Annotated in this window: 50 protein-coding genes (2 of these 50 cut by a window edge); 8 read left to right on the top strand and 42 right to left on the bottom strand. The window is 35.3% G+C overall.

The window, feature by feature from the left end; translation table 11 throughout:
- The 13 genes from DWV06_RS16240 to iolG form a co-directional block, all read right to left on the bottom strand.
- Positions 1-212: the 5' end (the start) of a CdaR family protein gene (locus tag DWV06_RS16240; RefSeq protein ID WP_115483243.1), read on the bottom strand. It extends 1,222 nt beyond the left edge of the window; the window shows 212 of its 1,434 coding nt (coding positions 1-212); the start codon lies at positions 210-212; its stop codon lies off the left edge, out of view.
- A complete protein-coding gene (gene cdaA, locus DWV06_RS16235) occupies positions 190-1,053 on the bottom strand; it encodes a diadenylate cyclase CdaA (protein ID WP_456297935.1) in 864 nt (287 codons plus the stop codon). Before cdaA ends, DWV06_RS16240 begins: the two co-directional genes overlap by 23 nt.
- Positions 1,054-1,089: 36 nt before the next feature.
- Complete coding sequence (locus DWV06_RS16230) at positions 1,090-2,055, bottom strand: hypothetical protein (RefSeq protein ID WP_115483241.1); 966 nt, start codon at positions 2,053-2,055, stop codon at positions 1,090-1,092.
- Positions 2,056-2,080: 25 nt separating this feature from the next.
- Positions 2,081-2,488: a hypothetical protein gene (locus DWV06_RS16225; protein WP_115483240.1), complete on the bottom strand. Its 408-nt coding sequence runs from the start codon at positions 2,486-2,488 to the stop codon at positions 2,081-2,083.
- Between the two features lie 207 nt (positions 2,489-2,695).
- Positions 2,696-3,385 (bottom strand): HIRAN domain-containing protein, encoded by a 690-nt coding sequence (locus DWV06_RS16220; RefSeq protein ID WP_115483239.1) that lies wholly within the window; start codon positions 3,383-3,385, stop codon positions 2,696-2,698.
- Positions 3,375-4,268 carry a HipA domain-containing protein gene (locus tag DWV06_RS16215; RefSeq protein WP_115483238.1) on the bottom strand — a complete coding sequence of 298 codons (894 nt, stop codon included), beginning with the start codon at positions 4,266-4,268 and terminating at the stop codon, positions 3,375-3,377. The genes DWV06_RS16220 and DWV06_RS16215 overlap by 11 nt, the downstream gene beginning before the upstream one ends.
- A gap of 292 nt (positions 4,269-4,560) precedes the next feature.
- The gene (locus DWV06_RS16210; RefSeq protein WP_115483237.1) at positions 4,561-4,965 is read right to left on the bottom strand and encodes a flagellar protein; all 405 of its coding nucleotides are present in this window, start codon (positions 4,963-4,965) and stop codon (positions 4,561-4,563) included.
- Between the two features lie 10 nt (positions 4,966-4,975).
- Positions 4,976-5,668, bottom strand: a complete 693-nt coding sequence (locus DWV06_RS16205) for a ComF family protein (RefSeq protein WP_268877881.1) — start codon at positions 5,666-5,668, stop codon at positions 4,976-4,978.
- A 53-nt stretch (positions 5,669-5,721) separates the two neighbouring features.
- The gene (uvrA, locus tag DWV06_RS16200; RefSeq protein ID WP_115483235.1) at positions 5,722-8,592 is read right to left on the bottom strand and encodes an excinuclease ABC subunit UvrA; all 2,871 of its coding nucleotides are present in this window, start codon (positions 8,590-8,592) and stop codon (positions 5,722-5,724) included.
- 19 nt (positions 8,593-8,611) lie between these two features.
- Entirely contained in the window at positions 8,612-10,597 is a 1,986-nt protein-coding gene (uvrB, locus tag DWV06_RS16195; RefSeq protein WP_115483234.1) for an excinuclease ABC subunit UvrB, read from the bottom strand.
- A 128-nt stretch (positions 10,598-10,725) separates the two neighbouring features.
- Complete coding sequence (locus tag DWV06_RS16190) at positions 10,726-11,748, bottom strand: LacI family DNA-binding transcriptional regulator (RefSeq protein WP_115483233.1); 1,023 nt, start codon at positions 11,746-11,748, stop codon at positions 10,726-10,728.
- 69 nt (positions 11,749-11,817) lie between these two features.
- Complete coding sequence (locus DWV06_RS16185; protein ID WP_115483232.1) at positions 11,818-14,007, bottom strand: alpha-galactosidase; 2,190 nt, start codon at positions 14,005-14,007, stop codon at positions 11,818-11,820.
- Positions 14,008-14,286: 279 nt separating this feature from the next.
- Positions 14,287-15,303, bottom strand: coding sequence for an inositol 2-dehydrogenase (iolG, locus tag DWV06_RS16180; protein WP_115483473.1), 1,017 nt, complete (start codon positions 15,301-15,303; stop codon positions 14,287-14,289).
- A gap of 265 nt (positions 15,304-15,568) precedes the next feature.
- On the opposite strand from iolG, the gene DWV06_RS16175 reads away from it, so the two are divergent.
- On the top strand, positions 15,569-16,438 hold the full coding sequence (locus DWV06_RS16175; RefSeq protein WP_162300664.1) for an AraC family transcriptional regulator: 870 nt from the start codon (positions 15,569-15,571) through the stop codon (positions 16,436-16,438).
- On the opposite strand, the gene DWV06_RS16170 is transcribed toward DWV06_RS16175, so the two are convergent.
- The 8 genes from DWV06_RS16170 to ftsH all read right to left on the bottom strand — a co-directional run bounded on the left by DWV06_RS16170 (position 16,424) and on the right by ftsH (position 26,087).
- The gene (locus DWV06_RS16170; protein WP_115483230.1) at positions 16,424-17,365 is read right to left on the bottom strand and encodes an ROK family glucokinase; all 942 of its coding nucleotides are present in this window, start codon (positions 17,363-17,365) and stop codon (positions 16,424-16,426) included. The two genes, DWV06_RS16175 and DWV06_RS16170, sit on opposite strands and share 15 nt — an antisense overlap.
- Before the next feature lie 13 nt (positions 17,366-17,378).
- Positions 17,379-18,302, bottom strand: a complete 924-nt coding sequence (hprK, locus tag DWV06_RS16165; protein WP_115483229.1) for an HPr(Ser) kinase/phosphatase — start codon at positions 18,300-18,302, stop codon at positions 17,379-17,381.
- Positions 18,303-18,457: 155 nt separating this feature from the next.
- Positions 18,458-20,332 carry a DUF4914 family protein gene (locus tag DWV06_RS16160; protein WP_115483228.1) on the bottom strand — a complete coding sequence of 625 codons (1,875 nt, stop codon included), beginning with the start codon at positions 20,330-20,332 and terminating at the stop codon, positions 18,458-18,460.
- Positions 20,333-20,407: 75 nt separating this feature from the next.
- Positions 20,408-21,124 carry a phosphoribosylaminoimidazolesuccinocarboxamide synthase gene (gene purC / locus DWV06_RS16155; protein WP_147289880.1) on the bottom strand — a complete coding sequence of 239 codons (717 nt, stop codon included), beginning with the start codon at positions 21,122-21,124 and terminating at the stop codon, positions 20,408-20,410.
- Positions 21,125-21,184: 60 nt separating this feature from the next.
- The gene (purE, locus tag DWV06_RS16150) at positions 21,185-21,679 is read right to left on the bottom strand and encodes a 5-(carboxyamino)imidazole ribonucleotide mutase (RefSeq protein WP_115483227.1); all 495 of its coding nucleotides are present in this window, start codon (positions 21,677-21,679) and stop codon (positions 21,185-21,187) included.
- Between the two features lie 110 nt (positions 21,680-21,789).
- Positions 21,790-22,155: a DUF2294 domain-containing protein gene (locus DWV06_RS16145; protein ID WP_115483226.1), complete on the bottom strand. Its 366-nt coding sequence runs from the start codon at positions 22,153-22,155 to the stop codon at positions 21,790-21,792.
- A gap of 136 nt (positions 22,156-22,291) precedes the next feature.
- Positions 22,292-24,154 (bottom strand): excinuclease ABC subunit UvrC, encoded by a 1,863-nt coding sequence (uvrC, locus tag DWV06_RS16140; RefSeq protein ID WP_115483225.1) that lies wholly within the window; start codon positions 24,152-24,154, stop codon positions 22,292-22,294.
- Positions 24,155-24,188: 34 nt separating this feature from the next.
- A complete protein-coding gene (gene ftsH / locus DWV06_RS16135; protein WP_115483224.1) occupies positions 24,189-26,087 on the bottom strand; it encodes an ATP-dependent zinc metalloprotease FtsH in 1,899 nt (632 codons plus the stop codon).
- Between the two features lie 242 nt (positions 26,088-26,329).
- On the opposite strand from ftsH, the gene DWV06_RS16130 reads away from it, so the two are divergent.
- Positions 26,330-27,940 carry a CTP synthase gene (locus tag DWV06_RS16130; protein WP_115483223.1) on the top strand — a complete coding sequence of 537 codons (1,611 nt, stop codon included), beginning with the start codon at positions 26,330-26,332 and terminating at the stop codon, positions 27,938-27,940.
- A gap of 124 nt (positions 27,941-28,064) precedes the next feature.
- Here DWV06_RS16130 and DWV06_RS16125 read toward each other — a convergent pair whose 3' ends face one another.
- Complete coding sequence (locus DWV06_RS16125) at positions 28,065-28,634, bottom strand: TetR/AcrR family transcriptional regulator (RefSeq protein ID WP_115483222.1); 570 nt, start codon at positions 28,632-28,634, stop codon at positions 28,065-28,067.
- A 156-nt stretch (positions 28,635-28,790) separates the two neighbouring features.
- Between DWV06_RS16125 and DWV06_RS16120 the strand changes: the two genes are divergently transcribed.
- Positions 28,791-30,182: an oxidoreductase gene (locus DWV06_RS16120; RefSeq protein ID WP_115483221.1), complete on the top strand. Its 1,392-nt coding sequence runs from the start codon at positions 28,791-28,793 to the stop codon at positions 30,180-30,182.
- Between the two features lie 16 nt (positions 30,183-30,198).
- On the top strand, positions 30,199-31,218 hold the full coding sequence (locus tag DWV06_RS16115) for an amidohydrolase family protein (RefSeq protein WP_115483220.1): 1,020 nt from the start codon (positions 30,199-30,201) through the stop codon (positions 31,216-31,218).
- 96 nt (positions 31,219-31,314) lie between these two features.
- Here DWV06_RS16115 and DWV06_RS16110 read toward each other — a convergent pair whose 3' ends face one another.
- From DWV06_RS16110 to DWV06_RS16080, 7 genes are all read right to left on the bottom strand, one after another.
- A complete protein-coding gene (locus DWV06_RS16110) occupies positions 31,315-32,874 on the bottom strand; it encodes an alkaline phosphatase (protein WP_115483219.1) in 1,560 nt (519 codons plus the stop codon).
- A 90-nt stretch (positions 32,875-32,964) separates the two neighbouring features.
- Complete coding sequence (locus DWV06_RS16105) at positions 32,965-34,992, bottom strand: methyl-accepting chemotaxis protein (RefSeq protein ID WP_115483218.1); 2,028 nt, start codon at positions 34,990-34,992, stop codon at positions 32,965-32,967.
- A gap of 331 nt (positions 34,993-35,323) precedes the next feature.
- On the bottom strand, positions 35,324-35,611 hold the full coding sequence (locus tag DWV06_RS16100) for a hypothetical protein (RefSeq protein ID WP_115483217.1): 288 nt from the start codon (positions 35,609-35,611) through the stop codon (positions 35,324-35,326).
- A 110-nt stretch (positions 35,612-35,721) separates the two neighbouring features.
- The gene (locus DWV06_RS16095; RefSeq protein ID WP_115483216.1) at positions 35,722-35,976 is read right to left on the bottom strand and encodes a hypothetical protein; all 255 of its coding nucleotides are present in this window, start codon (positions 35,974-35,976) and stop codon (positions 35,722-35,724) included.
- A gap of 73 nt (positions 35,977-36,049) precedes the next feature.
- Entirely contained in the window at positions 36,050-36,889 is an 840-nt protein-coding gene (locus DWV06_RS16090) for a DegV family protein (protein WP_115483215.1), read from the bottom strand.
- 109 nt (positions 36,890-36,998) lie between these two features.
- Positions 36,999-38,225, bottom strand: a complete 1,227-nt coding sequence (locus DWV06_RS16085) for a transglutaminase domain-containing protein (protein WP_162300663.1) — start codon at positions 38,223-38,225, stop codon at positions 36,999-37,001.
- A 61-nt stretch (positions 38,226-38,286) separates the two neighbouring features.
- Positions 38,287-39,591, bottom strand: coding sequence for a M18 family aminopeptidase (locus DWV06_RS16080; protein WP_115483213.1), 1,305 nt, complete (start codon positions 39,589-39,591; stop codon positions 38,287-38,289).
- Positions 39,592-39,781: 190 nt separating this feature from the next.
- On the opposite strand from DWV06_RS16080, the gene DWV06_RS16075 reads away from it, so the two are divergent.
- Together DWV06_RS16075 and DWV06_RS16070 are read left to right on the top strand one after the other, a co-directional pair.
- Entirely contained in the window at positions 39,782-40,285 is a 504-nt protein-coding gene (locus DWV06_RS16075) for a DUF5721 family protein (protein WP_115483212.1), read from the top strand.
- Between the two features lie 132 nt (positions 40,286-40,417).
- On the top strand, positions 40,418-40,618 hold the full coding sequence (locus DWV06_RS16070; protein WP_115483211.1) for a cold-shock protein: 201 nt from the start codon (positions 40,418-40,420) through the stop codon (positions 40,616-40,618).
- Between the two features lie 159 nt (positions 40,619-40,777).
- Here the strand turns inward: DWV06_RS16070 and DWV06_RS16065 are convergent, their stop codons facing one another.
- From DWV06_RS16065 to DWV06_RS16020, 10 genes are all read right to left on the bottom strand, one after another.
- Complete coding sequence (locus tag DWV06_RS16065; protein ID WP_115483210.1) at positions 40,778-41,377, bottom strand: manganese efflux pump MntP; 600 nt, start codon at positions 41,375-41,377, stop codon at positions 40,778-40,780.
- A 224-nt stretch (positions 41,378-41,601) separates the two neighbouring features.
- On the bottom strand, positions 41,602-42,627 hold the full coding sequence (locus DWV06_RS16060) for a sugar kinase (protein ID WP_115483209.1): 1,026 nt from the start codon (positions 42,625-42,627) through the stop codon (positions 41,602-41,604).
- A 12-nt stretch (positions 42,628-42,639) separates the two neighbouring features.
- Complete coding sequence (locus DWV06_RS16055) at positions 42,640-43,269, bottom strand: bifunctional 4-hydroxy-2-oxoglutarate aldolase/2-dehydro-3-deoxy-phosphogluconate aldolase (RefSeq protein ID WP_331463345.1); 630 nt, start codon at positions 43,267-43,269, stop codon at positions 42,640-42,642.
- Between the two features lie 21 nt (positions 43,270-43,290).
- Entirely contained in the window at positions 43,291-44,655 is a 1,365-nt protein-coding gene (locus DWV06_RS16050) for a GntP family permease (protein ID WP_115483207.1), read from the bottom strand.
- 24 nt (positions 44,656-44,679) lie between these two features.
- On the bottom strand, positions 44,680-46,395 hold the full coding sequence (gene ilvD, locus DWV06_RS16045) for a dihydroxy-acid dehydratase (protein ID WP_115483206.1): 1,716 nt from the start codon (positions 46,393-46,395) through the stop codon (positions 44,680-44,682).
- 226 nt (positions 46,396-46,621) lie between these two features.
- Complete coding sequence (locus DWV06_RS16040; protein WP_115483205.1) at positions 46,622-47,308, bottom strand: FadR/GntR family transcriptional regulator; 687 nt, start codon at positions 47,306-47,308, stop codon at positions 46,622-46,624.
- A 77-nt stretch (positions 47,309-47,385) separates the two neighbouring features.
- The gene (cysK, locus tag DWV06_RS16035; RefSeq protein ID WP_115483204.1) at positions 47,386-48,321 is read right to left on the bottom strand and encodes a cysteine synthase A; all 936 of its coding nucleotides are present in this window, start codon (positions 48,319-48,321) and stop codon (positions 47,386-47,388) included.
- A gap of 14 nt (positions 48,322-48,335) precedes the next feature.
- Positions 48,336-49,643: an O-acetylhomoserine aminocarboxypropyltransferase/cysteine synthase family protein gene (locus DWV06_RS16030; protein WP_115483471.1), complete on the bottom strand. Its 1,308-nt coding sequence runs from the start codon at positions 49,641-49,643 to the stop codon at positions 48,336-48,338.
- Positions 49,644-49,792: 149 nt separating this feature from the next.
- Positions 49,793-50,227, bottom strand: a complete 435-nt coding sequence (locus DWV06_RS16025; RefSeq protein ID WP_115483203.1) for an RrF2 family transcriptional regulator — start codon at positions 50,225-50,227, stop codon at positions 49,793-49,795.
- 122 nt (positions 50,228-50,349) lie between these two features.
- Entirely contained in the window at positions 50,350-53,382 is a 3,033-nt protein-coding gene (locus tag DWV06_RS16020) for a metallophosphoesterase (RefSeq protein ID WP_235828995.1), read from the bottom strand.
- A gap of 318 nt (positions 53,383-53,700) precedes the next feature.
- On the opposite strand from DWV06_RS16020, the gene DWV06_RS16015 reads away from it, so the two are divergent.
- The gene (locus DWV06_RS16015) at positions 53,701-54,543 is read left to right on the top strand and encodes a MurR/RpiR family transcriptional regulator (RefSeq protein ID WP_115483201.1); all 843 of its coding nucleotides are present in this window, start codon (positions 53,701-53,703) and stop codon (positions 54,541-54,543) included.
- A gap of 119 nt (positions 54,544-54,662) precedes the next feature.
- Here DWV06_RS16015 and DWV06_RS16010 read toward each other — a convergent pair whose 3' ends face one another.
- Both DWV06_RS16010 and DWV06_RS16005 read right to left on the bottom strand, forming a co-directional pair.
- The gene (locus DWV06_RS16010; protein ID WP_115483200.1) at positions 54,663-54,872 is read right to left on the bottom strand and encodes a helix-turn-helix domain-containing protein; all 210 of its coding nucleotides are present in this window, start codon (positions 54,870-54,872) and stop codon (positions 54,663-54,665) included.
- Between the two features lie 9 nt (positions 54,873-54,881).
- Positions 54,882-55,514 carry a DUF2975 domain-containing protein gene (locus tag DWV06_RS16005; protein WP_115483199.1) on the bottom strand — a complete coding sequence of 211 codons (633 nt, stop codon included), beginning with the start codon at positions 55,512-55,514 and terminating at the stop codon, positions 54,882-54,884.
- A 216-nt stretch (positions 55,515-55,730) separates the two neighbouring features.
- Here DWV06_RS16005 and DWV06_RS16000 point away from each other — a divergent pair, with 216 nt between their 5' ends.
- Positions 55,731-55,997 (top strand): hypothetical protein, encoded by a 267-nt coding sequence (locus DWV06_RS16000; protein ID WP_115483198.1) that lies wholly within the window; start codon positions 55,731-55,733, stop codon positions 55,995-55,997.
- A 92-nt stretch (positions 55,998-56,089) separates the two neighbouring features.
- Here DWV06_RS16000 and DWV06_RS15995 read toward each other — a convergent pair whose 3' ends face one another.
- On the bottom strand, positions 56,090-57,671 hold the 3' portion of the coding sequence (locus tag DWV06_RS15995) for a putative bifunctional diguanylate cyclase/phosphodiesterase (RefSeq protein WP_115483197.1). The gene runs 263 nt beyond the window's last position; only the last 1,582 of its 1,845 coding nucleotides appear in the window; the start codon falls outside the window, past its right edge — the gene reads right to left on this strand; the stop codon is at positions 56,090-56,092.

Raw genomic sequence — 57,671 nt, 5'->3', positions numbered from 1 at the left:
ACTGTAATATCCACATAATCGGTATCGTCTAAAACTTTGTATTCCTTCCCATTATCTGTAATTACATTTTTATTTATAACATCCACTTTGATGTGGTAAAAAGGTCTTGTAGTTACTGGATTATCAATATTAACAACAACAAGCCACAAAACTACAGCAAATAGAGCGGATATTAATTTTAAACCCAAATTATTTGTTATCTTTTTTAACATGTCTCATCCTTCCCTTCCACAATTTAAATCGCTTTACATCAAAGGAACGATTCTGAATAAAGGTAAGTTTTCCTTTTAAATATTCTGCATCTATATTTCTAAAGAGTTCTCCTCCTATAGCTATAGAGACACTTCCCGTCTCTTCAGATACTACTACTGTTAGTGAATCTGTCGCTTCACTGATACCTACCGCAGCCCTATGTCTGGTACCAAGATCTTTACTCAAGAACATATTATCCGATAATGGCAGATAACAAGTAGCAGCAATAATTCGATCTCCACGTATAATAACAGCCCCATCATGCAATGGTGTATTATGTTCAAAAATATTAATCAGTAATTGACTGGAGACTATGGAATCCAGTGGAATTCCAGTTCTCTCATAGTCTTTTAATAAGATTTCCTGCTCTACTACGATCAATGCACCGGTTTTTACTTTAGCCATCTCAAAAACAGCTTTGGTAATCTCTGTAATTGTTTTATCACTAAATCTGCCTTCTGCATTTTTCGAACTTTCAAAATTAAATATGGAAGTAAATAAATTTTTCCTACCCAATTGCTCTAAAGCTTTCCTCAGCTCTGGCTGAAACACTATGATAACTGCAATTATTCCTACATTAATAGCTTTTTCTGCTAACCATAGGATCGTACTCATATTAAAAACGGCTGCAATAAAGGCAAATGCCAATATCATAACAAGCCCCTTAAACAACATCCATGCCTGGGTATTCTTAATCCATAACATTATTTCATAAATAAAAAATGCAATAATTATTATTTCTACAATATCTATTTCATTAATACGGGGACTTTTTAATAAGGAACCCAGTGTTTCCATTATATCCTGAAATGTAGACATGCAATCCCTCCCATTCTTTTAACTTTCTTCTGACTGCTCCTCCTGAACGATCGGCTTCTGAGGGTTAATTCTTTGAACTCGTTTCTCAGGTTCTGTCACATACATTTTCGGTATTGCTTTTACATAATAATAATATTCATCATCCTCAAATTGGGCATACTCAGTCCTTGAGAAATCCACATGAAAGCAAAAAAACTGTATCACAAGACCAACCAGAACAGCTAATATATTACTTAATATTACACCAAAAATCTGGTTTGTAATATTTAATATGTAATCCCCGACTAATAAAATCAAAACATTTATAATTCCTCCAACAACAATTGCAATCTGCCATGCGTGGTCCATGGAACGAGTCCGAATAACGAAAACCACGATAAATGTAATTGTAAATGCTATCAGCATAAGATTCATTTCTTTATTATTAAATAATTTTTGAATAATTTCTGTTATCTGTGTTATATCTGCCACTTCTTCCGTCGCATTCCCTAATGCCGCAGCATTTTGTTTGACAAAAGCAAGAAAAAAATAAATAATTGTTCCGCAGCCTACAGAAATTGCTGAAACAGGAGATTTTAACAAACCCGCTGTTATCGGTACAACACTTGGAATTCCACACGCATATGCCAATGGAGTTATTAATGTCACGGTTCCATCTTTAGGTGCCAACCTAAAATAAAGCAACATCATAATCAACATCAGAACACCACCGATAATTGCCACTCCCAACGAAAGAGCTATTAAATGTATATTAATTAAAACTGCACTCAAAATTAGCATTGTATTTACCGATGAAAATGCGCAAATCAATGCAAGTATCAATACAACTGCCAGGTTATTCAACCGACTTTCAAATCCCAAATTCGCATTTATTAATATAAAGGTAAAAAGTGCAAATAAAAACTTTAAACCCGGATTCACATATACTACATACTTACCATAAAATTTTTTAATTCTCTCTTTTAGCACTAACAAGCTGGTCATTAAAAACTGCCTCCTTAAGTTCTCCTCAATCTTTATTTTCTGACGCTTCAATTTTATACATAACCGAAAGCTTTTCTATGTTTTCCTTAAAATTCTTTAAATGTTTTTTCGCATTTCGATATCGGACTGCATACACCCAATACGCAATTATTTGAAATATAATACTGTAACAAACAAAACACACTATTACAATCTGCGCCAAAAGAGTTATTTGTAATTTATTTAAATTTTCAAATAAGTAATCCATTTGATATAATACTATCAAACCAATAATAAGTACAAATGATACTGAAGTCGAAAAAAATGTTTTCAGCATTTGAAGACTAATATAATCACTCTTATAATAATCTCCAATTTTTATCCATTCTTTTCCGTTTTTCTGTTCAAGAATAGACATTTTTGTCATTAACTTGGTTCTTTCCTCATTTAACATAAAACACCTCAAATAAAAATTCTTTTTAGAACGTCATTTCATTATAGCATACATAAAACTTTATGAAAAGTTTTTTATAAAACATAACATTTTGCCGTCCTATAAGGCACATAAAAGCCATCCTCGTTATAAGTAAACATTACTGGGATGGCTTTTGACTTGCACATTTTTCAACTAATTTGGTTAGGTTTATATCAATTATATAATTTAATTCACTGTAACAGTCAAAGTAATACACTCACTACAACATTTATTTTTATCAACATTAGTAACATAACAGCTAATATTTCTTCCTTCATTAATAATTCTAGTAAAAGCATCACTATAATATCTTGGAATATACCCTAAAAGTTTTTGATTTTCATTTATAACTTGAATAGCATGAGAATCAAAACTATTGTATGGTTCTTTTCTTAGAAAGACCTCATCTCCACGTGTTACATTAATTGTATTTTCACACTCTTCTCCATCACACCCCAAATAGTGTCTTACACCCGCCATATAAAATCTTCTTTTAAAAGAGGTGTTAAAATCTAAAATAGGATCTATAAATTGTAAATTATCAATAGGTAACCTAGCCCCACTCTTTTTTAAGAACTCATACGCATCATACTTTTCTAAATCATATTTTTTTAAAATAGTAACAATATCTTTTCGTTTTCTATCTGGCAAACGGCTAGAGAAAACTGGAAACAATACGTTATTACTATATAGTGTATTAATATCTGGAAAAGGAATAAGTAGAGTAAATCCGGCTTCTATAGCACTCTGAACCTCTCCACAATACTGAAATTCATATTGTCCATTTTTTGAAAGTTGACCAATAATATATTGTCTTCGCGTGGAATCAGACTTCCATACTAAGTACAAGTAATCTTTACCGTTTTTAATCGACATTTTCCTCCTCCTTTCCAAAGTATAAAACTTTCAAATCATTAGTTTTATCTAATAGAAACTTTTCAATAATGATTTTTTTATTTCTTTTCAATTCAACATCCGTATATCGATTTAGTATATCACAAATATTTTCTTTAGTCATCACAGTAACTATTTTTTTTACGAAGTCTTTTGTTTCGTCATAATACTTATCCTTAATATATTGCATCATTTCAAGGTGCGTTGGTCTTTCTTTTTCATCTATTGTTCTCCTAATCAAAGATTTAGACTTAGTTTGAACTAAAGATCTCCATCTAAGTTTATCATTTCCCAAATATCCTCTAATTTGATTTTCTGATAAATATGCACATAAAGATGAACTATTATCATATAAAGGTGAAAATGTTTTTCTAATCCCTTTTACTAAAATAGCCCAGTTACTTTGATGACGATCTGAATTTCCACTTAAATAATCAAAAATTGGTATTTTTAAAAAATCAATAAAATTTATAAATTTACTCATTACTTTCTCTATCATTTCTAACGAGTATACTGCTCCACTTTTAACATCAATAAATTTTTCTGGATTATAATGTGGATATTCATAATTCAGAAAACTTATTCCCTCTATCAGTATTTCATCTTTATTTTTAATTATATTATAGCTCATGGAACCTTCTCTATCAAAATAAACACCTAATTCAAATTTTGCACATGGAATTCCAACTAATTGTGCTAGATGGTAAGCCAAGCATTCAGAAACATGATCAGTAGTATTTTCATCTTTTTTATATTTAAACAGTCCTGTTTGTCCTGTGTCAGGATTTATCAGCCAAATTTTTTCACTTCGACCACTACCTTCTGATGTTCCTTCATATTCTTCCCAAAAAGAAAAATCTTTCACTTCAATTCACCTGCCTCTTTATATAATGATATTTCAGATATTGTATATACTATCTTCACTTATTTTTCAATCCATCACCCCATTTTTATATATTAATTCTATCGCATTCATTATAAATTAACTTTTGTCCATAAAAACGTACTTCTCACGTATTTATTATTCATTAGATTACGTACAAACGTCACTAATGATATGTTCTACTAGGAATAAAAACCAAATCATTTAAAATAGGCATGAAAATGGGGCTGGGCACAGCTGATTTTATCAGCTAGTGGACAGCCCCTTTCATTCTTTATTTATCCAAAAAACGCATACGATCCTTATCTCTTACTGCTTTGCGTGATTTCTCCACTGTCGGATGATCCATAACACTAGTAAGTTGTTTCTGCATATTATCCTTACACTTTTGGCAATACTTTCCTGTGACAATAGGTGCGCCACATAACTCACACTCAATAACGCTTCCGGCTTTGCTCGAAAAGATAAGTCTTTCTTCTCTTACCCATTGCTTTATCTGTGCAACAGATACGCCAACAGCATCAGAAACTTCGCGAATACCGCAGTTCTCATTTTGATAAATGTATTCCTTAACATCCGCAAATTTCTTTTCTAACGCTTCTATACAATCGGGACATAACTTAATTCCACCTATATAATTAAATAACCTTCCACATTCCCTACAATTACGCACATCCATAAGCTACCTCCTAATATCCTCGCCCGACGCAGACAACAATAAAGTAGACTTCATCTACCCCAGACTTTTTTAGTATTTTAGCCACCTCATCAATCGTACTCCCTGTAGTATATATATCATCTACTAACATTACCCTCTTTAATTTTACCGCACTTTGTGTGATTTTGAAAGCATTTTTCATATTATTTTTTCTTTCTTTTTCACTAAGCTCTTTTTGTGGTATCGTTTTCTTACATCGGATCACCAAATTGGATTCTACTGGAATATTAAGCACTTTTCCTAGTTTATCTGCCAAAATTTCAGCTTGATTAAATCCTCTTTGTCTTTTTTTAAATTTATAAAGAGGAACAGGAATTAAAACTTGCGGTCTGCAAGAGAAAATCCATTCTCTATACTCTTCAGCAATTTTTTCCACATAAAAATCAGCATACTCCCTTTTATTCCTATACTTGAATCGATAGATAGATTGCTTCATCTCTTCCTGATATACAAATACTCCTCTTCCCTGTGTAAAATCATGTTCTTTCATTTCACATTCGAAACAGTATTCTTTTATATCATTATCTATTGCTTTTCCACACTTTTTACAACGTGGTTCCTTAATATATTCTAGTTTTTTTTCACATTCCTTGCACACCTTTTTCCCTTTTTGACTGACAATACGGTGGCATATAGGACATCTCCCGGGAAATACCCAAGAGATTATATTTTCTACTATCGTCCTATTATTAATTTTAATTTTCGTTAAATACTACCTCACTTTCTTGAACTTCTTCTTTCTTCTTTATCCTTTTTCAAATATTTCGCTACATAATGTCCTGTATATGATTTTTTACACTTTGCAACTTCTTCCGGTGTCCCTTCTGCTATTACCAAGCCGCCGCCATCTCCGCCTTCGGGTCCCATATCTATAATATAATCTGCTGTCTTAATAACATCTAAATTATGTTCAATTACTACTACTGTATTCCCTCCCTCTGATAATCTCCGTAATATCTCAATCAACTTATGAACATCAGCAAAATGTAATCCTGTCGTAGGTTCATCTAAAATATAGATAGTTTTCCCTGTGCTCCTTTTACTCAACTCTGTTGCAAGTTTAATTCTTTGGGCTTCCCCTCCTGAAAGAGTCGTAGATGGCTGACCCAATCTAATATATGACAATCCAACATCATTCAACGTCTTTATTTTTCTGTGAATCGATGGTACATTTTCAAAAAAGCCAAGTGCTTCCTCTACCGTCATATTAAGCACATCATATATGTTTTTCCCTTTATATTTAACTTCCAAGGTTTCACGATTATAACGTTTTCCCTCACATACTTCACACGGCACATATACATCCGGAAGAAAATGCATTTCTATTTTGATAATTCCATCTCCGCCGCACGCTTCACATCTTCCGCCTTTTACATTGAAACTAAAGCGGCCTTTTTTATAACCTTTTGCCTTTGCATCAGGAGTTGAAGCAAACAAATCCCGAATTTGGTCAAATATTCCGGTATACGTAGCCGGATTGGAACGAGGCGTCCTCCCTATTGGTGCCTGATTAATATCAATTACTTTATCTAACTGTTCAATACCTTCCATACTTTTGTGTTTACCTGGTATGGTCCGTGCACGATTCAAATCTCTTGCCAAACGTTTATATAAAATCTCATTAATCAAAGAACTTTTTCCCGATCCGGAAACACCTGTTACACATGTCATTATTCCTAATGGAATTTTCACTTTTATATTTCTTAAATTATTTTCACCGGCACCTTTTATCTCCAAATAGCCATTAGGTTCCCTTCTTACTTCCGGAACCGCCATTTTAATTTTGCCACTAAGATATGCTCCTGTAATGGATTCTTCTACATTCATAATTTCATCCGGTGTTCCCTGTGCTACAACTTCACCGCCATGCTCTCCGGCTCCCGGTCCGATATCAACAATATGGTCCGCAGCCAGCATGGTGTCTTCATCATGCTCTACCACAATTAAGGTATTTCCCAGATTTTTTAGATTATTTAAGGTATTCAGAAGTTTATCATTATCCCTTTGATGGAGTCCAATACTGGGTTCATCTAAAATGTATACTACGCCGACCAAACCGGAGCCGATCTGAGTGGCCAAACGGATTCTTTGAGCTTCTCCACCTGATAACGTGGCCGTAGCTCTTGACAGCGCAAGATAATCTAATCCTACATCAATTAAAAATCCAATACGTGCCCGAATCTGTTTCAACACTTGTTTCCCAATCATTTCTTGTTGAGGTGTCAATTGCATCTGCGAAAGAAACTGATGAAGGCTTCCTATGGACATATCAGTCACTTCAGCAATATTCTTCCCAGATACCGTCACTGCTAAGGATTCTCTTTTCAACCGCTGTCCGCCACACTCTTTACAAGGTGTAATTCTCATAAAACTTTCATATTCCTGTTTCATCGTATCTGAACCGGTCTCTTTGTATCTTCGCTCCACATTTTTAACAATTCCTTCAAAAGCTACATCATATACACCTTCTCCACGTTGACCTTTATAATAAACTTTCATTTCTTTTCCCCGTGTTCCATGAAGCAGTACATCCCTAACTTTAGAACTTAATTCTTCAAATGGTGTATCCAAATCAAATTGATATTCCTCTGATAATGCTTTCAAAATCGCATAAGTAAAACTAGATGGATCTGTACAGGACTGCCAGCCCATTACAACAATAGCGCCTTCATTAATGCTCAAACTCTTATTCGGTATGATTAAATCTTCATCAAATTCCATTTTGTAACCTAAACCATAACAATCCGGGCAGGCTCCAAATGGATTATTAAAAGAAAAATTTCTCGGCTCAATTTCATCGATACTAATTCCACAGTCCGGACAGGAAAAACTCTGGCTAAAACGTATTGGTTCTTGACCTTGAACATCAACTAATAAAAGTCCGTTTGCCAGATCCAGTACATTTTCAATGGAATCCGTCAACCTTTTTTCAATACCCTGACGAATAATCAGACGGTCTACTACAATTTCAATATTATGTTTTATATTTTTGTCTAATTTAATTTCTTCTGAAAGTTCATATAAATTTCCATCTACATTCACGCGGACGTAACCGCTCTTCTTAGCCTGTTCGAACAGTTTGACATGTTCCCCTTTGCGTCCTCTGACTACCGGTGCAAGCAACTGTATTTTTGTCCCTTCTGGCAATTCCATAATATGATCCACCATCTGATCCACAGTCTGCTTTTTTATTTCTTTCCCACAATTCGGACAATGCGGTACTCCGATTCTGGCATATAGAAGTCTGAAATAATCATAAATCTCTGTTACCGTTCCAACTGTAGAGCGCGGATTTCGATTGGTAGACTTTTGATCTATCGAAATAGCCGGAGAAAGTCCATCAATCCGTTCAACATTCGGTTTTTCCATCTGTCCCAGGAACTGCCTGGCATAAGAAGATAGAGATTCCATATACCTACGCTGCCCTTCCGCATATATAGTATCAAATGCAAGGGAAGACTTTCCGGAACCACTCAAGCCCGTAAGTACTACAAACGCCTCTCTTGGTATATCTAAATTTATATTTTTTAAATTGTGTTCATTGGCTCCTCTGATTTTTATATATTGTTTATCATTATTATTATTCATCTGACTACCATTCTTTCTCCTACTCTAAATCTCGTAATACTTTCTTTAGCTCCACCATTTTGTCTCTTAACTCGGCAGCTGCTTCGAAATTCAACTCTGCTGCCGATTGTTTCATCTGTTTTGTGATATCCTTTAGAAGTTTTTCTAATTCCTGTTTGTCCATAGACTCAGGATCTTTCTTCATTTCATATTCTTCTTTGGCAACTTTCTTGGATATGCTGATCAAATCCCTAACTGCTTTCTGTATGGTCTGAGGCGTAATTTTGTGAGCTTTATTATATTCTTCTTGGATTTTTCTTCTACGATTCGTTTCATCAATCGCAGTCCTCATAGAATCAGTGATTGAATCACCATACATAATAACTCGTCCCTGAGCATTTCTGGCTGCTCGTCCAATCGTTTGAATCAAAGATGTTTCTGAGCGTAGGAACCCTTCTTTATCAGCATCTAAAATAGCAACAAGCGATATTTCCGGAATATCCAGTCCTTCTCTCAAAAGATTGATTCCTACCAGGACATCAAAAACATCCAGGCGCATATCTCTTATGATCTCTGCCCTTTCTAAAGTATCTATATCTGAATGAAGATATTTCACACGAATTCCAACTTCACGCATATACGCGGTCAGATCTTCTGCCATACGCTTTGTTAACGTAGTCACAAGAATTTTATTTTTCTGTTCAATCTCCTTATTAACCTCACCTATCAAATCATCAATCTGGCCTTCTACCTTTCTGACATCAATCTGAGGGTCTAACAATCCTGTTGGACGTATAATCTGTTCTGCCCTTAGCATTTCATGCTCTTCTTCATATTTGGAAGGAGTAGCTGAAACAAAAAGCATTTGATCGAGCTTCCCTTCGAATTCTTCAAAATTCAATGGACGATTATCTTTCGCCGAAGGAAGTCTGAATCCATAATCTACCAGAGTACTCTTTCTTGACTGGTCTCCTGCATACATTCCCCTGATCTGAGGTATCGTAATATGAGACTCATCGACAATAATCAAAAATTCTTCAGGAAAATAGTCTATTAGAGTATGCGGCGGCATTCCTGGCGCAGCTCCCGATAAATGTCTGGAATAATTCTCTATACCAGAACAAAATCCTGTTTCTTTTAACATCTCTATATCAAAATTGGTACGTTCCGCTATTCTTTGAGCTTCTAATAATTTATCTTCACTTTTAAAATATTTCACCTGTTCTTCCAGCTCTTTCTCTATGACACCTGCAGCTTGCATGATTTTTTCTTTGGGCACAACATAATGAGAAGCCGGGAATACTGCAATGTGTTCTAAACTGGCTTTGATTTCCCCTGTCAAAACATCAATTTCAGTAATACGATCTATTTCATCTCCAAAAAATTCTACTCGTATGATTGTTTCACTGTAGTCTGCCGGAAAAATCTCCACTACATCTCCCCTTACACGAAAAGATCCTCTTTTAAAGTCTATATCTGCTCTGTTGTACTGTATATCAATTAATTTCCGTATCACATCATCTCGGTCATATATCATGCCCGGTCTTAATGATAACATCATATTTTTATAATCTATAGGACTTCCCAAACCATAGATGCAGGAAACGCTGGATATGATAATCACATCTTCTCTCTCTGCCAAAGCTGCTGTAGCAGACAGTCTGAGTTTATCTATCTCTTCATTAATGGAAGAGTCTTTTGCAATATAAGTATCGGAAGACGGAACATACGCTTCCGGCTGATAATAATCATAATAACTAACAAAATACTCTACCGCATTCTCAGGAAAAAATTCCTTGAATTCTCCATAAAGCTGTCCTGCAAGGGTCTTATTATGAGCGATAATAAGAGTTGGTTTATTCAATTTCCGGATAACGTTCGCCATGGTAAAAGTCTTGCCGGAACCGGTAACACCCAGCAGTGTCTGGAATTGATTCCCTTCTTCAAATCCCTTCACCAATTGTTCTATCGCCTGAGGCTGATCACCGGTAGGCTGGTATTCGGATACTAATTTAAAATGATCCATAAAATTGTATACCTCCGTTCATTTAACCTAATCTAATGCTCAACTCCGATTATAGCATAGGATATATTTGATTGCAAACAAATGTTCGCATTTTAAACAAATAAAACAGGTGACTTATGCCACCTGCCTTATATCTGTTTCATCTTCACACTTTGCTTTATCACCATATGACCTGATACGATGTCCAGCCCTCTACCTGCTTTTGAACTTTTAATCTGTTTCAGAACTTTATTTAAAGCTACTTTAGTCATTGCTTTTGTGTTGACTTCATAAGTTGTAATTTTCATATCTGCAAGTCCCGGATACAAATAGTTATCAAAGCCGACTATTGAAATATCCTCCGGTACGCGATATCCTTTCTCACTTAACTTCTGCACTAAGATTCCTGCAGCTAAATCACAATTACACACAAATGCTTTAGGGAGCTTTTGAGGAAGCTCAAACTTTACCTGTCCAAATTCGTCACGGTCTTCTATTAACCACTCCGGCCATATCTTTTTTTTATGTTCCAGCATCGACTTCATGAAACCACAATACCGGTCCATAATACTACTGGTGGCATAAATAGAACCAACAAAACCAATGTCTTCCATTCCCTGCTCAAATAATAATTCAGTCATCAGATACATCCCATAAAAATTATCAGTGATTACTGCATCTTTCGCTAAAATTTTATCATAAAAATCCAAGAACACGATAGGAATCTGAATACATCTTTTTAACTTTGCAATATATTTTTTATCGATCTCTCCAATTATAATAAGTCCTTCTATACTTTGATCTGTTACGACTTTTGGTAATTGCAGGGTAAGTTTTTCATTCTCCTTTTTCAACACTTCTACCATAGTAAAGCATCCTTTTTCACTCGCAGCAATTGTCAGTTCTTGATACATTTTCCAATAAAATGTCGCATATTGAGCCAGGTAATTTTCCGCAATAATTACACCAATCTTTATATCCTCCTGTGTCAAACCATTTATCTTTTTTTTAACTGATGGAACCGGTTGTTGGTACCCCATACTTTCCGCTTCTTTTTGTATGCGAAATCTCATTTCGTCACTAACACCTTTATGACCTGCCAAAGCATTATGTACCGTTACGGCACTGACACCCACTTTTTCGGCTATATCCGCCAATCTAACTTTGCCCATATTATCCCTCGTACTTATTCATTTTATAAATTTAACATTATTATATTTTTTTAATTAATCTTTGTCAAATTAATCCAAACGAATAAAATGATACAATCTGCTTTGATAATCGCCCCATATGCTTCTAACTAAAAAGCCGGCATTGACCAAAAGTTCACCTGTATATATTTCTTCTGTCCCTTCTAAAGAATAGTCTGCATTTAGATCCAAGCCCTTCAGAAGTATTCTTCTGCTATGGCTGTTTGGCGCACCGAGCACCTGAACATATGTCACCAAAACTTCCTGTTTATTTTTAGAAACAACACTCCAACAGTCATAACAATGATTTTCGGACCAGGAAGATATTCGATAATAATCCCCTTCACTAACCAAATCATGATATTTGTGATACATTTCCACTTGCTTTGGTATCATATCTTTATCTTCTTTTGATATTTTAGTAATATCAAGCTCATATCCAAAGCTTCCGGCTAACGCTACATGCCCTCTTGTCATAAACGGTGTGATTCTCCCTACCGAATGATTCGGACAATCACTTACATGAGCTCCTATTGCAGACAGAGGATATATCATCGCTGTTCCTTCCTGAATTTTTAAACGTTCGACAGCATCCGTATCATCTGAACACCAAATCTGAGGGCTATAATATAACATACCGGGGTCAAACCTCGCCCCTCCTCCCGAACAATTCTCTAACAGAAGGTATGGAAATTCTGTGATTAACCGTTCCTGCATTTCATATACACCAAGTACATATTTATGAAACAGTTCCTGCTGCGATTCTCTTGTCAAATAACTGCTTCCCAAATTACACAACTGACGATTCATATCCCACTTCACATAAGAAATGGGCGCACTTCTCAAAATTTTCGCTACACATTCATATGCATAATCCACTACTTCCGGATTTGATAAATCTAATACATACTGCCCCCTGCTCTGCGTTGTTTCACGACCTTTAATCTGTATGGCCCACTCCGGATGCTCACGATACAAATTTGAGTTTGGCGAAACCATTTCAGGCTCAAACCAAATTCCAAAATCAAGCCCAATTTGATTTACGCGTTCCACCAAATCTTTTAGACCTGAAGTTATCTTATTTGTATTCACGGTCCAATCACCCAACGAACCATTATCGCTGTTTCGTTCTCCAAACCAGCCATCATCCATCACAAGCATCTCTATTCCTGCTTTTTTGGCTTCCTTTGCAATTGCTAATAACTTATCCGAATTAAAGTCATAATATGTCGCCTCCCAGTTATTGATAAGAACCGGTCTCTTCTTATGTTTGTATGGACTCCGTATCATATGATTTCTATAAAAATCATGAAGGCAACGCGTCATTTTCCCCAAGCCTTCACTAGAATATGTCATGACAACTTCCGGTGTTTGGAAACTTTCACCCGGTTTTAAATTCCAAGTGAATTCATCAGAATGAATCCCCATTATCATTCTTATAAAATCAAACTGAGTACGCTCTGCCTGTCCAATAAAATTACCAGAATATACAAAATGCATTCCATATACTTCACCGTTTTCTTGATTCGTTTCAGGTTTAACCAATGCTATGAATGGATGTTCCTGATGTCCCGGTTCCCCTTTTGTAGAAGATACCAATTGTTTTCCATAATTAACTTTGCTTCTTTGGATATGACGTTCTCTTGCCCAAGAACCGTGAAGACTTATCATTTCATATTCTTGATTTTCCAAATCAAGACATGCACTATATACTTTTTCTATTTTTAATGTTTTCTGCCCTTCATTAGACACTCTCACACTTCTGGTTATCACATCTGAATCATTAAAAACGGAATAAAACAGTTCTACTCTTAAGTTTAAAACATCATCAACGCATATAATTTGCAGTGTCACTACTTCTTTCTCTGTACCAAACGAAGCAGGAAGGCCTTTTAGCGCAGGCTTACCCTTAAAAATATCAAAGGTATGATAAAGTAACTCACATCCCATACAGCCATTTTCATTTCTTATGTTCAAACAACTCTCTCTGTAATCACCAACTCCACCAGTAGGATATTCCGATGGAAAAAAGTCCAAAAAGGACGATTTATCTCTGAAATTACTACTTGGAGTATAGGGCGCTTCCTCCATTCTAAGTAAATACTTACCCCCGGAACGTTCAAGTTTTTTTCCATAATAAATATGACCTAAATATCCTTCTTCGGACATTCCCATCATATAGGTTGTATTTTGAGTATCTAATTTAAATATTTTATTACTTTTATCAAATTGTATTCCCATTCGCAGCACCTCCAGACGTTAATATGAATGATCTACTCCTATCCTCATTCAAGAAACATAATTTAATTAGTTTTAGATTAATTTAACTTAATTTTAACTTATGCTAATATTTAACACAACACTGAACAGGATGTCAATCAAATATTTCTTAACAATTGATTAATTTCTTACAATCATTTAATAGGTCAGAATCTATATGAAACCTTAAATACGCAAAAACAAACTACCTTGCATTTCTGCAAGGTAGTCTTTCTCATAAGTATATTTATAGTATTTGCTTTATTTTATTTCAGAGATTTTCACAGGACGTCCTTCATCTAAAGATTTCTTTGCTGCCATAGCAATTTTAACTGGCATCAATCCATCGATTCCACCTACAGGAACATCTGTATCATTTTGAACCGCATTTACAAAATCAACTGATTCTGCAATGAATGCATTATTGTATCTTTCCAAGAAGAACCAAGTTGGTTTTTCACAAATAACACCTTCCGCTGTACTAATCATTGAAGTATCATTTAAATCATTGCTTACTTGTACACAACCTTTTTCACAATGAACTTCTGTTCTTTGGTCATATCCATAACCAGCTCTACGGCTGTTATCAATAACGCCAATTGCACCATTTTCAAATTTCAACATAACAATCGCTGTATCTACATCATCATATTTCTTAAACTCAGGATCGATCACACAAGTTCCAAATGTAGAAACTTCTGTTACTTCACTTCCTGATAAGTAACGAACCATATCAAAGTCATGAATCATCATATCCATGAAAATACCACCAGATACTTTTACATATGACATTGGAGGAGCTTCAGGGTCACGTGAGCATACTTTTACAATATGCGGTGCACCAAGTCTTCCAGATGCAACAGTATCTCTAACTTTCTTATGATTGTGGTCAAAACGACGTACAAATCCTACTTGTAATTTTACTTTTGCTTTTTCTACAGCAGCAATTGCTTCTTCAATTTTATTAAGATCAGTATGGATTGGTTTTTCACAGAAAATATGTTGTCCTGCTTCTGCCGCTTTTATAATAAAATCAGCATGTGTATTCGTAGATGAGCAGATAAATACTGCATCAATATTTGAATCTTTAAAAATATCATCAGGATTATCCGTACATTTTTCAATCCCTAATCCTTTTGCCCAATCAATTATTTCATCATTCATAAATAAATCTGCAATCGCTACTACTTTTGCACCCGGAACTGCATTTACTAAATTTGTAGCATGCAGTTTACCAATTCTACCTGCACCCAAAATACCAATTTTTACTTCTGCCATAATTTTTACTTCCTTTCTCCTTACTAATTTTATATTTCTATTTTTTTCAGTTCTTGCTATTTTTAATATAGCATTCGACAAATTCATTATAATAAATCTGCCTGATATTTACTACGCTATTCTTGCTACATTTTCTTTTCAAATACGGAATCTTTCGGTTATGTGCAAAAAATACTTACGGAATCTTGCTTTTTTTCCATTTTCCTTGTATAATCATAGCAAATTCACCAAGAAATTATCAATACATTATAAACTGGAGGTCAATATGATACAATGTTTTACTAAAAAAGAATTCACTCCTTTTTTCTCATCAAAGAATCCACCCAGCCTTATTTCTGTAAGTAAAGTTGATTCAGATTATAGTCGCTATTCGCGCATGCTTCACAAACATAACGATCGCTTCGAATTACTATTTGTCCGATCAGGCACAGGCGGCTATCGTATTGAACAAGATTGCTATCATATCAAAACCGGAGATATCGTATTGTGCAATACCGGAGTTCTGCATGATGAAGTGTTAGAAATGAATCAGAATCTTTCCAGCTTTTCTATGGCGATCAAAGGGCTTCAGCTATCTAACTTACCGGAAAACTTTTTAGTCCCGCCTTCATCGCCACCAGTTTTTAACTCTGGAGAATTTTCTCCAATGATTGATTCTACATTTGCCACTTTATATCAATTATTATCATCCGGTATACCTGATGTAGAAGAAACCTGCCATAATTTAATGATGTCCATTCTTTCTTTGGTAATGCAGATCATTAACCAAATATCTTCGATATCTCCTGCAGGAAGCAAAGAAAATCAAACACTTGGAATACGTATTAAAGAATACATAGATGAACATTATGACGAATCACTCTCACTAGATATTATTAGCCAAATCTTTCATGTAAATTCATATTATTTATCTCATGTATTTAAAAAAGAGATTGGACTTTCTCCCATGCAGTACGTATCACGCCGCCGCATAGGAGAAGCTCAATCTCTATTGATCACTACGCAAAAAAGTATAACCGATATTTCTTCCATTGTTGGGTTTGGGACTCCCAATCATTTCCATAATCAATTTACAAAGTATGTCGGGCTCTCTCCCAGAAGATTTCGGAAGACCTATACACTAATTGATAATTAATTTGGCACCGCCATATATTCCAGCATCATTACCCAATGTAGCTATTGCTAACGGTATGTTCTTAGCTTCCTGAAAAGCATACAAAACATAATATTTGTTAATATATTGCAGAATAATCTCACCGGCTTTTGACACTCCGCCTCCAAAAAGTATAATTTCCGGATCTGCAATATTAGCTACATTCGCCATTGCTGTTCCTAAATATTTCCCAAAGATTTCAGCCACTTCTATCGCCAGAGCATCACCTTTTTTCACTGCATCAAACACTAATTTTGCAGATATTCCTTCTTCATCTGTTCTTAAAACAGAATTCTGATCAGAGGTTCTCAAAATTTTGTTAGCCATTCTTACGATTCCTGTTGCGGAAGCATATTGTTCTAAACAGCCGAAGTTTCCGCAGCTACAGGCTTCTTCCTCATTATCTTGTACATGCATATGTCCAATTTCCCCGGCAGCACCTTTGAATCCCGAAAGAATCTGACCATCTATAATGATACCGCCCCCAACTCCGGTTCCTAATGTTGCAAGTATCACATTTTTATAACCACGTCCTGCCCCTTGCCACATTTCACCTAAAGCTGCTATAGTAGCATCATTTCCAGCTTTTACTTTTAATCCTGTCAAATCAGAGAGTTCTTTGTGAATATTAAAAATTCCCCATCCCAAATTTACTGCGCCATATATAATACCATCCGATGCAACTGGTCCCGGAACACCAAGACCAATACCCAACACCTGCTCTTTTTGTATTTCATGATGATCCATTTTTTCTTGAATAGATGCAGCGATATCAGGCAGAATCTGTTCACCAGAATTTTGAGTCACTGTAGGAATCTCCCACTTCTCTACTAATGTCCCATCCGGTTGAAACAAACCTAATTTTACTGTAGTACCTCCTACATCAACCCCAAAGCAAAACTGTCTCATTTTCTCCCACCTTTTATCCTTTCTTCAAACTGCTTTGTACTCTGTTATATAACTCCTGAGCCGCATTATAGCCCATTTTCTTTTGTCTGTGATTAACAGCTGCAGACTCACAAATAATAGCGAGATTCCTACCTGGTCTAATAGGAATAGAATGACATGTTACTTTATTCCCCAGATATTCTATAAATTCTTCTTCCAATCCAAGCCGGTCATACTCAGCGTCTTTTTTCCAATCTTCCAATTTTATAACTAAATCAATTGCAGAAGTCTCCTTTATACATTCTACACCAAAAAGAGTTTTTACATCTACAATGCCGATACCACGTAATTCAATAAAGTTTTTTGTAATATCCGGCGAAACACCTATCAATGTATCATCGCTGACCTTCCTAATCTCCACAACATCATCTGTAACAAGACGATGTCCTCTTCGTATTAATTCTAAAGCCGCTTCACTTTTTCCGATTCCACTTTCACCTGTAATTAAGATCCCTTCACCATATACATCTACCAACACTCCATGTATTGATATGGAAGGTGCTATCTGAACATTCAACCATCGTATAATTTCTGCCGTAAAGGAAGAAGTAGTCTTTTCTGTCGAAAGAATAGGTACTCCATAATGTGTTGCTGCTTCAATCATGTATGGCTGCGCTTCATAACCTCGGCACAAAACAACACATGGCATCTGATACGACATTAATTCAGTAAAAACACGTACTTGTTCATTGTGTTCCATTTTTGTCAAATATGTATACTCTACTGTTCCTATTATCTGCACTCGGTCTGATTCAAAATGTTCGAAATACCCTACCAGCTGTAATGCAGTACGATTAATATCCGAGCGTGTCACTTCTATCTGACTCAGATCAATATCAGGGGTCATATTTACTAATTTCATCTTATCTACAATTTTTGTTAAATTAACACTATGCATATAAATCCTCCTTTGAGTCTACCCATTTCCATTCACAGACTTAAAATTATTTTATCATACTACTATCTTAACATCAATGATGTAATAAAATTAAAAAACTGCTCCTTGACTATTAAGTAATAGTCAAGGAGCAGCTAAAATTCTATTATTCTTTATTAATATCTCATTGGAATCAAATCAATATAATCTTGTACTGTTCCATTATTCTTAAATACTTCAATAATTTTTCTTCCTAATGGATCAAGAGCATCTGTATTAAATTTCTCAAGTTCCTTCGCAAAGAAATCAGTTAGGATTACAGCACCTGCATCATAACCTTCTTTTCCAACTTCCGGTTGTCTTTCAGGTTGAAGGAATCCTCTTCTAATATACTGTCCTTCAATTTTCAGAGACTCAAGTCCATAACCAAACAATGGGCAACGTGCTTCTACCAAATGTTCTGGTTTGAATTTTGCACTTCCACGACGCGCAATATATTCTCTTGAAATCCACTGTGGCATAAAGCTTACCTTGTAAGCTCCGATATGTTGATTTGGAATTAATACATAACGAGTATTTTCAGATTTTACAATTTGATCTAAAAGTAAATTCGCCTGTGTCACCATTTTACCTGTTGCAAATGGCCAGTAAGACCCAACACCTTCACTTGTCATTCCTTTTGTATCAATAATACTTGGGTTATTGTATCCTCTTGGCGCTACCAATCTCCATAACCATGCAAGCGCTGGTGGTAATACATGGAATAACCCCATAATTCCGTAAGTAGGATGTTCTTTTGTACAAGCTGGAGCACGTACACCAAAACTTCTAACATCGATCTCAACAGAATCTGAAATAACTTCCGGAACCAAATCTCTTGGAAGAATTACTCTAGGATTTGGACAAGGAGTTCCATCTCTGTCTAAAGTATGTTCCCAAACTAAACAAGTTGCATTTGGAACACCTTGAATATTTAAGAAAATAAGAGGTTCTTTCGGATGTGTAAAGATTTTTTCATATTCAGGAGAACTTCCATAACTTGTTATATTATCGAGTCTTAAGAACCAACCTGCTTCCGCATCCTGTACTACAAGTTTCTTACTATCATTCTGGATATCAGGATGACACAATGCCATATCATCCGTAACCGGATAAAGTTCACAAGAATCTTTAAAATCAATATATTCTTTTTCTCCACTTACCGTATTGGTACCTACAACAATTCGGCCATCCATTTCTCTATGAACTTTTTCGATCATTTCACTCTTACCGCCGCCGGAAGCACCTTCATGCATAATAACGATTTCATTATCATAAGGTGTAACAACTTTTACGGTAGAAGCATGCGCTGTTGTCCAGCCTTCTTGCTCACCAATATTAAGTAAAACACCATAAATACCTTTTTTGGCACTTGGTCCTGGGTAAAGATTATAGGAATATACTTCATGAACCTTGTCCAAACGATTATGAACTACGATCTGTTTTCCATCAAAATGTGTATGTCTAAATGGTGGTGCCAGGAAAATGATAGCTTTTAAATCAAATTCGTTAATTTCATCAATATTCAAAAACGCTTGTAAATCTGCAAGACCTGCAGCAAAGAATCCCGCATTTGATGGCGCAACCAAAATAGAATCATAACCATGTTCCATACCACCGGATTTAAATGGATAAAAAATAAGTTCTTGTTGTTTCAGCCATTCAAATGTCTCTTGTCTCAAAGGCTCAAACTCTTTCTGGTATGTTCCTTTAAAAGTTGGCTTGTCTGTAGCTTTGTCATCAGAAACTATCAAACTGTTAGGATCACGTCTTCTCATATAATCATCCATATAGTTTACGGAAGCTCCATTCTTACATTTTGTAACAGTAGCCTCTACAACAGTCCCAATACCTTCTACTTCGTATTCAACCTCAAAAAAAGACTTATCTTCAGGTCCAAATGCAAGCTCGACTAATTCTGTTCTTGTTTTTGGAATAATAACTCCTTTTGAGTTCTCCAGAATATCTAATACGTATTCCGGTAAGTTTAGTTTCTCTAATAATTTGTTCATTTACCTCAACCTCTCTATATTTTTTTTGCATATTTAAATACTAGTTCCATCTCATGTAAATTTTCTATTTAATTATTAAACAGTTTCACCCATAAGTCTATTCATAATTTCATTATAAGCATCCTTTTCTCCGCCCATATCGCGACGAAAACGATCTTTATCAAGCTTTTCACCTGTATTTGAATCCCAAAATCTACAAGTATCTGGAGAAATTTCATCTGCAAGTACTATTGTACCATCTGCAGTTTTTCCAAATTCTAACTTGAAATCAATCAGTTCAATATTCATATCCTTTAAATATTCAGTCATAAATTGATTTACTTTTAAAGAATAGTTTGAAATCAAGTCAATTTCTTCTTTGGAAGCCCAATTCATTGCCAGGATATGATACTCATTCACCATAGGATCTCCTAAATCATCATCCTTGTAAGAAAATTCCAGGACTGTTGAATTTAACTTTGTTCCCTCAGGTTGTCCAACTCTCTTCGCAAGAGAACCAGCAACTATATTACGAACAATAACTTCCAACGGAATGATATCAACTCTTTTCACGATTGTCTCTCTATCGGAAATTTCTTCAACAAAATGAGTCGGAATACCTTCTCTTCCAAGAAGTTTCATCATATGATTGGTAACCCGGTTATTAATAATTCCTTTATTAGCAATGGTACCTTTCTTTTCTCCATTAAAAGCGGTAGCATCATCTTTATAATCAACAATAACTAATTCAGGAACATTGGTAGCATAAACTTTTTTAGCTTTGCCTTCATAAAGTTGCTCCGACTTAACCACATTTTCCATAATCTGTACATTCCTTTCTGTGTTTTCAAAATATACAAATGAAATCATTAACTATAAACCAATCTCATTTTGAAGTTTCTCATCTTTTTTTGTCACTTCTTCTTTCATATCCTGTTTCATCTTCAATAATTTTTGCTCGATATCTTCATCATATACTCCAAGTATCTGTGCTGCCAGAATCCCTGCATTATAAGCTCCATTAACTGCTACCGTCGCTACCGGAATACCTTTTGGCATCTGGACTGTAGACAATAACGCATCCATTCCATCAAATGAACCTTTACATGGAATTCCTATAACTGGAAGAGTTGTATGTGCTGCTAAAACTCCAGCTAAATGTGCTGCCATTCCTGCTGCAGCGATAATTACTCCAAAACCGTTTTCCCTTGCATGCATCGCAAACTCGCAAGCTCTTTCAGGTGTTCTATGCGCACTCATAACATGCGCTTCAACAGATACGCCAAAACTTTTCAGACTGTCTATTGCACCTTTTACGATTGGTAAATCACTATCGCTGCCCATAACAATTGCTACTTTTTTTACCATATAACACACTCCTTTTCATAATATAATAGAAAAGCCAATACCCACATAAAATGGATATCGGCTTACTTGCAACTTAGAATTCACTTTCCACTTTGCGTCGTCTTCCGAAGCTATTTCACTGTACACATTTCCTCTAGGTTTTTATCTACTGTAATAACAACTATTTTTTCACCCGTTTTCGTACTAATATCAGAATGAGTGCTGACTATGGCCACATCAATAAAGTCAGTTATCAATGTTTCCAGATATCCTCTCCCACCTTCAAATAATGAAGTACGGACTTTTTTTAAAAGTTCTATCCCTTGGGGACTGCTTGCAAGTTTTTCTTCCGAAGGACTTAAAATACCAGAAAGTCTAAAAATGATTATGTCATTAATTATATATGTGCGTATAGTCTTTGGTCCTCTACCCATATACTCTATTTCAAATTTGCTAAATAATTCACTAAGTTTGGACTCTAACTGACCTTTGGTCATAAATTCACCGCCCTTCAACCCAATAACATTTTAACTTATTTCCAGACAATTGTCAACCCAATAAAAGCGTAAAACCTTTTCCAATTGCTGGACTAGGGGAAAAACATGGGATTGTTAAATTTTTATCATTTTCAAGCTATTTTTTATGAAAAAATTCAAAAACTTGTTTCGCTGAGCGTTGATTCATAGTTTCCACTTCAGCCAATTCATCGATACTGGCTTCTTTAATCTTTTCAATTGACTGAAAAGCCCGCATAAGAGCTTTTCTTCTTGAAGGTCCGACTCCCTTTATATCATCCAGAATAGAATGAATCTGATTTTTACTCCGTAGAGAACGGTGATATTCAATCGCATATCGATGGGCTTCGTCCTGAATTCTGGTAATCAATTTGAACGCTTCTGAGTTTTTATCAATAAAAATCTCTTGGTCATTATATAATAAACCTCTGGTTCTATGATTATCATCCTTGACCATTCCACATACCGGAATACTTAAACCCAGTTCACTCAAAACTTTTAACGCTATATTAACTTGCCCTTTTCCACCATCCATCATGATAAGATCTGGAAATTTATTGAACTTGCCCAAAGATTCTTCCAACTTTTTCTGTTCTAAAACCGTTTTTTCTTCTAAACCTCTTTTAAATCTTCTCGTCAATACTTCAGCCATACTCGAATAATCATCCGGTCCTTGAACTGATTTAATTTTAAATTTCCGATAATCGTTGCGATAAGGTTTTCCCTTTTCATAAACAACCATAGATCCGACTGATTGAAAACCACTCGTATTTGATATATCAAAGGCTTCCATTCTCTCTAAATGCTCCAAATCTAATAAATTAGCAATTTCTTTCACAGCGCCAATCGTTCTTCCTTCTTCTCGTTTTAACCGTTCTTTATCCTGGTTCAATACCAGCTGAGCATTCTGAGCTGCTAATTCTACTAATTTTTCTTTCATCCCTTTTTGAGGTACTTTGATATGAACTTTCTGTTCTTTCTTTTTGGAGAGCCACTCCTCTATTACAGAAGAGTCTTCTATTTCTTCCTGTATCATTAATTGTTTCGGTATATATGGCGTACCTGAATAAAATTGTTTAATAAAACTTCCTAATATTCCACTTTTCTTATCTTCAGGACCTACTGTCAAATAAAAATGTTCTCTGCCAATCAACCGCCCTCCACGTATAAAAAAGACCTGAACAACTGCATCATCATCTGAAATGGCCAAAGCAATCACATCTTTATCTTCTCTATCACTACTTGTAATTTTCTGTTTTTGTGAAATCTGTTGTACACTATTCATTAATTCGCGATATTCTATCGCTTTCTCAAATTCCATATCGTTCGAAGCCTTCAGCATTTTCTCTTCCAGCTCCTTTAGAATGTTTTTATGATTTCCATTTAAAAAATCCATAGCCTTTGCAATGGATTTTTTGTACTCTTCTGAGCTGATATATCCCTGACACGGTGCTTCACATTGATGAATATGATAATTTAAACAAGCCCTGTCTTTTGCTATATCTTTTGGCAGATTCCGATTACAGGTACGTATTTTATAAATTTTTCGGATCAACTCAATACTATCCTTTACTGCACCTGCACTGGTATATGGGCCATAATATTTGGATTTGTCTTTTTTCATCTGACGAGAGAAAAGAATTCGTGGGAATTCTTCTCCAATCGTCACTTTGATATATGGATAAGTCTTATCATCTTTTAACATCGTGTTATATTTGGGCCTGTGCTCTTTAATTAAATTGCACTCTAATACCAAAGCTTCTAATTCAGAATCTGTAATAATATACTCAAATCTCTGTATTTTAGAAACCATTTGTTCAATCTTAATTCCTTTGTTACGGCTGGTCTGAAAATATTGGCGGACACGGTTCTTCAAATTAACTGCTTTCCCTACATAGATAATCGCATCTGTGTCATCATGCATAATATAGACACCAGGTTTTCCCGGAAGTTTTTTCAATTCTTCTTGTATATTAAACATAAATCTTCCTCTGCCTTTTTTTATACGAAACGAATCATTCTGGTTCAAATAATTTTGATTCTGGTTCTCTGATTCCTTTTATTGCACGATAGATTTCCATAAATTGTTTTCCTGTGATCGTCTCTTTTTCAAATAAATGTTCTGCAATTTTGTCCAGCACTTCACGATTACCTAGCAACATCTGTTTTGCTTCTTCATAACTATCTTTCAATAACGCCATAACTTCCGCATCTATTTCTGCTGCAGTCGCATCTCCACAGTTCAGAACCGGCCGGCCGTCTAAATAACGATTTTCTATTGATTCCAAACTCATTAGTCCAAACTTTTCAGACATTCCATATTGTGTTACCATCGCTCTTGCAATTTGAGTCGCTTTCTCAATATCATTGGAAGCACCTGTTGTTACTGACTCAAACACAATTTCCTCTGCTGCCCGACCTCCCATATAAGTAATCAACCGAGCTTTTAGTTCTGCTTTTGACATCAGATACTTCTCTTCTTCCGGAACCTGCATAACATATCCTAACGCACCCATAGTTCTTGGCACGATCGTAATTTTCTGCACCGGTTCAGCATTTTTTTGTAATGCTGTTACAAGTGCATGACCTACTTCATGATATGCAACAATCTGTTTCTCTTCTTTTCCAAGAATTCTGTCTTTTTTCTCTTTTCCAGCTATAACTACTTCTACAGACTCAAACAAATCTGACTGATTCACTACTTGTCTGCCATTTTTAACTGCAAGTATAGCCGCTTCATTTATCATATTAGCCAAATCAGACCCAACTGCTCCTGAAGTAGCTAATGCTATTTCTTCCAAGTCCACACTATCATCCATTAAAACATCTTTGGAATGCACTTTTAATGTTTCTAATCTTCCCTTTAGATCTGGTTTGTCTACAATAATTCTACGGTCAAAACGACCTGGTCTTAAAAGAGCCTTGTCTAACACTTCGGGTCTGTTAGTCGCTGCTAAAATCAAAAGTCCTTTTGAAGTATCAAATCCATCCATTTCTGCCAATAGCTGATTCAACGTCTGCTCCCGTTCATCATTACCACTTCCGTATTTGGAATCCCTGCTTTTTCCAATTGCATCTATTTCATCAATAAAAATAATACATGGTGCATTTTTATATGCTTCTTTGAACAGATCACGAACTCTTGATGCACCTACACCAACAAACATTTCAACGAAATCAGAACCGGCTAATGAGAAAAACGGTACCTTTGCTTCTCCTGCAACCGCTTTTGCCAATAAAGTCTTACCTGTTCCTGGAGGTCCTACCAATAAAGCCCCTTTTGGAAGTTTTGCACCAATAGAAGTATATTTTCCAGGGTTATGCAGAAAATCTACAACTTCCTGCAAGGAATCCTTTGCTTCATCTTGACCAGCAACATCCTTAAAAGTGACACCTGTTTCTTTCTCCACATAAATTTTGGCATTTGATTTGCCAACGCCCATCATTCCACCGCCGCTTCCCATCTTTTTCATAAGGAAGCCTATTAAAGTCCATACCAATACGATCGGCAGTATAAAACTCAAAATATTTAAGACCCAGGCTGCGGTATTATCCGGAATTTTAGCTTTAAATTCCACACCAGCCTTATCCAGCTTATATACCAAGCTATTGTCTTCAATTATTCCCGTATAATAAGTTGTATTTAAAAGTGTTGCTTTGGAATCATCTTTTTTATTGGGGATAATTTCTATTTTATCATGAGCTATTACGACACTATCAACTTCTTTTTTTTCTAGCATTTCTAAAAATTTATTGTAGGTAATCTCTTTGGTCGTGATTTTATTCATCTTATCAGTTAAAAATGAAATAACCATTAAGGTTATCAGACCGATAATAACGAAAACCATGATAGTTTGTCCATTTTTTGGATTTCCATTATTCTTTTTATTCGTATTTTTATTATTTTCTTCCATGTTCTCCTCCTAATATATACTGCCTTTTTATATTAAATCAAACAGTACTTACTAATTATAAAAGTTGTTCGACTATAAATCAATAGAATGTTCATGAACTTTTCGCCTTATTTCTAAATTTTTTCTAAAATTGTTTCAAAGATTTCTCAATTTTTTTTAAAAATTACTAGCTTTCTAGTCAATATGGATGTATAATTAGAACGTTATTTTATTTTTAATTAAAATTCTAAGGAGGGTGAATTATGCCAGTAAAATACGTATTCGTAACCGGTGGAGTTGTCTCAGGCCTAGGCAAAGGGATTACTGCTGCATCTTTAGGCAGGCTGTTAAAAGCTCGTGGCTATAAGGTAACCATGCAGAAATTTGACCCATATATTAATATTGATCCAGGAACCATGAATCCAATTCAACACGGTGAAGTTTTCGTTACTGATGATGGTACCGAAACAGATCTGGACTTGGGGCATTATGAAAGATTTATTGATGAAAATTTGGATAAACATTCAAATGTTACCACCGGAAAAATCTACTGGTCTGTATTACAAAAAGAACGTCGAGGGGATTACGGCGGGGGGACTGTTCAGGTGATTCCTCATATAACCAATGAAATTAAAGGACGATTTTACCGTAATTTCACAACACAGGAAACACAAATTGCCATTATCGAAATCGGAGGTACTGTCGGTGATATTGAGAGCCAGCCTTTTCTTGAATCCATAAGACAGTTTCAGCATAACGTAGGAAGAGAAAACGCAATTTTAATTCACGTAACATTAATTCCATATTTAAAAGCTTCCGGAGAAATGAAAACAAAACCGACACAAGCCAGTGTCAAAGAACTTCAAGGAATGGGAATTCAGCCAGACATCATAGTCTGCCGTTCCGAACTGCCTCTAGAAGATGATATTCGTGATAAGATTGCACTTTTCTGTAATGTTCCAACAAGTCATGTTCTTCAAAATCTGGATGTAGAACATTTATATGAAGCACCTCTTGCTATGGAGAAGGAACATCTTGCTCAAGTTGCATGTGAATGTCTCCACCTTGATTGTCCGGAACCGGATTTGGAAGATTGGAGAAAAATGGTACATGCTCTTCGCAACCCTACAACAGAAGTTAATATTGCTTTAGTCGGAAAGTATATCCAGTTGCACGATGCATATATCAGTGTAGTAGAATCTCTTAAACATGGAGGAATTGCCACTAGCGCAACTGTTAATATAAATTGGGTAGACTCAGAATTATTAAATGCCGAAAATGCAGATTCCATTCTGAAAGATGCTGACGGTATTTTAGTTCCCGGAGGATTTGGAGATAGAGGAATTGAAGGAAAAATTGCTGCAATTAACTATGCAAGAACCCACAAAGTCCCATTCTTAGGATTATGTCTGGGCATGCAGCTTTCTATTGTAGAATTCGCACGTAATGTTTTAGGTTACCATGATGCACATAGTATAGAATTATCTACTAATACCGTTCATCCCGTAATCTCTTTACTTCCAGATCAAGATGACGTAGAAGATATCGGAGGAACTTTAAGACTAGGTTCTTATCCATGTGTTTTAGATAAAACTTCAAAAGCTTATCAAATGTATCAGGAAGAAACAATTTACGAAAGACATCGTCACCGTTACGAAGTAAATAATGATTATCGGACACCGTTATCTGAACACGGAATGAAATTATGTGGTATTTCTCCTGACGGACGCATTGTAGAGATGATAGAATTACCTGACCATCCTTGGTTCATCGCTACACAGGCTCATCCTGAATTAAAATCAAGACCAAATAGACCACACCCTCTTTTCCGCGGATTTATACAAGCTTCGATAGATAATAAACAAAGTAATTAATAATTATTTACTATAGAAGGGATGTCGTACTACATGTACGGCATCCTTTTTCATTTAATGATATCCATTTTGCTCCTTGAAGTCAGCCTACTTTTCATTATCCTAAAACAATGTTGTAACTGAATCAGTGCCAGGCAATAAGGATTTTTTCTACTTCTTGAATCAATTTTTCTTCCGATATTTTCTCCTTTTGCATAAGCCACCATCTAATTGTATGAATGATTGCGCCAGCAAAAAAAGATGCGACAATTTCAGGCGATGCTGACACATCTATCCCTTTTTTAATTCCAATTTTAATTTTCTCATTAATATCAGCAGTGACTTGTTCTGATAGTATGTCAAAAAGTGTAGGAAACAAATTACTACCTAACACCATATGAACAAATTTTTCATGTTCTCTAAAAAAATTCAAAACATGACGAATAATACTAATATAAAATGATTGCGGGTCTCTATAGTCCGCTGAAGCAGGATTAATTGCATCAAAATCAGTTTGCAGACGCCAGACAAAAAAGCGAAAAAATTCATATTTATCGGCAAAGTGCTTATAAAATGTCGTTCTTCGAATCATTGCTCTTTCACATAATTCATTGATTGTGATATCTTCAAAATGTTTCTCACTCATAAGCTGAAAAAAAGCTTCTGTTAATAATTTATATGTACGCATAATTCGTAAGTCATATTTAATTTCCATTTTATTCTCCCTTTCGGAAACAGATTTATATATTTTGTTACTTATCTATCAAAACCAGTTGTTTTGACTGTTGAATTGAAAGTAAAAATATTATACACTCTAAAACAACAAAAGTCAATTAACTAACATTTGTAGCAAAAAAAGGAGGTTACTTATATGAACACAAACATATTATTTGAACCAATTCAAATTGGTAACGTAGAATTAAAAAACAGAATCGCAATGTCACCAATGAATATGGGCTATACCGGACCGGAAGGCTATGCATGCGAGCAATCTAATGCCTGGTATGCGGCTAGGGCAAGAGGGGGGTTCGGACTTATCATCACAGAATGTGTAGTTGCAAACCCCTATCCATGGCGTGGAAGCGATACGTTGAACCCTCTATTATGTGACAGTCAAAAGAAATACCGCTATTTGAGCCAACTGGCCGATGTTATTCATTCGTATAAAGGAACGAAAGTATTTATGCAGCTTTCTCCCGGCTGGGGACGGCAAGGACATCCGGATATGGCTCATGAGGAAATAGCTCCTGCAGCTCCTTCAGCAATTCCTATGGAAATAGATTTGCGTAATATCAACTATGGCTGGGCTAAACAATTTAAACGAATTGGTATAAGACTGATCGATGAGTTTGGCAGCATTGAAAAGCTTAAGAATCTTAGCGATGAAGAATATGAGGATTTTAAGGTTATGGCCTTTAGTTACATAAGAAAGAATGCTCCTGAATTATACCATGTGGTCAAAGGACATGTCCCGCGAGAACTTACAATTGAAGAAATAGAAAAAATGGAGACCTTCATGGTAGAGCAGGCTTGTGCTGTTTATAAGCTGGGATATGATGGTGTAGAACTCCACACACCTCATGGATATCTCCTTCACCAATTCTTGTCACCACGCTCTAATCATCGTTCAGACTTGTATGGTGGAAATACTGAAAATCGTGCACGTGTAGTTACAAATATCATTGAACGTATCCGCAAAAAAATCGGACCGGATAAAGTGTTGGGTTGCCGACTTTCCGGTGATGAACTGATGCCAGGTGGTTTAGAACATGAAGAGGTTTGTAAGCTGGTCAAAATTTTTACTGATGCAGGAGCAAATTACTTTAATGTATCACAAGGCTCTTATGAAAATCCAGGAGCCGGATTTGCGCCAGACGGTGAAAATGAATTTACACATTGGGCACCTGGTTTTAAAGAGTCCAGTGGAGGCTTGCCGGTCATTACACCGAATTTTATCAACCCAGAATCGGCAGCTGATGCAATTAAGGGCGGAATGACCGACATTATTTCACTAGGACGTCAGTCTATTGCTGATCCTTATTGGCCCGCAAAGGTAAAAGCCGGACGTTTTGAAGATATTGTAAAATGTATCCGTTGTCAGCAATGTTACATGAATTTATTTGAACCCCGTTGGATTCGCTGTGCCGCAAACCCAACCGCAGGTTTTGAAAAATATTATCCGGAACTTTGGCAGGACAATGGTTTAATGGATACACGTGCAAAAAAGTTTATGGATAAGCGTGAAGATTTACCTCTGATATAAGAAAGGAGCTAATATAATGAGTGAAAAATATTTTGATGATGGTTTCTTTAAAATAGATCCGGAATGCCATTTAATTGGTGATATGGAACCAATCAATCACTTTCCAGGCGTTAAAATGTGGTGGCGATCCATTAACGGCATCAATCGACCCATTTTGCAAGGAGCACCACCAAAACTATATGATCTGTTGGAACCTTGGGAATTTGAAAAGAGCACTGACCCTGAAAATATTATTCGTGCAATGGACAAATACGATGTGGATATTGCATGCCTTTTACCTGAATCAATGATGGACACGACGGGATATTCCAGTCGTTGGTGTACAAATGGTGCTACATGGGAAGCTGTTCAAAAACACCCAGACCGTTTTCTCATTGAGCCAAATCTTTCTCCTATTAAACATAGAGGCATAGATAATGTTATATGGGAGATGGAATATTGGGTCGGTCTTGGTGCAAAGATATTTAAATACTATCCACCAGAGGATACCTATATCAATGATTCCGAATTATGGCCATTTTATAAGAGGGCAGAAGAACTTGACATCGTGTTAGATATTCATACAGGTTTTTCATGGGTCCCACCTGGAAAGAGCAAATATTGCCTTCCTATCCAGCTTGATGACGTTGCCCGCGATTTTCCAAACTTAAAGCTTGTAGCCTTTCACATGGGCTATCCCTATTGTGATGACCTCAATATGGTAGCAATGGGACATCCTAATGTGTACCTATGTTTAAGTCTGCTTGTACCTTGGGCAATAACTGCTCCTTATAAATTTGGAAAGATTCTCGGAGAAGCAATTCGTTTTGTAGGGACAGACCGTATTATTTGGGGGACAGACAGTGCCGGTTTTGGTGCTCAAATTGGTGCGGCAGTAATGGGTTTACGCAACTTCCAAATTCCCGAGGAATTACAATGGCAATATGGATATTTACCTTTGACTGATGAGGATAAGCGCAAAATATTCGGTGGTAATTTAGCTAGACTTCTGGGGATCGACACAACAACTCGACGAATTAATAAGATAAAAGAATGAATTTGACAAATCAAAGATGAAAGGCATAGGATAAGGCTTATATAACCTTTCACCTGTTATGAAACAGGAGTTATATAAGCCTTATCAAAATTAGATTTATTTAACTTCAGATAATTCTACTAATTTTTTGAATATATCTGTATTATCATAATAACCGCCAAATTGCTGTGCTCCACTGCCAATTGCATATACAGGTACCGGAAGGCCTGTATGTGAATAAGAATTAAAGCTTAGTCCGGACTTGTTATCCAACAAATGTGTAACTGTTACTGTCAGAGGTTCACAAGTTCCATATAATTCATACTCTTCCTGAGACATATCTTCCTGCTTTGCTGTTCCTACACTAAGTGTACGCTCATAAGCTTCTTTCAATAAATTCAGTTCATATTCCGTAAACACGATAGAAGGTTCTTTCGCTGCATCAGCATCATCCGAAGACATTAATCCAAAATTATCCTTTATATCTTTTAATACTGTACTAAAATCCGTTTTATTTTCTTTGTATTTAGAAACATATTCCTTATCAAATTTAGCAAAAGAAATTCTTTGTTTCTGTAGATTTTTTAAATAAGTATCATAATTAGTTCCTGCATCTCCTAAGGAAAGTCCACCTGTTTCATGATCTGCTGTAACAAGTATCAAAGTTTCATCAGGATGTTTTTCATAAAACTCCAATGCCTTTTTTACTGCATTACTTAAAGCAATTGTATCATGAATACTTGCAACGGCATCATTTGAGTGGCATGCCCAATCAATCTTACCCCCTTCAGCCATCATAAAGAAACCTTTATCGTTGTCTAAGACTTCGATTCCCTTTTGGACATAATCAGCCAATTTCCACTCATCTTCTTTTGCATCGATTTGATAATTCATTGAATCAGAATCAGCAAGTGTTTCTGCTACGATAAGCGTTTTTCCATCTTCAGCCTTTAATTTTTTTGCTTCTTCCTGCGTTTTTATTACTTTATAACCATTCTCTTGCGCTAGATCATATAGACTTTTTTGATCTTCTTTATCCCCAGCTGGCTCCTTAAAACCACCTCCTGCAAAATAATCAAAACCACTTTTTGCTAACTCTTCTCCAATTTCATAATAATTATCCCTCGAATCCTGATGTGCATAAAATCCTGCAGGTGTAGCATGATTAATATTCACAGAAGTCAATATACCAATTTTGTATCCTAACTGCTTTTTCAACTTTTCTGCAATAGATTCATACTTCTTAGTAAACGATTCATCCATATTAATCGTTCCACTTGAAGTTTTATTTCCTGTTGCAATCGCTGTTACAGCCGAAGCTGAATCCGTAATAAATGATGTCTTATCAAAAGTTTTAGCATTCCCTATAACCGGAAAATCCATAAAAGATAACTTTTTATCTTCTACTTTTCCATCATTTTCTAACGCTCCCAAATAATAAGATGCCGATTGAATTTGAGGAAAACTCATACCGTCTCCAATAAATAAGAATACATATTTAGGTGGCGCTTTGACTTCTTCTTTCTTAGCCGTTGTTTGCGAGACCTCTGCCTCTGCTTTCGGATTATTTCCCGAAGCAGATGGTTTATTGCCGGTATTCCCACACCCAGCTAAGAGATTTACACATAATACAGCTATACTTACCATTGATAAAATAAAATTTCGTCTTTTTTTCATTGATAACCTCCTTAATTAGTTATATAGTCATTAAGGATTATATCTTATTTTTGTAAAAATAAAACTTAAATCTTGTAAATTTAAAGTTAATTATATGGTAAATTTTTTCATATGAGTTGCAAGACTTTCTGAGGTCTCACTTAAATTTTCAGCATCACTGGCAACTTCTTGACTATTTTGTGTTACATTTTTAGCTGTAGAAGCTAATTCTTCGGCTGTCGCCAAAATCTCTTCTGCCGCTGCAGACTGTTCTTCTGTAATTGCAGCAACAGAGGCTGCTACTTCATTAACATTTCCAACCCGTTCTAACATATCTTGTAAAATATCATCGGTCTGACGAATTGTTTTGAATATATCTCCAAATGTCTGACTTGCCCTGTCAATTTTGCCGCTGCTAGTATTAATTTCTTTTACGCTTAATTCTGTCTGTTGAATTGTATCCGTTACCAGTTCATTTATTTCAGAAGTTAATTTTGTAATTTTTTCAACAGCTTCTGTACTGCTGACAGCCAGCTTACCAATCTGATCCGCAACCACTGCAAATCCTCTTCCAGCTTCTCCCGAACGGGCTGCTTCAATTGATGCATTCAGAGAAAGCAGCGTTGTTTCATCCGCAATATCTCCAATTAAGTTTACAATAGAGTTAATTTGTATTGTCGTGTCACTAACTTTATTTACTACATCTTTTAAATCATTTATCGAACCTACAATATTTTCCATCAAATCTGTGACTTCGACCATATCTTCTTTTCCTTTTAAGGACTGCTCTACTGTCTCAGACATGTGTCTGCCTACTTCAACGCCATTATCACTTACGCTGGATACAATAGTGGCTAAATTAGTTGCATTTTCGGCAATTTCTGCATTCGCTCTGGCTAATTCATTCACAGTTTCAGCCAATTCATCCATCGCAATTGATTGAGACGAAGCTGCTGAATATAGATTTTCTGATATAGAACTACTATTTTCTGCCTGGTTATTCAACTGCTCTGAACTCTGAGATATTTCTGAAATAATACCTCTCATATTGGCAATAAAGCGCTGCATACTGCGCCCCATTACAGATATCTCGTCACGTCCTTTTGTATTGACCTGAACCGTAAAATCTCCTTTCGAAATCTTAGTGATGGCATCCGTCAATGCCCCTACTGGTTTTATAATATAAGAAATTGCAATGCTCACACAGATTCCCAAAATAATCAGACAAACCACAGTGGCTGCCAATGTAAATGTTTGTAAACTATATAATTCTTTTAAGACCTCATTTTTTTCAATATATGAGACAAGCACCCAATCAGTTCCCTGTACACTTTCACAGTCTATCATGTAAGTTGCTTTATCTCCCTGCTCTTCAAAAGTATTTATTTTTGATGCATCATCTTTCGCAATTTTTTGAGCAACATTTTTATAGAATTTATCCTGTCCTTCTGCTCCTAATGTTTTGGCAATCATTTCCTTATCTGCATGTGCAATAATAGCCATATCACTTTTGTTCACGAGAAATGCTCTTCCCGTATCCATAACTTTTATATCTGAAATCAATTTAGAAACATAATCCAAATTAATATCTGCTGCCACAACATATTTGCCACTTAATTTTTTTTGTTTTAATACTACCGAAGCACTCACCGTATAATTTTTTGTACTAACATCAAAATAAGGATTTCCGAAAGTAAATTTTTCATGTTTGAGCCCTTCTTTAAACCAATCTCTCTCAGCTACTACATAATCATCATCCGGTACCCATCCACTTGGATCTAAAAAATCTCCACTCTCAGAACCTATATAAAGCCCTGTCGGATAGCTTGGATTTCTTTCTACCGTATTTTTCATATATGCTATTTCTTCTTCCCTTTCAAACGGCAAGGATTCCAATGTCAGTTTAAAGCTCTCTAACTCCGCCAAAATACTCTGCGCCCATCCTGAAATTTGATTTGAATATGCTGCCGCTTCCGCTTCTACAGTATTACGAGCGGATTTTTCAATAATTTTTTTTGATGAATTATACGTTAGTAACAATAAACCTAAAATCGAAATAGTAACTATCGGAATAATAATGGATAGCAACTTGAACCTAACACTTATTAATTTGGCATTTTCTTTTTTACTTCTTTTCACTTAAATTTCCTCCTCATAAAAATCAACAACAATTATATTTATATATTGATTTTAAGTGTTAATTCGAAATATTTCAACAATTAATTTATATATAACATATATTTCTAATTTATTTTGCAAATTTTCCAAAAAAATAAAGTCGTTGCCTAACCTACAAAAAATCAGTTTTGCAACGACACTATTTACATACTAATAATAAATTTACACTATACCGCTACAAATCGTTTACCGTTTTGTAGCGGTATATTCCTATTTTTTACTTAAAAACGGATTCAATACATTAAACTAAATAAACTAGATGCCCTTTACTTTTTATTGTAACTAATTATTTTTAATGTACTAATATTAACTTTCCACTAAAAGTTCCAACCCAATCTGTCATAGTATCAAATGAGCCATCAGCATTATATTCTGTCCACCTTTGAACTGGTACCGCTGAAACTTTTTTTAATGTTACTGCATAATAATGCAATTGACCGTCAAAATATTTGTCTATTGTACAATATAAATAATCATGATTAATATTACTAGGTCTTTCTTCTACTCCATTAAATATGTTCCATGTATACTGTTTAACGCCATTAGCATAGTGCTCCCCAACAATATTATGAACTGTCAATATATATGCTTTTTTCCTCTAACTTATAACAGCTTGTACAAAAATACATAGAAAAAGAATCCAAATTTATACTAACAAATTGGATTCTTTTACATTTATATAAGCTCTATTTACTGTTGTGCTGTCAACCCACTGGTATATTCGTTAATAGCGTCCAAATTAATTTCAGCAGCCACAGCATTTTTCTTCTTTTCTTTCGCCTCATGATTATTTTGATATACTGAAAAGCCTATCCATCCAACAATCGCCAGACAAATAGCACCTGCACAAGCTTTATAAAGCAAATTCTTAAACCTTTGCTTTTTTAAGATATCTTTTCTTTTTGCTTTTTCCTCTTTATAACGTGATACTTTCTCTTGACTCATAATACCTCTCCTTATTAAACTTTTAACAAGTATTATACACTATTTCTGTGATTTTTGCATGAATTAATAATATTTAAACTACGGCAATTATTCCACCGTCGTTGGCATACATACTACTGATTCCGGCCGTATCGACGATAAAAATATCTTTAAATCTGCATCTCTTTGCCACAGCTTCTTTAAACTCTTTTGCTCTCTCAAAACAATTACAGTGTGATATCGCCAATATCTTTTCTTCCGGACGAACTGCCTTCTCAACAATTTGATCAATCATTTTATCTAACGCTTTTTTCATTCCTCTAGCCTGATCCAACTGACAAATCTCTCCGATTGGCGTAGCTCCCATAACCGGTTTAATATTTAAAGTATTTGCTAGAAAAGCTTTCAAATTACTTAATCTACCGTTTTTTCTTAATGTGTCTAATGTTTCTAATACAAAAAAAGTCTGCATCTCATTAATAAATGTTTCTACATTCTTTATTACTTCTTCAAAAGCCATACCTGCTTCTTCATATTCAAGCACTTTCATAGCGATCAGTGTTTCACCTACTGATGCTGATTTGGAATCAAATACATAAATATCTTTCGAACCATATTCCTCTTCATATAATTGTCTGCCTAATTCCGCACTATTATAGGAACCACTTAATTTCGAAGATAAGGTGACCGCATATACATGCTCGGCATCACAATGATAAGCTTTCATATATTTTTCAGGAGAAGGACAAGATGATTTGGGTACATTCGGACTTTCCTTTACCATTTTTAAGAAAGCTGCTTGATCAAAGGTTTCATCATCCACAATATGATAATCATCAACATCTATCTCTAAAGAAGCCGTTTCAAATCTTTGATCCCCTTTTAATTCTTTTGGTAATTCGCCACAACTGTCTATTACAACTTTAAAACTCATACTTCATCTCCTCACATGTTATTACCATTATTAAATCATATTCTATTCTGTGTAATGTAGTTTTTAACTCTACTTATGATAACATACATGTTAATTTTTGAAAAGTATTTTATTCACTTTGACGATAAAAAGTCAATACATTATGAACATTATCTTCCAGATAACGAATAGAAGTAGTCTGTCCTATACAGTCAAAAATATGTGATTCTTCTATATAATATTTACGGAACGATTCATATAATTCTTTATTCGCAAATTTTAAACATATTGCGTTTTGCTGACTTTCATAGGCCGTCTGAATAAATTTACTTAGTACTGATGTTTCAAAAGACTCAAAATAATAGCCTTCTTTTACAAAATAATTATTCTGTGTCGCAGTACACTCTGGCAGAGGAAATAAACCGGAAGGTTGGTGCGTCAGACTCATCTCTGCTGATGTGAGACAAAAATAAGCATAATTGACTTGATTCGCATACTCTTTCTGATTTGAGTTACTGCCCCAGGTAGTATCCACATAATAATATTGTCCATCCAGTTTCACAAGGTTCCATGCATGTCCCTCACCCAATGCAGTACCTGTAACTGACACACAAGGGATGTTCAGTTTCTGCAATAAATACTGTGTGGCATAGGCATAACCTTGACAAACAGATTCCCCATTTAAAAATACACTGCAAATATTTTGATTATCTTTTGCATTTTTGTTATAGACTACTTTAGTTGTCAAAGAATCATAAACATATTTCATCTTCTCATAATCACTGCTCTCCTGAGAAATTCCGGAAAGATATTCATTAACCTTTGCATCTATCTGTTTCTGCTTAACCTGTCTTTCCTCTTTGGTCATGGTAAATTCCGGTTCTACCACCACCTTCGTTGTTTTATTAAACAGTTTATGTTCCACATAGGAATATCCATTGACCCAGAACATACCCGGATAATCACTTAATACATATCGATATGCCTTTTCTATTATATCAGGATCTAAAGTAGATACTTCTACTTTCGTTTTATGCTCCAGTAATATATCGACCCATTCCATATATACTTTCTTTTCCTCTTTATTTAAATAAGAATAAGCATATCTTTCAATTTCACCTATTGTCTTTTTTGATTTATTTGATTTCGTTTCTTCTATTTCACTTTTTTTAGTAGTGTCTTTCGACTTCTCAATAACTTTTTTACTTTCGTTCTCTACGATTGTATCCTGTAAAATAGTCCAGACATCCTCTAATTTAGAATTTATTAATTTTTTGTTTTCTACTATCGTAAATACACATAAGATTATAATAACTACGGAAACATAATATCTTATTTTATTTCTTTTTCTTCTCATTATAAACCTGACCTTCATGATTTTTTTCGTTCTTTTCTTTCGTTATACTATATCGCATAACCTATAAGCTATAATAAGCTTTCACTAAATTCACTAATGCAATCTGGTCCTTAGCGCCCATTAATTCTCTAGCTGAATGCATAGCCAATATTGGCACTCCTATATCAACTGTTTTGATTGGAAGCATGGTGGAGGCAATTGAGCCTAATGTGCTTCCCGAAGATCCATCTGAGCGGTTAGCAAACTTTTGATAAGGAATCTCTTTGGCTTCACATATCTGCTGTATTATACCAATCGCTTCACTATCTGTCACATAGGACTGAACCGAAGATTCTTTAATTGATATCCCCTGATTCAAAATATTCTTGTTCGTAATGTCATTCTTCTTTTCTTGATTTGGATGAAATGCGTGACCAACATCAATGGATAGGAACAAACTGTCAAAAAGTTCTTCTTGAAAACGAAGACGTGTCCTGCCTAAACTACAGAATATCTTTTCTAATATTGTATATAAAAATATAGAGCCTGCCCCCTGTTTCGTTTTGCTTCCTATCTCTTCATGATCAAACAGAACGCCTACATTAATACCTGCTTTTCTTTCCCCCTCAATCAATCCTGTTATCACTGCATGCACACCAGTTAAATTGTCTAATCTGGGAGCTGAAATCATGGATTCATCCATTCCTAACAAATCGCCTTGTTCAGCAACATATAGGTTTAATTCAAAATCTAAAATATCTTCTTTATTTACATGCAGCTCTCGTGCAAGAAAATTCATAAAATATTGATACTGGTTCCATTCTTTTTCCACTTCTTCTAATATAGCTCCAATCGGCAGCATATCTGTCTGTTTGTTTAATTCGATTCCTTTATTGATTTCTTTATTTAAATGAATTGCTAAATTAGGGATCACAAAAATTGGTCTCTTGACATCGATTAGTCTTACAATAGGATGAAAAATATCATCGCTCTTTAATACTACTCTCCCGGCTACCGATAATGGACGGTCCAGCCATGTATTCAATATAGCTCCACCATAAACCTCAACGTTTATCTGCGCATATTTTTCTTTTCTTAGATCCGGATTTGGTTTTATTTTGAGACACGGAAAGTCCGAATGAGCTGCTGTTATTCTGCAGCCTTCATTGTAATCGAACTGCTCTCCAATTGTAAATGCAACTAGAGTAGAATCATGATAATTTAAATAATATTTCCCTCCACGATTTAAACCCCATTCAGTAGTCAGATCAAGCGGCTCAAAACCTGCCTCATTCAGTTGTTCTATCCCTGCTTTTACTGTATGAAAAGCCGAAGTTGATTGTTCCACCAATTCTAATAATTCATCTATACTCTTTAAGTTTTCCATTACTTCCCTCCTGCTATTCTTTATGTTATATGCTTATTATAATCGTTTCTGAGTAATTATCCAACTATATCTTTAATATTTCCCCAAAATAGACTTTCTTTTTTTGTCTGACAAGACTATAATATTTGCATATAGTTGTTGCGAAAAAATTTTGCAATATCTATCGTAATTGAATAAAACGGAGGTTTATATGATTTCATTACTAATAGAAGATTCTCCTAAATTCGTTTCTCAGCTGCTTAAGTCTGATTTATTTGATCATTTTTTATTAATAGAAGCTATAATCGTGACAGGAAATTCTTATAAGATCGATGGGCGGATTCAAAATGCATTTTACTCTACTGATGAATTGAGCATAAGTGAACGTAATTCTCTGACTTATGATTATTGGAGTAACTTTAAACAGATCTGCCTTGAATTAATTAAAGGGAAAAAGACTCCTTTACAATTAAAATTTGTTTTAGCTTTATCCCCTAAAAATATTGAAAATCTATTGACTCAAACAGGTATTCCCATGACATCTTCTGATATTAACGGATTATATCTGAATATTCATTTTGCTCAAAATGAATTTCATTGTATTACAGGTACCTCTCTGAACCTTTTTACGATTGATAAAACGTTAGAGCAGGCATGGGATACTATGATTATTAAGTTTTTTAAAAGAGGACAAATACCATTTTCAAACCTGTAAAAAAATAATAGAAATTGTCAATAAGATATTTATAATATTTGAAAATTCAGCTTTACTTTACTGAATATTTATGTTATTCTTAACCTATGTTGTGGGGACACAACTGACATATTATTTATTGGAGGTATCGCAATGAGCAAAGGTACAGTAAAATGGTTTAACAACCAAAAGGGTTACGGTTTTATTTCTGACGAAGCAGGAAACGATGTATTCGTTCACTATTCAGGTCTTGACATGGATGGATTCAAATCTCTTGAAGAAGGCGCAGAAGTTCAATTCGAAGTAATTAACGGCGCTAAAGGACCACAAGCTACAAACGTAACTAAATTATAGAATTAATTTCTATCTTATTCTAATCATTTGATTTCCAGTGTACCTTTTTCTATATATAAATATCTATATTTATTAAGAATAAAGCTATATTGAATTATGAAACATGATGATTAAAAAAGAATGTGCGTATGCACATTCTTTTTTTGTCTTAATAGTTTTTTAAAATAAATGAGTTCCTAATTTTTGTAAAAATCCTGTATGATCCAATAATATCTTGGTTCCCAAAATAATCAATATCAGACCACCCGCCAACTCCGCATGAGATTTATACTTGGATCCAAAAACATTACCAATCTTTACTCCAAGCGATGATAGGACAAAAGTTGTGATTCCAATAAATGTTACGGCCGGTAGAATATTTACCTTTAAAAATGCAAATGTCACTCCTACTGCTAAAGCATCAATACTCGTAGCAATAGCTAATAACAGCATTCCTTTTACTTCTAACCCTGTATTTTCAGCGTTATTCTCTATTTCATCTATCTCATCTTTCCTAGATTCTTTTATCATATTAATTCCAATAATCAGCAACAAAATAAATGCGATCCAGTGATCCACACTTACAATCTTTTCACTGAACTGGTTTCCTAAAAGGTACCCTATAAACGGCATTCCTCCTTGGAAAATACCAAAATACAGTCCAACTACGACAATATGTTTTATTTGTATTTTTCTCAACGACAAACCTTTACATATAGATACCGCAAAAGCATCCATAGACAACCCTACAGCTAAAATAAATAATTCTACTAAACCCATAACGCTTCTCCTTTAGTTGTTACTGTACTTTCCATTTAATTAAAAAAACTTATCTACAGCTTAGGCTGTAGATAAGTCTCGTTATTTAAAATAAAGCCAGATAATATATTATCAGTATGTTGACTTCATTACATCTTTATTCAAGATGCCAACTACTCCCTTATTTACATAGATAACATAATACCTTAATGATATTTAATTGTCAACAACTTCTTATTATTCTCTTATCTTTGTACACGACCGGAAGCATCTCCCTGCGCAAGTTTTAGTACTTCATCTACAGAGACCATATTAAAATCCCCTTCAATGGAATGTTTTAAACAAGAAGCAGCTACTGCGAACTCTATCGTTTTCTGCGCATCATAGCCATTTAAACATGCGCAGATCAATCCGCCTCCAAAACTGTCCCCGCCACCAACTCGGTCTACGATATGCATTTTATATTTTTTACTAAAATAATAATCATTGCCATCATATAGCATTGCAGACCAGTTGTTATCATTGGCAGATAAAGATTCTCTTAATGTAATGGCTACTTTAGAAAAATGAAAACGCTGTGCAAGCTGGTTTGCTACCTCTTTATAACCTTCATGATTTACAGTACCCTTCGTAACGTCTGTATCTGCTGCCTTGATTCCAAATACATCCGCAGCATCTTCTTCGTTCGCTATACATACGTCCACATACTGACATAATTCATCCATGACACGTCCTGCCTTTTCTCTGGACCATAGCTTATTTCTATAATTCAAATCACATGAGATGGTGATTCCCATCTCTTTCGCCATTTTGCAAGCATCCAGACAAATTGATGCTAGCTCATCGTCGATTGCTGGTGTTATCCCGGTAAAATGAAACCACTGAGCATCTTTGAATATTTCTTCCCAGTTAAAATCATCTTTCTTAGCTGTTGCTATCGAAGAACCGGCACGATCGTAAATGACTTTCGAAGGTCTTTGCGATGCACCTTTTTCAAGATAATAAATACCTATACGGTCTCCGCCTCTTTTAATATAAGAAGTATCCACTCCATAACGACGCAAAGAATTAATCGCCGTCTGGCCAATCTCATGTTTCGGAAGTTTCGTTACAAATTTGGCATCAAAACCATAATTTGCTAAGGATACTGCTACATTAGCTTCTCCTCCGCCAAATGTAGCCTCAAAACTTTCCGCCTGCACAAAACGATAATATCCTTCCGGAGCAAGTCTTAACATAATTTCTCCAAATGTAATTACTTTTTTTGCCATTATTATATCTCCTTACTTACGAATTTTATTAACTAATGCCTTGGCCTCTTTTGTTAATTGTTCAATTTGATCGAACCTTCCGGATTCAATCAGTTCACTTTTTACCATCCAGCTTCCTCCGCATGCTGCTATTTTTGAGAAAGAAAGATAATTTTCAAGGTTTTTTGCATGAATTCCTCCTGTTGGCATGAACTCCAAATCAGTATATGGTGCTGACATCGCTTTTATCATATCCAGACCACCTGCTGATTCGGCAGGAAAAAACTTTACAACTTTCAGCCCTCTCTTTACCGCCTGTATCACTTCTGAAGGTGTAATACATCCGGGGAATACTGGTATATTTTTTTCTAAGCAGTAATCTACAATCTCTGAATCGAAACCCGGACTTACAATAAACTTTGCACCGGCTTCAATGGCTTTATCGACTTGTGTTTTGGTCAATACCGTACCGGCTCCAAGAAGCATCTGTGGGAATTCCCTGCTCATGATCTTAAGCGCTTCTACTGCTGCCTCAGTCCGAAAAGTAATCTCGGCGCAAGGTAGACCACCATTACATAGCGCCTGTGCCAAAAACTTTGCATCTTTGGCGTCGTTGATAACAACTACAGGTATTACTCCAAAATTTTTCACTTGTTCTAACATCGAATCCACTCTATCTTCCTCCTAAGCAAAAATTGAAATGACTAATGCAACTAAAAAACCGGTGCATCCAACAATTGTTTCCATCAACGTCCACGTTTTAAATGTTGTTTTTTCATCTAAGTTACACAAAGATTTAACCAACCAGAATCCTGAGTCATTAAAATGTGACGCTGCTGTAGAACCACCTGCGATCGCCATTACTAGACATGCCAAATGTAACTGTGATAAACCTGTAACCATAGGCATCGATGCTACTATACCTGCTGCCATAGTCATAGCAACAGTGGCTGAACCAACGGATATACGTACCGCAAGTGCAATGATGAATGCTACCACGATAATCGGCAATGGTGTCGCTTTCACTACATTTCCAATAATCTCGCCAAGTCCTGAATCTTGAAGCATATAACGTAATACACCGCCTCCTGCAGTTACTAAAAGAATCAGGCCTGTCGGTTCTAATGACTTTGTCATTACTTTCTCAAGCTCTTCTCTTGAGTAACCATGCTTCACACCCAAAATCAACCAAGCAATTATAGTTGCAATCAATAATGCAACAAATGGAGTACCCAGGAAAGAAAAAATAGATTTAACCGTTGTTACAAACGAATTCTGTGGCATAATACCCAATACAGAATTAATTAAAATCAGCATTAAAGGTACAAGAATAATTAATACAATGCTTCCAAATGAAGGCATCTTGTTTTCCTCAATTTCAGGCACTTCCTGATATTGTAAAGGTACTGGAATATCAAACTTCTTACCACAATATGTACCAAATAAAGGACCTGCTGCAACCAAAGCGAATGTACCACAAATCAAACCTAACCCAATCACGATACCAAGATCTACTCCTAAAATATTTGCCACTAGAATTGGCCCCGGTGTTGGTGGAATAAAAGCGTGACCGACAGCCAAACCGGCTAGCAATGGAATTACAAAGAATAAAACTGATTTTTTCGCCTTTCTTGCAATAGAAAATGCCAATGGTATCAAAATAATCAAACCTGCATCGAAAAATACCGGTATCGCAACTACCATACCTGTCAATCCAAGTGCCCAACCGGCCCTTTTTTCACCAAAATACTTAATCATCGTGACTGCTACACGTTCTGCCCCTCCGGATATTTCCAGAATCGCACCGAACATTGAGCCTAACCCTACTAATAGTGCAATTCCTTTTAATGTCTCACCCATACCTTTTGTTACAGTATCAGTTATCAATGTCAATGGCATTCCAGAAATTAGTCCTATTGCTAATGCAGAAATCAAAATCGATGGAAAAGCCTGCATTTTAATTTTAATAATCAAAAATAATAAGATAGCCAGGCCACATAATGCGGCAATAATTAATCTTGTTGGATCTGCTACAAATTCATTACTCATAAGAATCGTTCCCCTTTCGTACTTTTACTTCATATATCCGCCCTTCATTGGCGACACAGCATGTTCTGAAAATATCTTTAATACACCAGATGAATATTTTAATGGTCTTGGCTCCCACCTTTTCCTTCTCTCGTCAAGAATAGCTTCTATCTCATCTTTTGTTTTTGTTTCACCCTTTATTCCTACAATATCTAACCGTCTTTCTTTAATATCAATATGAATCAAATCTCCATCCTCGACCAGAGCGATCGGACCACCGTCTGCTGCCTCAGGAGAAACGTGACCAATAGCCGGTCCTGTAGATGCCCCGCTAAATCGCCCATCTGTTATCAACGCTACGCTCTTTCCCAACTCTTTATCTGAAGATATGGCTTCCGATGTATAGAACATCTCAGGCATACCACTTCCTTTTGGCCCTTCGTAACGAATAAACACAGCCTGTCCCGGTTTTATATCGTGTTTTAATACAGCTTCAAGAGCCTCTTCCTCACTATCGAAAGGTCTGGCATATAAAGTTGCTTCAAACATTTCTTTTGGACATGCCGTATGTTTGATCACTGCTCCATCCGGTGCGAGATTTCCTTTCAAAATGGCAATACTTCCATCTGTACCGATTGGATTATGACTCGGACGAATTACATCTTTTCTTCTTAATTTCCATTTATTAAGATATTCTTGACATTTATCATAAAAACCATTTTCTTTTAACTCTTCCAGATTTTCTTCCAAAGTTTTTCCCGTTACTGTCATTACATCTAAATGAAGTTTATCCTTAATTTCTTCCATAATCGCCGGTACACCACCTGCGTAGTAGAAAAACTGTGCCGGCCATTCACCCGCTGGACGGATATTTAAAAGGTAATGAGCATTTCTATGAATTCTGTCAAATGTATCACCATCAATCTCTATCCCAAATTCTTTGGCAATTGCCGGTAAATGAAGTAATGAATTCGTGGAACCTGATATTGCTGCATGGACCATAATTGCATTTTCAAAGGATTTTTTTGTTACAATCTCTTTTGGCGTCAAATTATTTTTTGCCAGCCATACTGCCTGTAAACCTGCTTTATAAGCAAACTTACGTAAATCTTCGCTGGTCGCCGGCATCACTGAACTTCCCGGAAACATTAAGCCCAATGCCTCTGCCATGATCTGCATGGTAGTAGCAGTACCTATAAAGGAACAAGCACCACAAGATGGACAGGCATGTTGCTTATAATACTCTAATTTTTCTTTAGTAATTTCACCCCTCTCGCACATTGCGTTATATTTTCCAATCTGTTCCAATGTTAATAAGTCGGGACCGGCATCCATGACCCCTCCTGTAACAATAATTGACGGAATGTTAATTCGACCAATCGCCATAAGATTCGCTGGCATACTTTTATCACAACTTGTAATAAACACACCGGCATCAAATGGTGTTGCATTTGCATGAATCTCAATCATATTAGCCATAATGTCTCTAGATGCTAATGAATAATTTATTCCATCATGTCCCTGAGCTTCACCATCACAAATATCTGTGCAAAAATATCTTGCACCAAAACCTTGTGCAGCCGTAACACCTTTTCTAGTTTCCTCAACAAGCTCTAGTAAATGGCAGCTGCCCGGGTGGCTGTCTCCAAAAGAACTTTCAATGATGATCTGTGGTTTTTCCAAATCTTCCAGTTTCCATCCGGTTCCCAGGCGGAGAGAATCTAACTCCGGAGCAATTTTTCTCAATTCCTGGCTTCTCATCTTTCTTCCTCCTATACATTATATTAGTCAAACTTATACCTTTAGACCTGCCTTGCAGCATAGTCACATGTAGGTCGTATGATGTCTTATGTAACAATGTTAGCATACCACGGATAACTTGTCAATTAGACGAATTTCGTTAATTCCCTTCATCTTTTTTGTTAGTATTGCACAAAAAAAGTCAAAATACTTATCTATCATAAGTATTTTGACTTTAAAATGAATCTTATTTATTAAGTATCTGACTTTGATTTAATAATAGATGTTTACGCATTGCATTTTCTGCTGCAACTGCATCTTTATTAGCAATTGCACTTACAATGGCTTCATGTGTTTGGATTGTTTCTTCTCTTAATATTGATTTCGTTATTTTTATAAATAAATAAACAGCAGATTGTATGACTGATATTAACTTCGTTACAACCTCATTGTGACTAATATTAGCAATCAATACATGAAGATAAATATCTTCGTCCGAATGATTTTTTCCTTCACGAATTTTCTCTTCTACAGCTTTTGCTGCTTTCCATAATTGAGCAATATCCTCGTCGGTAGCATTTTGAGCTGCGAGTCTGGCCAACTGAGGCTCCAGCATTAAACGTACCTGACATAAGTCCAAAGCAAGTTTCTGCTTATCCTCAATAATCCAAAGGCCTAAAGGATCATCCATAATGCCCTTACGTTCACTGACAAATGTTCCACACCCTCTTCTAATTTCCAATATATTTTGCGAAACAAGAATCTTAACTGCTTCTCTAATTGTCCCACGGCCTACCTGAAGCTGCTCAGCCATATCAAATTCGTTCGGCAGCTTGTCTCCTATCTTTAAGTCTTTGCTTGCGATTAATTCCTTTATCTGTTCTGAAACAAGCTCTGGTAATCGTTTCTGTACCGGATGCACCGATTTTAACATCTTTTGTCACCTACCATTTTTCTAAATGTTTTATCAATTAAATATATCAGCTAACTTTTTTAATGTCAATATAATAACTATTTACTTTCAAAAAGAGGCGTTGACAAATAGCGTTCTCCCGTATCCGGAAGCAATACGACAATATTCTTCCCTTTATTTTCAGGTCTTTGTGCTAAATTTGTTGCCGCAAAGATTGCCGCTCCTGATGATATTCCAACTAATAAACCTTCGGTCATCGCAATATGTCTCGCTGCTTCAAATGCATCTTCATTCTCTACCGGGAAAATTTCATCTACTACATTAGAATTATAAACTTTTGGAACGAACCCAGCACCAATTCCCTGAATTTTATGGGAACCCGCTTTGCCACCTGACAAAACAGCGGAGGCTGCCGGCTCAACAGCGACTACTTTCAAATCTGGATTTTTAATCTTTAACGCTTCTCCATTCCCTGTTATCGTACCTCCCGTACCTACTCCTGCCACAAAAATATCCACTTTCCCATCGGTATCTTTCCAGATTTCTTCTGCCGTTGTCGCTTTATGAACTTCAGGATTTGAATTGTTTTCAAATTGTTGTGGAATAAATGCATTTCCATATTCTTCTGCTAATTCTTCTGCTTTCTTGATCGCACCTTTCATTCCATCAACACCTGGGGTAAGAACTACTTCTGCCCCTAAAGCTGATACAATTCTTCTTCTCTCCACACTCATGGTGTCCGGCATTGTTAATATCAGATGCAGTCCTTTTGAAGCAGTTACAAAGGCAAGTCCAATACCGGTATTTCCACTTGTTGGTTCTATGATCACGGTATCTTTGTTTATTTTTCCGGATTTAATTCCATCTTCTATCATTGCGTTTGCCACACGGTCTTTTACACTTCCCATTGGGTTAAAATATTCTAATTTCGCAATAATTTTAGCTTCTAAATTCAATTCTTTCTCATAATTAGATAATTCTAATAATGGTGTGTTCCCAATCAGTTCTGTTAACTTCTTTGCTATTTTAGCCATTTTCTTCTTCCTTTCTATTCTACTGCCTTGAATGCCTCATTCAAATCTTCTATAATATCATCAATATGCTCTGTTCCGATGGATAGACGAATGGTATTCTCCTTTATTCCCTGCTCCACCAACTCTTCTTTAGAAAGTTGAGAATGTGTTGTAGACGCAGGATGTATTACTAAAGATTTTACATCCGCTACGTTTGCAAGTAAAGAAAATAATTCTAAATTATCAATAAAATCTTTTGCTTTTTGAGCATCCCCTTTAATTTCAAATGTGAAAATGGAACCGCCTCCATTTGGAAAATACTTTTGATATAATTTTTTTTGGGTTTCATCCGTCGATACAGATGGGTGATTTACTATTTCAACCTGTGGATGGTTCTTCAAAAATTCCACAACTTTCAATGCATTATCTATATGCCTTTCAACACGAAGGGAAAGTGTTTCTAATCCTTGTAAAAAGAAGAACGCATGGAAAGGTGATAACGCTGCACCGGTATCTCTCAGTAAGATAGCCCTAATTTTTGTAACAAATGCTGCGGGACCTACAGCTTTTGTAAAACTAATGCCGTGATAACTCGGATTCGGTTCTGTAAGTGAAGAAAATTTGCCTGAATTTTCCCAATCAAATTTGCCGCTATCTACAATTACACCTCCAATTGTAGTTCCATGCCCTCCAATAAACTTAGTAGCTGAATGCACTACAATATCTGCTCCATATTCAATCGGTCTAATTAAATAAGGTGTTCCAAATGTATTATCAATCACCAATGGTATTTTATGCGCATGTGCAATCTGTGCTATTCTTTCAATATCTATGACATCAGAATTTGGATTTCCAAGAGTCTCTATATAAATTGCTTTTGTTTTATCCTGAATGGCCCTTTCAAATGCACCTTCCTCAAAAGGATCTACAAATGTTGTATGAATTCCATATTCAGGGAGAGTATGTGCAAGCAAATTGTAAGTTCCTCCATAAATATTTTTTGCCGAAACAATATGATCCCCTTGATGAGCAAGATTCTGGAACGTATATGAAATAGCGGCTGCTCCCGAAGCTACTGCCAACGCCGCAATGCCTCCCTCTAATGCTGCTATCCTCTGTTCAAAAACGTCTTGCGTCGGATTCGTTAAGCGTCCATAAATATTACCGGCATCCGATAAATTAAAACGTGCAGCTGCATGTTCTGCATTATGAAATACATAAGATGAAGTTTGATAAATGGGTACTGCTCTTGCATCTGTCGCCGAATCCGGGAATTCCTGACCAACATGTAATTGCAAGGTTTCAAATTTTAAATTTCTATTGGCTCTTTCTTTTTTGTTCATATATTTTCCTACCTTTCGTTTCTTTGTCATTTTATATCCTAGTTTGTCGATAGGAATATATTAATTCATATTTCTATCAATGTCAATCCCCAAATTTTCATTTTTATTTAAAAGAACTTTCTGCAGTTTATACTACAGAAAGTTCTTCATTAAATAATATAATCATTTCCTCTTTGATTCTGCCATTCTAACAAATCCGCTAATGTATAAGTATCAACTATTTGTTTAATCGCATCATCAATTTTTTTCCATAAGATCAAAGTGGCACATTCATCTTGCCGATCGCACTGATTCATATCATCTTCCATACAGGCTACTGGTGAAAGACTTCCTTCCGTTAATCTTAAAATCATTCCAACTGTATACTCTTCAGGTTTTCTAGCTAAACGGTAACCGCCTTGAGGCCCTCTTGTGCTTCTAACATAACCTGCTTTGTTCAAGATCGAAATAATCTGCTCCAGATATTTATCCGATATTCCTTGTCTTTCAGAAATCTCTTTCACTCTTACACTTTCACCAATATCATGCATTGCCAGATCTAACATAATTCTAAGCGCATATCTTCCTTTTGTTGAAATTTTCAAAGCTATTACTCCTTACTATTTTCCTAGTGAATTTGTATGATATTATACAGAACTTTAACTTGCATGTCAATCTTTTTCAAAATCTGTCTATTACCCTAAATTCTATAATATCAATAGCTTTCTTACTTATTAGCTTTACTAGCTGAGTCATTATAATCATCGAAATCAGAAGCAAAATTCTTATAAACATTAGTCTCCTGGTAACCTGCTGCACCCTCAAATGTACCCTTTTTCCAATCGACCAATGTATTCCAACACTTTTCATTTCCAGCTGTTAGAACATACTCATTTACAACTGGTATATGTGATTCTTTATCATTCAAGTCAGAAACAAAGTCTGTCACTATACGTACATATTTACCACTGGCTAGCTCACTCAGACTAATCTTATTATTACCATTTTTCAAAACATAATTCTTCTCACTTTTTACAGTTTTTCCATCCTCTGAAACCTGTATGGTTGCCGTAATAGAAGCATTTCCCTCAATTTTAGTATCATAGGAAAGTGAGCTTGGTGCTGAAGATGTTTCAACCCACTCCGTTGTATGTTTACCCTTAGTTTCCATATTTTTATTCTCAAAGTTTAACCATATCTTAAGATCTTTCGCCTTAGGGCCCTCTTTTGTTGAATTTTCACGGACTTCATTATTTTCATCTGCAGAGATCTTTGTAGTATAAAATCTTACTTGTGAAATTGTACCTGGAAGCATTGTATGATACATCCCGCGATTTCGATTTGTTTGTATGGTATTTTTAAATCCAAATCCAATATACATTGGTTCGCCTTCCCAATTTTTAACTGGTGCATCAAATGCAGGTTTATCTACATGTGCACTGTTATAACCATTTTGATAAGAATCACCTCCGGTCTTCATATCAAATGTACTTGTATATTGTACCCATGTATCTTTCTTAATACCTGCAGCTTCTTCATCACCATCATTCCAACTGAACTCACCATTGTCATCAAGCAGACAAACACCATATGTAACTTTACCTGTCTCACGAACTGCCATGCGGAATAAATACGGTGTCCCCCAGCCAAGGCCAATACCTTTGACCATTAGCGGATTATGATCCGGAATTGCACCTTTTCCATCAAGATCCTCATACTGTTCTGTCAGTTCTGATACTCCACCTTTGGTAGTTCCTGCACTAGGCAGATTAGCCCATACCATACCGGTCGCTGCATCTTTCACAGTATAGCCGCCATTATCCGGAATTTCAATATAATCTCGCTTGCCATCAAGGATTATAGTCTGGTGATTCTCCTCATCCTTACCTAATTCAGGTTCTCCATGAATATAACCATTATTGTCATTACCTGAAAGATCTCGTACAAGCGGCATACCTTGAATTGCTCCCTCAATGGTAACAACTTCTACAGGGGCATTACCAATTGTCGCTGTATGATCACCTGCCTTATCAAATGTGTATGTAAATTCAACTGTTTTTGTCTCTCCGGCATCTAGAGAAATTTCTTCAGATTCTACCGTTTTATCATCAATCATAAAATCTGCCGAACCTTTACCTGATTCATTCCCTATATTTGTAACATCTGCTTTCATATTCAAGATATTACTACTCATATCAGATACTTCTTCATTTCCTTGTTTTATGCGGATATTCGTATAATCAAATGTAGCCTTACGGAACTTGACATCCACAGAGACTGACGTATCATTAAGCTCTAAGGTATGTGTTCCCAATGTCCCTATTTTGAGAGAACCTGTCAGTGTCTTTGACTCACCCGGTTCGAGTACCACTGTCTCATCATCAAAGCTATAAAGATAATGTACCTCTCCATTATCCTTAACGGGAATTGCTGCTGCTGCAATTCCTGAACCATTATTTGTAACGGTTGCCTTTACAGTTACTTTGTCATTACAGAGTATTGAATTAGGTGAAATAGAAACATCTGAGAAAGTTAGCTGCTGCTTTTCATTTGAAATAATAGTAGTATTCGCTTTAGCACTTTCAGAAGCTGTATCAGGAGAACCATAGTTATCTATCGTCATCAAGCCCTTTTCACCATCAACTGAAATATAGAAGAAATCGCCTTTTTTATTGTAAGTACGTGCATCTTGATGCGTCAAATATACAGTGCCTGCTCCTACTGATGGATCACTTGAAACTTCACGTGCATAACTATGGGTATGTCCAGAGAGTAGTAAATCAACCTTTCCTGGTTCAATTATTTTCGGAATGTATCTTTTTGTATATGCATCAGACACCGGATGATGCATCATAATCATACGGAACTTAGCATTTTTTGCATCATCACTTTCAAGATCTTTTTTTAACCATTCCATTGCCTGATCGATTTCTTTGGTCGTAGCCTCATCCACTTTATTACCAGTGGCCTCCGAATTCATTTGAAATAATCCCCATGGATTACTATTCATCGTAATAAAATGTACTTTACCATAATTAAATGAACTATCTCCGGCAACTTCCGCGCCATATTCTTTGTCCTGAATATTATAAACATATGTATTAAAAAATACATCTCCCTGATCATGATTACCGCTGCTATAAACAACTGGATAAGAGTGAATGAAATCATCTTTCAGTGTTCCTTTAAACCAAAAACTAAATTGCTCTGCCTGTGCACCTGTTCCTTCAACAAGATCTCCACAATGTAATAAAAATGCAGGTTCATTATCTTTGATGGCTTTGTCCAGTTCTGCACGTGTTGCAAAAATATGTGAATCTGATAAAGTCATAATATTAAATGATTTCGGATCTGTTTCTAATGATTTAAAGTTAGCTTTGCAATTTTCTCCACCATCAAGCTTTACCTCATAATAATACTTTGTACCTGGCTTTAGATTCTCTATCTTATAAGAAAAAAGATAGAGTTTTTTGCCTTGAAATTCAGGCACATCAGACTCTGCCTCAACTTCAATCGGTGAACAAAGAGCCCCTTCCTCTGTACCATATGCAATGGTAGCAGGTACTTTTTCTGTACTTTCCCAGACAACTACCATACTATCGGTTTTGGGCGCTAGTAAATATGGACCATTTTTAAATTCTGCCGTTACCCCATTTGATTCATCTGCAGTCTGTACTTCTGTTTTTGTATTTTTTCCACAAGATGTCACACAAAACAGTGATAATAATATAACCAGCATGAATGTTATCCGTTTTAACATTTTTTTCAAAAATTTTTCCTCCATTCTAATTTATATAATCATACTTATACCTTAACATTAAAATGAATATTTTTCTATAATTACATGTTTACAAAAAATAAAATTCATTTTAGTGCAATATTCCAATAAAATGCAATGATAAAATATATTTTTGTGTATATTTTCATACTTTAAGGAATTTTCTGTAAAATCATGAAACATATTTGTATATATTGTATAATTACAAATTAATGTATTCGAATAGATGCAGACTTTTCTATTTTATGATAGAATATTTCAAAATAATTGTTTTAAGATTAAATTCTCAGGAGGGCAAATATGGAACAAAATCCATTTATTATTATTCAATCCCAATATCCTTCGTTTCATAAAGTGGAAAAAAAAATAGCTGATTTTATATTAAATAATACAAAAGAAGTAATAGAACTAAGTATTCAGCAATTCGCTGCAAAACTTAATATTGCTGAATCTAGTATTGTCAGATTCTGTAAGACTATAGGTCTGTCTGGCTTCAGTGATTTAAAGATTAGACTAGCAGCTCATACCCAAAAGCCTGCAATACAAACTATCTTTGAAGAGTTGAAAACTGAAGATGATATGGAGACCATTACTAGAAAAGTATTTAGCTGTAATATTGATACACTAGAGCAGTCCCTGAACAGCCTGGATTACAATATGATTGCTGAATCGGTCGAATACCTGAACAATGCATCTCATATTTATATCTTGGGAGTCGGAGCATCTGCTTCACTTGCTGAAGATTTTTATATCAGATTAATGCGAATCGGAATTCCTGCAACAGCTATTACAGATTCTCATTTAAGTCTGATTATTGCTTCACAGTTGAATTTAACTGATGTACTGGTAGGCATCTCACACACCGGGCAGACCACTGAAGTCATCAGCGCAATGCGTGAAGCCCAAGCACATAAAGCAAAGACCATCAGTATTACAGGATACTCTAAAACTCCAATTTCACAGGTATCAGATATTTGTCTGGAACTTTATTCACCTAAACAACTGTTTATTTCACCACGTGTTACTCAGGTCAGCATTATCGACAGTCTTTATGTAGGTCTTGCAATACGTCAGAAAGAAAGTGTTATTAAACACATTAAAGAAATGAATCGTGTACTTGATCCTCTTCGTCTCAAATCATAGTACTGTCATTTAAACTGTAATGACAAAATCTTTAAATATTTTATGTTTATAATCTGTTGACCATTTACAAGCTATAAAAGCTTGTATTCTTAAGAGACCCAAAATTTCAATTAAAGAAATTATTCCTCACTCTTATATTCTAAAATATCACCGGGTTGACAGTCTAACACTTCACAAATTGCATTTAAAGTTGAGAAACGTATTGCTTTCACCTTCCCAGTCTTCAAATTCGATAGATTCACATTAGAAATCCCTACTTTTTCTGCAAGTTCATTCAATGAAATTTTTCGATCTGCCATCACACGGTCAAGTCTTAATATAATACTCATTTTTTCACCTCAAATCGTTTCATCTACCTCTTTCTGTAATGCACAAGCATATTCTATTATGTAAGAGATCCCATAGATTGCAAAACTAAGAAAAATCAATAGGAAATCCATAATAGTAAATTGTACGGCCGACTTTAAAAATACCAAAAGCGTTAAAATAAATTCCGTATAAATAGGTACAAAAATAAAAGCAAGTACTAAAATGCTTATAACCCTCAAACGTTTTACATTCTTTTTGGAAAAAGGACTTATATCTTTTATTATTTCTTCATTCATTTTATATACAATAATTATGATAATAAAAATAAATACTACTTTTAATGTATTAGTTAAAATATCAATAAGTACTGAAAATTTGTAATTGGGCAATCCTGTTTCTTTACTAGTATGATAAGGTCCGGAATACATATCTATATCAATAATCGGCTCTTCTTTTCCGTTAATTGTAAGAACTTTATCTGGATAACCAGTAACATCATCCGTTGTTTCCTTGACAGCAAACGCATTGGATTCTTGCATAGAATAGAAAATTCCACGAGTTGACGAGTATAAAATCCATGCTCCTAATAATACTAATATTATTCTTAATAACCATCGATACTGCTTACTATTTTTTTGAACCAGTTTTATCTTTTCTTTCATAATTAACCTCCTATTAAAATAAAGTTAATTATACTATAAAACAGTATTAATCATTTGTCAATTAATTTTTATCGTTTATCATTAATTTTATATCGTAATTCATACTATTGTACTATTATGTTAGTACCATTTTCTTATTGATATTTGGAAACATTTATGTTAGAATTTGTCTATAAATGTCGATAAGAATTTATTAAATATTAAAGGAGAGAAGTTATGGATAAAAGAACAACTGGTATTGTTGCCTATATCACTTGGATAGGTTTAATTATTGCTTTAGTAGCAGGTGATAAAGAAGGAGCAAAATTTCACCTAAATCAAGCATTGGTTTTATGGCTATTTATGCTTTTAACTCCAATCCCATGCTTAGGACAGATATTACTTATCTTTTTAATTGTATGCTGGGTAATTGGATTAATTGGCGCAATAAATGAAGAAGAAAAAGAAATGCCTTTAATTGGTTCCATCAAATTAATTAAATAGCAAACAATTTTCCCCATCTGTTGTCTCATGGTTTCAACCATAAAAGTAAGAAAACAGATGGGGAACTTTATATTGGAATTTTCTTTAGAGTTTTAATAAACCATCTTTTCAAACGTATCTACCGGAACCGGTCTTGAATAATAATAGCCTTGTGCATAATCGCACTGTATGTCTTTTAAGAATTTAGCCTGTTCTTCTGTTTCAACCCCTTCTGCGATTACTTGAAGGCGTAATACTTTAGCCATTTGTACGACTGCAGATAAAATATCTCTTCCTCTTCCCTTTTTATCATCACCCGACAAAAAACGAAGGTCCAATTTAATTATATCTACAGGGGCATCTTTCAACATATTAAGCGAAGAATATCCACTTCCAAAATCATCCATTAAAATATGGAATCCTAAGCTCTGTAATTTTTCTAATACGCCATAAATCAAAGTAGCTTCCTGAATATAGACGCTTTCTGTTACCTCTAATTCTAAATATTTTGGATCAATATCATATTTCTGTACCAATTCTAATAACTGGTCACACAACTTTGGATTAAAAAAATTGATTCTTGAAACATTAACTGATAGCGGAGTGATTTCGTGCCCTTCTTTCTTCCACTTAGCTATTAATTGACATGTCTTTTCCCAAACATATGCGTCTAACTTTACGATAAAGCCGCTTTTCTCAAACAATGGGATAAAATCCTTAGGCGAAATCATACCCTTTACAGGATGGAGCCAGCGTACCAGGGACTCGCCTCCTATTACCTGCTTCCCTTCCATTTTACACTTCGGTTGTATATATATTTCAAACTGTTCCTTCTCTAATGCACCATGCATATCTATTTTAAGCTCTTGTTCTCCCAAAATAGAATCACGGAGCTTTTTATCATAAAAGGCATAGCGTCTAATATAATTCCCTTTTACCGTCATTAATGCTAATTGTGCTCTATCACACATGATATTGACCGGCACTGAAATATCATCTATAAAGTAGACTCCTGCATGTATTAATATCTCATAACTAAGATGAATTGCTTTGAAATTATTGTTAATCTGCTTGATTGTGGCATCCATATCTAAATACTTTTCAGGAAAACAAACCGCAAAATGATCTGTTTCCAAACGCCCCGCAATTCCTATATCCTTCATTGAATGCTCAAAATATCTTGCTATTTCCTTTAATATTTCATCTCCAACCTTATTACCAAATAAATCATTTATCACTTTAAACCGTTCCACATCCCAGTGAATCAGCACATATTTTTCATTTTTATTTTGATTCAACATCTCTTTTGTTTTTCTAAAAAATGTATCTCTATTATAAATCCCTGTAAGGGAATCATATTCAGCCATATATCGAAATTTTAATTCATTTTCTTTTTCTTTTGTAACATCAATAATCACAATATTAAATATCGGATGATTATTCTCTTCTTTAAATTTTACTCCTATTACATGGACCCAGGGATAAAATCCATCTTTATGCTTAATTCGACAGATATATTCCAATGTCCTGTTATCCTGAATGGCAGATAATATTTCTTCATGTACCATCTCCCAATCCTCTTCATATATAAGAGATTGAACTCCCTGTTTCCCTAAGATAAAGAATTCTTCTTTTGTATAGCCCCAAAGGGTCGGAACTGCATCGTTACAATATACTATTTTCATTTTATCAGAT

The organism is Anaerosacchariphilus polymeriproducens (assembly GCF_003363435.1).
Taxonomy (GTDB): domain Bacteria; phylum Bacillota; class Clostridia; order Lachnospirales; family Lachnospiraceae; genus Anaerosacchariphilus; species Anaerosacchariphilus polymeriproducens.
This window is presented reverse-complemented; position numbering and strand designations above follow the sequence as displayed.

Bases quoted from the DNA above. Each gene is read 5' to 3' on its own strand.
- DWV06_RS16230 (WP_115483241.1), bottom strand. From the start codon at position 2,055: ATGACCAGCTTGTTAGTGCTAAAAGAGAGAATTAAAAAATTTTATGGT.
- DWV06_RS16225 (WP_115483240.1), bottom strand. From the start codon at position 2,488: ATGTTAAATGAGGAAAGAACCAAGTTAATGACAAAAATGTCTATTCTT.
- DWV06_RS16220 (WP_115483239.1), bottom strand. From the start codon at position 3,385: ATGTCGATTAAAAACGGTAAAGATTACTTGTACTTAGTATGGAAGTCT.
- DWV06_RS16210 (WP_115483237.1), bottom strand. From the start codon at position 4,965: ATGGATGTGCGTAATTGTAGGGAATGTGGAAGGTTATTTAATTATATA.
- uvrA (WP_115483235.1), bottom strand. From the start codon at position 8,592: ATGAATAATAATAATGATAAACAATATATAAAAATCAGAGGAGCCAAT.
- uvrB (WP_115483234.1), bottom strand. From the start codon at position 10,597: ATGGATCATTTTAAATTAGTATCCGAATACCAGCCTACCGGTGATCAG.
- DWV06_RS16190 (WP_115483233.1), bottom strand. From the start codon at position 11,748: ATGGGCAAAGTTAGATTGGCGGATATAGCCGAAAAAGTGGGTGTCAGT.
- DWV06_RS16185 (WP_115483232.1), bottom strand. From the start codon at position 14,007: ATGGGAATACAATTTGATAAAAGTAATAAAATATTTAAATTAGATACT.
- iolG (WP_115483473.1), bottom strand. From the start codon at position 15,303: ATGGCAGAAGTAAAAATTGGTATTTTGGGTGCAGGTAGAATTGGTAAA.
- DWV06_RS16175 (WP_162300664.1), top strand. From the start codon at position 15,569: ATGATACAATGTTTTACTAAAAAAGAATTCACTCCTTTTTTCTCATCA.
- DWV06_RS16170 (WP_115483230.1), bottom strand. From the start codon at position 17,365: ATGAGACAGTTTTGCTTTGGGGTTGATGTAGGAGGTACTACAGTAAAA.
- hprK (WP_115483229.1), bottom strand. From the start codon at position 18,302: ATGCATAGTGTTAATTTAACAAAAATTGTAGATAAGATGAAATTAGTA.
- DWV06_RS16160 (WP_115483228.1), bottom strand. From the start codon at position 20,332: ATGAACAAATTATTAGAGAAACTAAACTTACCGGAATACGTATTAGAT.
- purE (WP_115483227.1), bottom strand. From the start codon at position 21,679: ATGGTAAAAAAAGTAGCAATTGTTATGGGCAGCGATAGTGATTTACCA.
- DWV06_RS16145 (WP_115483226.1), bottom strand. From the start codon at position 22,155: ATGACCAAAGGTCAGTTAGAGTCCAAACTTAGTGAATTATTTAGCAAA.
- uvrC (WP_115483225.1), bottom strand. From the start codon at position 24,154: ATGTTTAATATACAAGAAGAATTGAAAAAACTTCCGGGAAAACCTGGT.
- ftsH (WP_115483224.1), bottom strand. From the start codon at position 26,087: ATGGAAGAAAATAATAAAAATACGAATAAAAAGAATAATGGAAATCCA.
- DWV06_RS16130 (WP_115483223.1), top strand. From the start codon at position 26,330: ATGCCAGTAAAATACGTATTCGTAACCGGTGGAGTTGTCTCAGGCCTA.
- DWV06_RS16125 (WP_115483222.1), bottom strand. From the start codon at position 28,634: ATGGAAATTAAATATGACTTACGAATTATGCGTACATATAAATTATTA.
- DWV06_RS16120 (WP_115483221.1), top strand. From the start codon at position 28,791: ATGAACACAAACATATTATTTGAACCAATTCAAATTGGTAACGTAGAA.
- DWV06_RS16115 (WP_115483220.1), top strand. From the start codon at position 30,199: ATGAGTGAAAAATATTTTGATGATGGTTTCTTTAAAATAGATCCGGAA.
- DWV06_RS16110 (WP_115483219.1), bottom strand. From the start codon at position 32,874: ATGAAAAAAAGACGAAATTTTATTTTATCAATGGTAAGTATAGCTGTA.
- DWV06_RS16095 (WP_115483216.1), bottom strand. From the start codon at position 35,976: ATGAGTCAAGAGAAAGTATCACGTTATAAAGAGGAAAAAGCAAAAAGA.
- DWV06_RS16090 (WP_115483215.1), bottom strand. From the start codon at position 36,889: ATGAGTTTTAAAGTTGTAATAGACAGTTGTGGCGAATTACCAAAAGAA.
- DWV06_RS16085 (WP_162300663.1), bottom strand. From the start codon at position 38,225: ATGAGAAGAAAAAGAAATAAAATAAGATATTATGTTTCCGTAGTTATT.
- DWV06_RS16080 (WP_115483213.1), bottom strand. From the start codon at position 39,591: ATGGAAAACTTAAAGAGTATAGATGAATTATTAGAATTGGTGGAACAA.
- DWV06_RS16075 (WP_115483212.1), top strand. From the start codon at position 39,782: ATGATTTCATTACTAATAGAAGATTCTCCTAAATTCGTTTCTCAGCTG.
- DWV06_RS16070 (WP_115483211.1), top strand. From the start codon at position 40,418: ATGAGCAAAGGTACAGTAAAATGGTTTAACAACCAAAAGGGTTACGGT.
- DWV06_RS16065 (WP_115483210.1), bottom strand. From the start codon at position 41,377: ATGGGTTTAGTAGAATTATTTATTTTAGCTGTAGGGTTGTCTATGGAT.
- DWV06_RS16060 (WP_115483209.1), bottom strand. From the start codon at position 42,627: ATGGCAAAAAAAGTAATTACATTTGGAGAAATTATGTTAAGACTTGCT.
- DWV06_RS16055 (WP_331463345.1), bottom strand. From the start codon at position 43,269: ATGTTAGAACAAGTGAAAAATTTTGGAGTAATACCTGTAGTTGTTATC.
- DWV06_RS16050 (WP_115483207.1), bottom strand. From the start codon at position 44,655: ATGAGTAATGAATTTGTAGCAGATCCAACAAGATTAATTATTGCCGCA.
- ilvD (WP_115483206.1), bottom strand. From the start codon at position 46,395: ATGAGAAGCCAGGAATTGAGAAAAATTGCTCCGGAGTTAGATTCTCTC.
- DWV06_RS16040 (WP_115483205.1), bottom strand. From the start codon at position 47,308: ATGTTAAAATCGGTGCATCCGGTACAGAAACGATTACCAGAGCTTGTT.
- cysK (WP_115483204.1), bottom strand. From the start codon at position 48,321: ATGGCTAAAATAGCAAAGAAGTTAACAGAACTGATTGGGAACACACCA.
- DWV06_RS16030 (WP_115483471.1), bottom strand. From the start codon at position 49,643: ATGAACAAAAAAGAAAGAGCCAATAGAAATTTAAAATTTGAAACCTTG.
- DWV06_RS16020 (WP_235828995.1), bottom strand. From the start codon at position 53,382: ATGTTAAAACGGATAACATTCATGCTGGTTATATTATTATCACTGTTT.
- DWV06_RS16015 (WP_115483201.1), top strand. From the start codon at position 53,701: ATGGAACAAAATCCATTTATTATTATTCAATCCCAATATCCTTCGTTT.
- DWV06_RS16010 (WP_115483200.1), bottom strand. From the start codon at position 54,872: ATGAGTATTATATTAAGACTTGACCGTGTGATGGCAGATCGAAAAATT.
- DWV06_RS16005 (WP_115483199.1), bottom strand. From the start codon at position 55,514: ATGAAAGAAAAGATAAAACTGGTTCAAAAAAATAGTAAGCAGTATCGA.
- DWV06_RS16000 (WP_115483198.1), top strand. From the start codon at position 55,731: ATGGATAAAAGAACAACTGGTATTGTTGCCTATATCACTTGGATAGGT.